Source organism: Mycobacterium alsense (assembly GCF_002086635.1).
Lineage (GTDB): Bacteria > Actinomycetota > Actinomycetes > Mycobacteriales > Mycobacteriaceae > Mycobacterium > Mycobacterium alsense.
The window spans coordinates 1-57671 of sequence record NZ_MVHD01000029.1; the positions used below are offsets into that span (position 1 = coordinate 1).

The window sequence follows — 57671 nt, forward strand, 5'->3', positions numbered from 1 at the left end:
CCACCACATCTAGACCACGGCCAACCCCGCACCAACCCCTACCACCACCCCGAACGCTTCACCACCAACCACGACGAAGACGACGAAGACGACAACGACAACGACAACGAAGACGACCCCTAGCCGGCTAGGCCGCTCAGTAACTGAGAAAGTGTTGTTCGCGCACTTGACCTTCCGTCGGGTCGTACTCCTGGAGTTTCGCGAGGAGCGACTGCGCCCGCACCGCGAGTTCTCCCAACTCGGCGGCGATTTCTGCCACCGGTCCATCCTGCGGCCGCTGACCATCCCGCGGCTGCTTTTGGTTCTCTCGGTTGGCTACCCTGACGCGTTCGCCGCCGCGACGGGGGGAGGCGGCGCTACCGACGGCGCCCCCGGCGAGACCGGCCAGCCCCATGCCGCTGAACAGATTGGCGGCACTACCGATTTCGGGGGCGGCCTCGGCGCCCATTATCGGCAGCGCGTATGCAACGGGGCGGACTTCCGGGGCGGCCGACACCCAGCCCGACGGCACCGACAACCCACCGACCGAGGCTCCCCGGCCCGTATCCGCGGCCACCAATTGCGCCGACGCGGTGGACGGCTCGCCGACGCCGCCGGCGCCGCCCGCAATCCACTGCGGCAGCATGGCGGCTCCCGGCCCGTCTCCGATGAACGGCCCCTCACCCCTGGCGAAATCGCGGTCGGCGTTGATCCGCAGGGCGCGCACCGTCGTCGTCGCCGACACCGACGACGCGGACCCGCTGAAAACGGATGCCGGGGCGGCGATCCCGGCCGCGACCGTGTCGATGCCCGCCACCGGGATCGCCAGCGCAGTCAGGGCGGTTCCCAGGCTGGACAGCGCGGACGTTCCCGGCCCGAGCAGAGCGGCGACCGTCGATGTCGTCGCGGCCGATTTTGCGATGCCTTGCAGCGCCTGCGGCAGCATCGACATGAGCTGCAGGCCGCTCGACATGATCGCCTGCGCGGCCGCCTGGCCCTCCATCCCCGCCGCGCTGGTGGTGGGTGGCGGCAAGGTGAATGGCGTCAACTTGGCCGCCGCCGCCGACGAGCCGGCGTAGCCGTACATCGCGGCGGCGTCCTGGGCCCACATCTCGGCATACTGGGCCTCGGTGGCCGCGATCGCGGGGGTGTTCTGTCCGAAAATGTTTGTCGAGACCAGCGCTACCAACAGGCTGCGGTTGGCGGCGATCACCGGTGGCGGCACCGTCATGGCAAACGCCGCCTCATAGGCCGCCGCTGCGGCGCCGGCTTGTGTGGCGGCCTGCTCAGCCTGCTCAGCGGTCGCGGTGATCCACGCCTCGTAGGGCCCGGCCGCCGCCGCCATCGCCGCCGACGCGGGCCCCAGCCACGGCCCACTGCTAAGCCCCGACACCACCGACCGGTAAGAGCCCGCCGTGGAATGCAGTTGGGCGGCGAGTCCATCCCAGGCCGCGGCGGCCGCCAGCATCGGCCCCGCGCCCGAGCCGGCATACATCCGCCCGGAGTTGATCTCCGGCGGCAACGTCACGAAATCCATTGCCACACCTCTCAACTCGCCGACAGCCGCCACAACGTTGGCCGTCTCCGTGGCCGCATACGACGTCGCACTCGCACCCAACGTGCTGACGAACGGTCATGCGCCGCCTCCGCCTGGGCGCTAATCGCCTGGCAGATCTCCGCATGCACGGCGGCAGCCGCCGTCGGGACTTCCGGCTGTGCGGTCACGAATGACATGAGATTTCCTTTCCACGGGTGAGCGATCGAAGGGAGATACCGCTACTTGCCGCAACACGCAGGGATTCGCGTGAGATAAGAGATAAGCGGTCATCGCCGATCACCTGCCTCACACCCTTAGCGCAAGCACGGGTAGAAGCCATCAGCCAGGTGCGGCGGTTACGGCGAGCTTCATCGCCTATCCGCGATGTTAACGTCGGCTCAATCGCGCACGCAACGCCCGCCGGTTCAGGCCTGCCACGACGGGCTGCTCGTCAGCACCTCGGCGCCGTCGTCGGTGATATGAACCGTGTCGCGTCGGAACACCATCCCGACGCCCTCTTGCCACACGTGGCCGGAAATCGCGAGCACCATCCCCGTCTCCAAACGTTCGTCGGCGCCCGCGAGCTCCCCTGACACGACGGGCGGGTCGAAACCCAGCCCCAGGCCGTGCGCGACGGGCATCGGCGGCAGCGGCTCGCCGGCCGCCTCGTAGGCGTCGAGGAGCCCGCGCACGGGCGCACCGGGGCGACACGCGCCAAGCAGCTTGTCGTGCAGCGCATCCGACCGGGCGTACAGCCCGCGGGCGCCCCCGCCGTCGCCGGCCACCCACGTCCGGCCCACCTCGCCGACATACCCGTCCGCCAGCGCGCCGGCGGCCAACGCGACGAGGTCGCCGGGCTCCACGGGACGGTTGACGCGCCGCCACGGGTGCTCCCGCGACGTCACCCACGCGACGTCCTGGCTGGCCGGCGTGCTCACCCCGCCGGCCGCCATGGCCTGCAGCGCGGCCCCGGCCAGCGTCCGCTCGGCCACCCCCGGCCGCAATTCGGCGACGGCGGAGGCCAACCCGCGTTCCGCGACGCGCAGCGCCGGGCCCATCGCCGCGATTTCGTCGGGCGTCTTGACGCGGCGTGCGGCGGCCATGGCGGGCTCGCCGTCGACGAGATCGGCGTTGGGGAAGGCCTCGGGCAGCAGCGCCGCGAAAGTCGGTGTGATGGCGTCGGTTCCGACCCGCCGCGCGGTCGCGGCGCCGTCGATGTTCTTCAGCACGTCGATGAGGGTCATCGGGTTCCAGGCCAACCCGTAGAGGCGATCGCGCCCGATCTCGTCCGGGACCCCCTCGTCGTCGGTGCTGTTGAGGTAGATGTCCCCGGTGTCGCGCACGACGACGCAGACCGGGCCGAAGGGCCGCGTCCCGGCGATCCAGAGTTGCGGGGCGCCGGTGACGTAACGGACGTTGGCCTGGCGCCCCAGCACCAGGATGTCGAGGTCGTGGGCGCGCATCTGCGCCAGCGCCCGTTCCCGACGCCCCGCCCGCAATCGGAGGGGGTCGGGCGCGATTTCAGTCGCCATAGGGCGCATACGGGTAGTCGGTGATCGGCACGTAGCCGTCCTCGGTGATCACCACGATCTCCTCACTGCGGTAGCCGCCGGTGCCGTCCTCCCACACGACCGGTTCGAGCACCAGCACCATCCCGGGCGGAAACACGAAGTTGTCGTCGAACTCCTCGCCGAGATCCGTTCCGATCATTGGGGCTTCGGCCGGGTAGGTGCCGATGCCGTGGCCCAGATAGAAGTGCGGCAGCCACGGCTTGCGGCCGCCGTTGGCGGCGATGGCCGCCCGCGCGAGGTCCCCGGACGTGACGCCGGCCTTGGTCACGGCGAGCACTTCGTCGAGGATGGCTCGCCACTGCCGGAATTGGTCCTGCTGCCGCCGGGACGGTTTGTCGCCGACCAGCCAGGTTCGCCCGAAGTCCGAGCAGTATCCGGCGTAGCTGATGCTGATGTCGGTCCACAGCACGTCGCCGGCGGCCAATTCGCGGGCGGTGGGCAGCAGCGGCAGCGCGAGATCGCCGTGGGTCGTCCACACGCCGGTCGCCCGCGATTGGGGCATCACCTGCCAGATGGCCTCGAGCATGTTGGTGGTGGCGCCCAGTTCGAACGCGCGCCGGACCAGCTGGGCCGACAGGTCGATCTGCCGCACCCCAGGCGCCAGCGCGGCCTGCACGTCGGCCACGGCGCGCTCGGTGATGCGGGTGGCCCGGCGCAGGCAGGAAAGCTCGTCCCGCGTCTTGACCAGCTGGGCGGCGCCGACCACGATCGCCGCGTCCGACGGCGGGCCCGACGGGAACAGCGTGTCGGCCGCCCGCCGCATCGCGCCGGTGAGCTCGTCGACGGCGACGGCCGCGCCCCGCGGGACCAGCCCGGCCAGCCTTCGGGCGAAATCCCTGACGCCCTGGTCGAATTCGAGGTAAACGGGGTCGTGCAGGTGGTCGGCGGGCACCGGGGGATCGGGTGGCTCCAGAAACGAGCCGGCGCGATGCGGCATGAACAGATGCGGGTGCGCGTCGCCGGCCAGGACGACGGCCACCGGGCGCTCCACGTGCGAGAGGCCCGCGTCCAGCAACGGCCAGCTGGCGCCGGTCGCATACCCGACGTAGCCGTTCATCAGCAGGACGAGCGCGTCGACGCCGTGCTCGGCCATCGCCGCGCGCAGCCGCGCCCCCGTCTCGGCACGCATGCGCGCAAAGTCCGGCTCGGCGGGGATGTCCACCAGCGAGCCGCGGGCCGTCAGCGAATGGGTCATCCCGGAAGACCCAGGAACTTCCTGATGTTGCCGCTGACCACGCGGACGGCGTCCTCGGGGCCCAGCGCGTCGACCACCGCGGCCAGCGACCGCTCCGAGTAGCCGAACGTGCTCTCGTTGTGCGGGTAGTCGGATGACCACATCACCTTGTCGACGCCGATCTCCCCGATCTGGTTGAGCCCCAGGCCGTCGACCATGAACGACGCGCTCATGTGGATGTCCCAGTAGTGGCGGATGTCGTGCTCGGGGTGGCGTCTGAGCATGTGCCGGTAGGAGGCCAGCACGTGCTCGGCGTCCTGCAGGGCGGGCGGGACCCAGGCGATCCCGCCCTCGAACCAGCCCACGCGCAGGCCGGGATGTCGGTCGAGGATGCCGCCGAAGACGTACTTGGAGAACATTTCCCGGAACGAGTCGATGTTGACCATCATGGCGACGGCGACGCTGTTGACCTCGCTCGGGCACTTGGGCTGGCTTTCGCCGATGTGGTGGGTGACGGGCAGCCCGGCTTCTTCGATCTCGTCCCACACGGCGCTCATCGCCGCGCCGGAGAAGTCGATGACGCGACCGTTGTCGTCGTTGCCCGGGTTCAGCGGCATCAGAAAAGTCTTGAGCCCCAGCGATTTGAGCTCCGCCAGCGTGCGCCGGGTTCCGCGCGGATCCCACCAGTTGATCAGGCCCACGCCGTAGCAGTGGCCGTTGGAGCGCTCCTGCACGGAGGCGATGTGTTCGTTGTAGATGCGCAGAATCCGTTCGCGCAGGTCCTTGTCGGGATAGTGGAACAGCGCGAGCACCGCGTTGGGGAAGACCAGCTCCTTGTCGACCCCGTCCTCGGCGAGTTCGCGGATGCGGGCGTCGACGTTGTTCGTGGCGGCGCCGGCCAGGTCGTCGTATTGCATGAGCACCGCGCTGAAATCCCCGACCACCATCGACTGTCCCGGGCGGCCCAGCAGGTAGGCGCCGTCCTCGTACCAGATGCGCGGCGCCTGGTCCTTGAGGTCGTCCGGGAACCGCTCGTAGAAGATGTCGTCGGCGACCGAGATGTGGTTGTCGGCCGAGAAGACCTCCGTGCCGGCGGGCAGGCCGGTGGCGGACCGCGCGGCGTGACCTCGGCGGTGCTTGGGCGCGCCGATCACGCCCTCGGGGTACACGGTTCGGCTTGGCGTCGTCATCGGCCCTCCGTTTCGATCACCGCCCATATCATCGCGGATACGTGACGCCGGTGAGTTGTTCGGACAGCTCCCACAGCCGCGCCATGTCGGCCTGGCTGCGCGCCAACCGCGGCATCCCGGCGAAAGTGACGCCGCCCCCGGCGGTTTCGTACAGCCCGCGGGGGCCGTAGTAGGTGCCGCCATGGGCGTCGCCCGACACCGCCGCGTACAGGGTGGGCTTTATGCCCTCGTCGGCGTCGAGCCACATGAACGGCAGCAGCCGCCAGGTCAGCCGGGTGAGCCGCGCCTGCAGCGTCGGCCGGTCGCGGCCGTAGGATGCGCCGCTGAGCAGGTTGGTCTTGCTCAGCCCGGGGTGCGCGGCGTTCGACATCAGCCCCCAGTCGCTGAGGCGGCTGCGCCGGTCCAGTTCGATCGCGAACATCAGTTGCGCCAGCTTGGCCAACCCGTAGGAGCGCATGGGTTTGTAGCCGCGCCGCGCGTTCACGCCGGCCACAGTGTCGGCATCCCCGAGATCGAGGTTGCGCTGGGTGGCGGCGATGCTGCTGACCGTTACCACGCGCGCGGACCCCGCGGCGCGCAGCAGGGGGAGCAGGTGCCCGGTCAACGCGAAGTGGCCCAGATGGTTGGTGCCGAACTGCAATTCGAAGCCGTCCCGCGTTTCCTGTCGCTGCGGCGGGGTCATGACGCCGGCGTTGTTGATCAGGATGTCGATCGGGCGGCCATCCGCGGCCAGCTCCTCACCCAGCGCCGCAACGCTTTTCAGCGACGACAGGTCCAGATGCCTGATGGCCAGCTTGGCCGACGGCGCCTCGCGGCGGATCTCGGCGATGGCGGCTTCGCCCTTGGTCCGGCAGCGAATCGCCATCACGACGTCGGCGCCCGCGGCCGCCAGCCGCTTGGCCAGGCCGAGCCCCAGGCCGCTGTTGGCCCCGGTCACGACCGCGAACCTGCCGGAAAGGTCCGGCACCTCCAGGCGCAGGTCGGGCTTCACCATGTCACGGGGAGCTCGTAGACGCCGTAGGCGAGCGTGTCGTGCTTGAACGGCAGCTCCTCGAGCGGCACCGCCAGCCGCAGCGTCGGAACGCGGCGCAGCAGGGTGGGCAAAACGATCTGTAATTCCATGCGGGCCAGCTGCTGACCGACGCATTGGTGGCGGCCGTAGCCGAACCCGACGTGCGCGCCGTCGTCACGGAGCAGGTCCAGCCGATCCGGGTCGGGGAATTGGCGCGGATCCCAGTTCGCCGGGGCGACGTCGAGGATGATGCCCTCGCCGGCGCGGATCGTCTCGCCGCCGACCTCGATGTCCTCGACCGCGATCCGCCGCTGACCGGTCTGGATGATGCTCAGATACCGCATCAGCTCCTCGACCGCGGTGGCGATCACCTTGGGATCGTCGGAGTCGCGCAGCAGCGCCCGCTGGTCGGGGTGCTCGAGCAGGGCGGCGATGCTCAGGCTGATCATGTTGGCGGTGGTCTCGTGACCGGCGATCAGCACGCCGAGCGCCAGCTGTGTGGCCTCCCGGACGCTGAGCTCCTCCGAGTTGACCCGCTCGGCGAGGTCGGACACCAAATCCTCGGAGGGGCTCACCATCTTGGCGCGGATCAGCTTGGCGATGTACTTCGCCAGCGAGGCGGCGCCCTGAGCGGTGTCCTCTTCGGTCGCGTACCGCCCCGTGCCCCGTTGCGCCTGTTCCTGGAAGAAATCCGCGTCCTCGTAGGGCACGCCCAACAGCTCGCTGATCACCAGCGAGGGGACCGGCAGCGCCACGGTGCCGACGGCGTCGCCGGGGTTGGGGCCGGCCAACAGGGCGTCGATGCGCTCGTCGGCGATCTTCTGCACCGCCGGGCGCAGCCCCTCGACACGCTTGAAGGTGAACGGTTTCGACAGCATCCGGCGGAACCGGGTGTGCTCCTCGGCGTCGGAGGTGAACACCGACCGCGGCCTGGTGTGGACCGTCGCCAGCATTCCCTCGTTCCAGTGCGGGTATCCCGGGAGCCGGTCGTCGACGCTGGTCCGCGGGTCGGTGAACAGCGCCCGGATCGCGTCATAGCCGTGGATCAACCACGGCGTGCTGCCGTCCCAGATCCGCACCCTGCTGAGCTGCCTGGATTCGTTGAGCGCCAACGCCTCCGGAGGGGGCGCGAAGGGGCAACCGGGTGCCCGCGTCATCGGGAATTCCGGCACATCGGTGGTGGTCGAGATGTCGGTCATCGTCCTCCTCGGGATGCTCAGTGTTTCTCGGGATGCTCAGTGTTTCTCGGGATGCTCAGTGTTTCTCGGGATGCTCAGTCGCCCGCCGCACCCACGTGCACCGGCGCACGCCACAGCCCGACGATGGCGTCGATCAGCCCTTCGGCGGCGACGGGCCAGCTGGAACGCGACCGCGGTCCGTGCTCGGCCAGCGCGCCCTCGTGCTCGGCGCAGGTGTGCATAAGTAGGTTGCGCACCATCACGATTCGCTCGACCCGCACCCGGTTGGGCAGGTCGGGAAGGCAGCGGTTGATGCCCTCGATCGTCTGGACCAGCTTGGGCGACGTGAGCGCGTCCTTGGTGACGACGTGGCGGTACGTGGGGTCGGCCATCGCCTGGGCGGCGAACCGCGCATACCAGCTGGGGGTGCCCAGCGCGGCCAGGTGATCGGTGAGCGGGCGCACCAGGGTGCCCACCCAGTCCCGCAGCTCGGTCGAGTCGCCGACGTCGGCGAGCATCTGCGCGCGCAGCCGCTCGATCGGCTCCCGGTGCTTGCTTTCGATCGCCCGCAGCAGGTCGGTCCTGGTGCCGAAGTGGTAGCAGGCGGCGGCGTTGTTGCCCTGCCCCGCGGCCTCGCTGATCTGCCGGTTGGACACGGCGTACATGCCGCGCTCGGCGAACAGCACCTCCGCGGCCGACAGCAGCGCCTCCCGGGTGCCCGTCGACCTCTCGGAGCGAGCCATGCGCTCGGCGGTCACCGCCCCAGTGAACACCGCGCATCGGATTAAATCAAGCCATTTATTTAGTACCCGTGGGCAGGCGGGGCTCTCGGCGCAAAACCGGTCCCGCTGTCCCCGGGCCCCGTCCCGGCGAGCGAATCGTGAAGTGGCAGAACGGGTCAGCGTTCGTGGGCGCAGGCACCGCGCCGGCGACTGGGCGCGGTTCGCAGGGTGAAATTGCCGTGATACATTTCCGGACGCCCTATCCCGGGGGTTGTGCGGAGGCTCACGATGCTCACTCGGCGATGGAACGAGTCGGACGAGGCCAAGAGCGGCTACGTCAAGGACCTGTTCTCGGCGCTGGCGCAGCGCTACAACGTGATGACCGACCTGTGGACGTTGGGGCTGCATCGCCTGTGGAAGCGGCAGGCCATGGAGTTGCTCGCGCTCCAGCCCGGCGAACGGGTGCTCGACGTCGCGACCGGTACGGGCGATTTGGCGTTCCTGGAGGAGGCCGCGGTCGGGCCGGACGGCCGGGTCGTGGGCGTCGACTCGTGCGTGCCGATGCTCGACGTCGCCCGGCAGCGGCGGCGCGGGGCCGTCGACTTCCAGGAGGGCGACGCCATGGACCTGCGGTTCCCGGATGCGTCGTTCGACGTGGTCACGATCGGCTTCGGGCTGCGCAACGTCGCCGACCGCGGCCAGGCGCTGCGCGAGTTCCACCGCGTCCTGAAACCGGGCGGCCGATTGCTGGTGCTCGACTTCAGCACGCCGACCTCGAAGACGCTGAAGGCCCTGCACGACGTGCTCTACTTCGGCGTGATGCCGAGGGTGGGCTGGGCCGTGGCCTGGCACCGCGACGCCCACCACTACACGGCCGATTCGATCCGCACCTGGCTGTCACGCGACGAGCTGAGCAAGATGATCGTCGACGCGGGCTTCGTCGACGCCCGCTACACCTCGCTGAGCACCGGGTTCGCGACGGTGCATTGCGGTTCGCGCCCAGCCGATTGACGCTCGGCCGTCAAGGCGCCGGATCACGGTGTGGCTATGGCGCTATGGCGACGCGAAAACGGTCTCGGCCAGCATGCGCCGGCACCACCCTTGGTAGGCCTGCGGGCTCCACCCGTCGCGGTGGACAACCCGCAGGTAGGTTTCGACGCTGCACAGCACCGCACAGGTCTCGACGAGTTCGTCGAACGCAACGTCGTCGCGCAGCCAGCCGCGATCGCGGAACACCTCGAGGACTCGCCGGGCCTGCGCGGTGATCCCCGCGATGAAATCGCTTTGGTACCGATCCAATTCGGGATCGAAGGCGGCGCCGCCATACAGCGCGGGTGCCAGGTGCGCCGTCCGTTCGTGCACGTCCGTCACCGCGGCGACGAGAAAGTCACGTGCCGCAACGGGGTCACCGATGGCGATCAGGTCGCGCCCGATATCCAGGTTGAGGATGTCGGCTTCGCCGCTCACGCCCAGCCCGGCGTATTCGAGGCAGGCGATCAGCAGGGCGGCCTTGGGTCCTTGCCCCTGGACGGTTTCGGCGGACACCCCGGCCGCGGCGGCGATTTTCGCAAGGGTCGTGCGCGCGTAACCGTCCGCTGCGAACAACTCCGCCGCCGCCGCCACCACGCGCGTGCGGGTCGCCTCGGCCTGCTGCCGGCGCAGCGTGGATCGATAGGGGCGTGGGTCGCTTGCTATTGACTTGGGTGCCACAGCAATGAATACTACATCATCGGCATAAAATGGGGGACGCGGGAGGCGCGCCATGTCATCCATCGTTATCGCGAGCATCCCCGCCCACGGACACATCACGCCGCTGCTCGCGGTGGCGCAGAACCTCGTCAAGCGCGGCGACGACGTGCGTTTCATCACCGGGTCGCACTTCGCGGACAAGGTCACCGCCACGGGCGCGACATTTTTGCCGCTGGTCGCCGAGGCGGACTTCGACCAAAACCTCCTCGCGACTTTTCCCGAACGCGCAAAGTTGAAGGGCGTCAAGGCGATCCGCTTCGACATCGAAAATGTCTTCGCGCGGCCCGCCAGGGCGCAGTACGAGACACTCATGGCCGCGCTTGCGGCGCAGCCCGCCGACGCCGTGCTCGCCGAACCCGTGTTCCTCGGCGCTGCATTCCTGCTCGCGCACCCACGCCCAACACGCCCCGCGGTCGTCATGTGCTCGGTGGTCCCGTTGTCCATCGATAGTCGCGACACCGCACCGTTCGGCATGGGATTTCCACCTTCCCGCGTGCTCAACCGGCAGCGCAACACCGCCCTGGCCGCACTGAACCGGCGGATATTTGGGCCCGCCTACCAACTCATTGACGAGTTGCACCGCGAGGTACACGGCACGGACATGCCGGGCACCATGCTCGACTGGGGCCGTCGCGCCGACGCGCTCGTGCAGTTCAGCGTTGCGTCGTTCGAATATCCCCGCTCCGACGCGCCCCCCAACCTGCACTTCGCCGGGCCGCTGTCGGCCACCGGCTCGCAGGCGCCGCTCCCCGAGTGGTGGGGTGACCTCGACGGAACCCGGCCCGTCGTCCACGTCACCCAGGGCACGGTCGCCAACACCGACTACGAGCAGGCGATCGCGCCGGCGCTGCGGGCGCTCAACGGCGAGGACGTGCTGGTGGTCGTCGCGACCGGCGGGCGGCCCGTGGATACGCTGCCGCCGCTGCCCCCGAACGCGCGCGCGGCGATGTTCCTGCCCTATGACGAATTGCTGCCCCGCACCGCGGTTTACGTGACGAACGGCGGTTACGGCGGCGTGCAGTACGCCTTGCGCTACGGGGTGCCCATCGTGGCCACCGGCGGCAAGGAGGACAAGCCCGAGGTCGGGGCCCGCGTCGCGTGGTCGGGCGTGGGGCGGCGCATCAGGAGTGAACGACCGACAACGCGCGCCCTGCGCCGCGACATTCTCGCCGTACTGAATCAGCCGCGCTATCGCCAGGCCAGCCGCCGGGTTGCGGCGGACATGGCGGCCGCCCCCGGTTTCGCGGGATTGGCCGACATCGTCGATCGGTTGGTCGCCGGCCCGGCGCGGGTGGCCAAGCCCTAGCCGCGAGAGTGCAACTGCCGACACGCGCTCTCGGGAAACATGTCGCCAGTTGCACTTTCGCGGGCACTCGGCGGCGACAATGAGTGCTATGACCCCGGCGACGGCAGTGTGGGATAAACGCGACGACATGATCGTGCGGGCGGACCTGCCGTACAACGCCGAGCCGCCGCCCGCGGTGCTGGCCGCCAGCGACATCACCCCGATCGATGCGTTCTATGCCCGCAATCACGGCCGGATCCCCGACACCGCGCCGCACCGGTGGCAACTGAGAGTCGACGGGCTGGTGCCACGGCCGCTCACGTTGACGTATGAGCGGTTGACCACCGAGTTCGACCACCACGACGTGGTGGCGACGCTGGCGTGCGCGGGCAATCGGCGCGCCGAGCTGCTGCGGGTGCGGCCCATACCGGGGAAGGAACCGTGGGCGCACGGGGCGATCTCGACCGCCCAGTGGCGCGGTGTCCGGCTGGCCGACGTCCTCGCGGCCGCCGGAGCGCATGACGGCGCGGATCCCGATGGGCTGCACGTCGCATTCGAAGCTACCGATGTCGCCGAAGAAGCCCGGCCGCCCCAGCCTTACGGCAGCTCGATCCCGCTGCCAAAGGCGATGTCGCCCGAAGTTCTGCTCGCATGGCGGATGAACGACGAACCCCTTCCGCGCGCCCACGGCGGTCCGGTCCGGGTGGTGGTGCCCGGATACATCGGCGCGCGCAGCGTCAAGTGGGTGACCGCGATCACGGTGCAGCCGGGCCCGTCGGAAAACTACTTCCAGTCACACGACTACCGCATCCTGCCCGCGGACGCCGATGTCGACGCGGTCGCCGCAGGTGAGGGCATCTCGCTCTCATCGCTGGCGCTCAACTGCGACATCCTCGACCCCACCGACGGCGATCGGGTGCCGCGTGGCCCGTTGACGATCCGCGGCTACGGGATCGTCGGCGACGGCCGCAGCGTCGAGCGGGTCGACCTGTCGCTCGACGACGGCCGCAGCTGGCGGCAGGCCGACCTGCACCGCGCGCCCAGCGAATGGTCGTGGCGGCCCTGGTCCCTGACCGTCGACGCGGTGCCCGGGCAGTTGCGCATCATCGCGCGCGCCTGGGACGACACCGGGGCGACCCAGCCGGAATCGGCCGCGTCCCTATGGAATCCGCGCGGATATGGAAACAACGCCTGGGCGAGGGTGGCATTGCGCGTCACATGAGGTCGGTTGGCCGGCTAGCCGCCCAGCCCCTTCTTGACCGCGTCGAGTTGCTTCTGGCCCACATCCGTCACGAAGTCCTCCGGCGGCAGCGACTCGGTCGGACCGTCGAATTCTAGCGTGACGAAGGCCCTGCCCTCGGTGAACATCAAGATCTGGACGCCCTTGGAGCCGTCCGGCGACTTTCCGGACACGGTCGTTCCGCCGGTCCCGACGTTGAACGGACGCGTGGTCGGATTTGTGACCGCGTTGCCCGGGTTGGCCTTGGCGGCGTTCAGCGCGTTCGTGGCCGCGGCGGGGTCGGCGAGGACCTGAACGGTGTCCTTGATCTGGTGGCTGTTGTCGTCGGTGCTGAACGTGATGGCGGCGCCCGGCTGCCCGTTCGGGTTGTTCGTCGGGGGGCCACCCATGAATTCAATCGGTGCGTCGATGTCCGAGGCCTTGATCAGCAGCCGGGTGTAGTCGTTCTGCTGGGCCGGTGCCGAGGAAGCCGGCGCCGTACTCGTCGCCGAGGTGGCCGATCCGGGCTTGGACGACTGTGACGTCGACGGTGACGTCGATTGTTTGCCGCCGCAACCCGCCACCGACACGGCCAGCGCCGCGGTCAGTCCAGCCGCCGCGAAACCCGTGACCACCGTCCGGGAAACCCTCATCGCATCGCGCTCCTTCCGGGCCGCCATCGGTGCGACACCGTCGACTCTTTCCGAATCGCACAGTACATGGCCTCGGGCCGGGGAAGGTCCGGTTGGGATGCTCGGCGGGTGGGGGCCTATCCCAGCTGATCGCGCAGGCAGCGCAGCGTGTTGGCCAGGATGCGAGAAACCTGCATCTGCGAAACGCCGATACGCTCGGCGATCTGGCTCTGGGTCATCGATTCGAAGAACCGCATGTGCAGCACCTGGCGTTCGCGCTGGGGGAGCGCGCTCAGCAGGACGCGCACGGCTTCGCGGTTGGTGATGTGTTCGATCCCCGGGTCGGTGTCGCCGACCGCGTCAGCCACCAGCCGGGGTTTGCCCGAACCGTCGGCGCTCATCGGTGCGTCGAGGGATTCCAGCCGGTAGGCGTCGCCGGCGACGAGGCATTCGATGATTTCCTCGCGCGGGACTTCCAGCACCTGAGCCAGTTCGCCGGCGGTGGGCGCGCGGCCCAGCTTTTGCGCCAAATCGCTTGTGGTCCGGCTGATTTGGACGTGCAGCTCGCGCAGCCGGCGCGGCACGCGCATACCCCAGCTGTAGTCGCGGAAGTAGCGCCGGACCTCACCCATCATGGTGGGAACCGCAAACCCGATGAAGCTGGGCCCCTTGTCGGGGTCGAATCGGTTGATGGCGTTCATCAGCCCGAGGCGTGCGACCTGGGTCAGGTCTTCGAGGCTTTCGCCGCGCCGGGCGAAGTGGCTGGCCACGTGGTCGGCCAGCGGCAGGCACCGGGACACGATGTCGTCGCGCTGGCGGGCGTATTCGCAAGATCCCGCCGGCATCCGGCGCAGCGCCACAAACATCTCGACGACGTCGTCGTAGGAGTCGTCCGTCTGCGCTCGTGTCGGCCGGGCGGGCCGGGGTCGGGTGGCTAAGTCGGTCATAGGCTGAATCGGATTTCCCGGTCCCGGCCCGTTCGGAGAATGTGTCTGAAAACGTCAGCGCACGAATGGATTTGCATCACTGGCCCACTTCCTGGGTCGTGTGCGACGGAGGCACCGCAGCTAGGTTGCACAGCCGCCTCCGCCGCACCGTATCCGTTGGACGTAGTCGCTAAACCAGCGCACGCAGTAGTAGGGGCGGGTGACAGGGCTTGATATCGGCTTGATACCGGCTTGATATCGGCTTGATATCGCCAGAGCCACTCCGAGCCCAGCCGTTGCGGCTGGTTGACCGCTTTGAGCTAAACGGCGACACGTCCAGAACGGACTTCATCAGTGACTATACCCGCCGTCACGAGAAACGGCGATTACTCGGCGCGGAGTAGGCCGCCATCGTGGCCGCCGATGTTCGCTGGTCGCCGGGGTTGCGACCGTCGCCGCTGGCCAGCGAGATGCCGCCCGGGGCGCGCCGGTAACCCATGGTCTTAGCGAGTTCATAAGAACGGTTCTCATTCGCCGGTCGCCTCGGTACTGTTCGGCTCATGTTGCCGACCCGACGAGACCGCGTCCTTCCGATGGCCCTCCAGAAGTCCACGCGCACAAGGCGTTCCGAATCGCGGCCCCATGTCTAACATGCCTGGCCCGATGCCTGAGCTGCTTGACGGTCGCGGCGTGGTGGTGGCGGGCGGCAGCCGCGGCATCGGGCGCGCCGTCGCCGAACTGATGTGCGACCTCGGCGCAGGGGTGGTCGTCAACGGCCGCGACGCCGACGCGGTGACCGAAACCGTCGCGGCGCTCGCGGAGACGGGCGGGCGCGCCATCCCGGTCGTCGGGGCCGCGGAAGACGAGCGCGTCGCCGGCGCTCTGGTCGACGAATGCGTGAGCGGGTTCGGCCGGTTGGACGCCGTGATCAATTGCGCCGGGGTCGCCGAACCGCCCGGCTCGTCGATCCTCGACGTCGCGCCGGAGGACTTCGACCGCCTGATCGGCGCGCACCTCGGCACCGCGTTTCACACCAGCCGCGCCGCGGCCCGCGTCATGGCCGCGCAGGGGCACGGGTCGATCGTCAACACCGGCTCGGCGGCCTTCCTCGGCGACTACGGCGGCACCGGCTACCCCGCGGGCAAGGGCGCGGTCAACGGGCTGACGATGGCCCTCGCCGCGGAGCTGAAGGCCCACGGCGTGCGGGCCAACGTGGTGTGTCCCGGCGCGCGGACCCGGCTGTGCACCGGCCCCGAGTACGAGCGGCACATCGAGGACCTGCACCGCCGCGGGTTGCTCGACGAGATGACGATGCGGGCCTCCCTGGACGTCCCCCCGGCGGCGTTCGCGGCCCCGATCTACGCCTACCTCGCCAGCGACCTGTCCCGCGAGGTGACGGGCCGAATTTTCGTCGCGGCGGGCGGATTCGTCGGCAGCTACGAGCGCCCGGAGCCGCGGGTGCTGGGCTATCGCGACCACCACGGCGCCGAACCGTGGTCGGTCGAGGACCTGCACGCGATGATCGGCGCGGCCAAAGCCATTTAACGGCCACCTGACGGCGGCGTGAACCGATCGGCGCGCGCCTACGTATCCCATGAAATGACACCGACGCGGCGCGCCGGGCGCGCTCTTCGGGTACTTGTCATCGGCGCCGGTGTGAGCGGCATATCCGTCGCGCGGGGGCTGCTGCGCGACGGCCACGACGTCACCGTCTTCGACCAGCGCAGGGATGCGAGCGCCGGCGGGGGCGCCGTGACCATCTGGTCCAACGGCGAGACCGTGCTCCGCCAGCTGGGCGTCCACATGGACGGGGCCGGGCAGCTGCTGTCCCGGGTGCGGGTCCTGACGTCGCGGGGGCACCGGCTCGCGACCCTGGACGTCGCCGCGATGGGGGACCGGCTGGGCGCGCCCGTGCGGATGGTGCCGCGCCGGGTCCTGCTGGAACGGCTGTTGGAGGGCTTCCCGGTGGACCGCATCCGGTGCGGGTCACGCGCGGTCGGTGTCGCCAGCACCCGCGCCGGCGTGGAGGTGGAATTCGAGGACGGCGGTGCGGCCGCCGGTGACGTCGTGATCGGGGCCGACGGCCTGCACTCCGTCGTGCGCGACGTCGTCGGCGCGGCGCCGGCCCAGCCGACCGGCTGGTGCAGCTGGCAGGGACTCATCACCGTCCCCGGGCTCGCCGGCGAGCGCGGGGCGATCATCGTCATCGGCGAGGGGGGAAACACCGGCGTGTGGCCGGCCGGCGGCGGCGAGGTGCAGTGGTGGTTCGACCTGCCGTGGTCCTACGACTTCGTCAGGCAGGCGCGTCCGATCGACGTCATCCGCTCCCAATTCGGCGGCTGGTCGAACGAGGTCGACCTCGTCCTGGCCAGGCTGACCGACGAAGACCTGGCGGATTCGCCGTACCCCCACTTCCGGCACCCCATCCCCGAGGTGTCGGTGCCGGGCCCGCTGACGTTGCTCGGCGACGCCGCCCACGCCATGCCGCCCACCCTGGCGCAGGGGACCAACCAGGCCCTGCTCGACACCATGGTGCTATGCCGGGCGCTGTCCGACGTGGGCCGCCGACCGCACGCCGGCGCCGGCGATTTCGCGGGGGACCTGTCACGCGAGCTGTGCGCCGCGCTGCGCTGGTACGAGAAGACCCGGCGACGCCGCGTCGGCGCCGTGTCCCGGGTCGCGTCGCTGCAAGTGGCCCACGGCGAGTCGATGCTGCGCCCCGCGGCGTTGATCTCCGACTCCCTGCACACCCGGATGCTGACCGCGTTCCTGCGGTGGACGAGCCACCGCCGGCTCTCGGCGGCGATCGATCGCGGCCTGGGGGCGGCCGTTCCCGTCCCGGCGGGCCGACGGTGACCGGCGCCGACGGCCCGGTGCGGGTGCGCGGCGAGCTCGACGCGCCCTCGCACCGGCTGTGGCTGGTCAAGTGGTGCGTGCTGGCCGTGCCGCACTATCCCATCCTGATCCTGCTGTACCTGGCGTATCCGGTGCTGACGGTCGTCGCCGGGGTCGCGATCCTGTGCACCGCGCGCTACCCGCGGCCGATCTTCGAGTTCAACGTCGGGGTGCTGCGGTGGTCGTGGCGGGTCATGAACTACCGGTTCCCGATGAACAGCACCGACCGGTACCCGCCCTTCACGCTGGCTTCGCGGCCCGATTATCCCGGCGATCTGGTGATCGACTATCCGGGCCGGCTCAGCAGGAGAGCCGTGCTGGTCAAGTGGTGGCTGCTGGGGCTCCCGCAGATCCTGCTGTGCTGGGCGATGGAACCGCTGCTGCAGGTGCTGTGCGTGATCTCGGCGCTGTGGTTGCTGTGCACCGGATCCCCCCATCGCGGCATGTTCGACCTCCTCATGGGCATCGTTCGGTGGCGCTACCGGGTGGCGGCGTATGTATCGTTGATGCGTGACGAGTATCCGCCGTACCGACTCGATCTAGGCGGCAGCTGACGCGCGCAAATCCGTTGTTCCCCTACGTATATCGGTTCGGTCAGCCCGTCTTCGACCGGCTTTTCTACAACCGGTACCGTCGAGCGGCGATCGCCGACGCGACCGGCCGGCTGCTGATGGTCGGCCTCGGGCCGGGGACCGACCTGAAGTTCCTGCCGCCCGCGGTGACCTCGGTCGCCGCCGTGGAACCGGTGCAGGCGTTCCGGCAGATGGCCGCCCGCCTCGCCGATCGGCACGGCGTCGCCGTCGACATCGTCGACGCCACGGGGGAGTCGATTCCCTTCCCGGACAACAGTTTCGATTCGGTCCACATCGGCCTGGTGTTGTGCTCGGTCGGCGATGTGGCCGCCACCCTGCGCGAGATCCGGCGTGTGCTGGTCCCGCGGGGCAGGTTGGTCGTGCTCGAGCACGTCCGCGGAACCGGCGCGACGGGCCGGCTGCAGGACCTGGTCGCCCGGCCCTGGTCGTGGCTGGCCGCCGGCTGTCACCCGAACCGCCGCACCGTCGACGCGATCGCGGCGGCCGGATTCGACACGACCGGGCTGCGCAGCGTCCGAACCCCGGTCCCGTTTCCGTGCAAACCGCACCTGCTGGGATTCGCCATCGCGATCGAGGACGCGCCGGCTTCGCGTTGAACCATCCGGCGGCCTATTTCGTGTAGCCGTACACGGGGCACGTCGTCGGTCATGACGCCGAGGCCATGGTCGTCGCGGGCCATGACGAATGGACTGTGGTGATGAATTTTTCGGTGTTGGCGCCGGAGATCAATTCGGCGCGGATGTTCGCGGGCGCGGGATCGGCCCCGATGTTGAACGCGGCCGCGGCGTGGGACGCGCTGGCCTCCGAGCTGGGGTCCGCGGCGTCGTCGTTTTCGTCGGTCACCTCGGGCCTGACGGATCAGGCCTGGCAGGGCCCGGCGTCGGCGGCGATGACCGGCGTGGCCGCCCGGTACGCGGGCTGGCTGAGCACGGCCGCGACCCAGGCGACCGGGGCGGCCGGGCAGGCCCGGGCGGCCGCCGGGGCGTTCGAGGCGGCGCGGGCGGCGACGGTCCACCCGCTGCAGGTGGCGGCCAACCGGACCGGCCTCGTGCAGTTGGTGATGTCGAACGTCTTCGGCCAGAACGCCCCCGCGATCGCGGCGGCCGAGGCCGAATACGAGCAGATGTGGGCCCAGGATGTGGCCGCAATGGTCGGCTATCACGCCGGCGCGTCCGCCGCCGCCGCGCAGCTGCCGGATTGGCAGCAGGCGGTGCACGGCCTGGCGACCCGGCTCGCCGCGGCACTGAGCCTCAGCCCGGTCACCAACCCCGTGCCCGGCGACCCGGACCTGATGAGCCAGACGAGTGGTTTCGCGGGCCTGGTGTCGAGCACGTCGCTCGCCGACCCCGACGACAACAACTTTGTCGCGACGAACCTCACGACCCCGCTGTTCTCCGCGATGGCCACCTCGGGGTTCGAACCCACGCTGGGGCTGGGGGCGCCGGGGCAGACCATCCTCACGTTCCAGAGCCCGGTGGCACCGTTCCTGAACAGCTCGATCGCGCTTCCGGTCACCGATCCGCTGGCGCCGCTGTTCACCGCGCTGCTGCCGCTGGGCTTCTGAGGCCCGCGCCGGGATTGCCACCGGGTCGTGGTCTGAGCGGGGAAACACGGCCCCACGGCAATCTCGGCGCGCGGGGGAGGCTCCTACTCGACGCTGACGGCACCGATGATGTTGAGCCGCGCGGCGCGGCGCGCCGGCGGCACCGAGCCGAGCAGGCTGATCGCCAGCGCGCCGACCGCGAAGCCCACCGCCGTCGCGCTCGGATGGAAGGCGACCCGGAAGTTCATCAGGTCCCCGCTGACCAGGCTGAACAGCCACTGGTCCGCGCTCCCGAACAGCAACCCCAGCACGCCGCCCACGATGCCGATGCCCGTCGCCTCGGCGAGCACCATCCGCAGCGTGAAACCGCGGCTGGACCCCATCGCCCGCAGCACGCCGATTTCGCGGCGCCGTTCGAGCACCGACAGCGTCAGCGTGTTGAGCAGTGCGACCGCGGCGACGAACACGACGATGATCCAGACGGCGTTGGCGATGAACATGCTCTGGTGCATCGGGGCCTGCAGGCCCGCCAGCTTGGCGCGGCCGTCGTACACGTAGTTCGGCGCCGGCACCACCCGGCGGACGTCGGCCAGCAGGCGGGCGGCGTCCGCACCCGGGGCCGCGGCGATCTCGAGCGTCGTCGCCACGTTTTGCCTGTCGAACCAGGAGCGCATCTGATCGAGGCCCAGCCCGACGGTGCCGATGACCGTCGAGAAATACGGGACCAGCGCCAGCACCGTCGCCTGCCGGGCGCCGTGCGGCGTCTGCATCCGCAGTGGCTCACCCACCCGAACGTGCAGGGCGTTGCCGAGATTCTGCGAGAGCACCACGCCCCGCCCGGCGAGCACCTCCTCGCGCACGGATGGGTCGAGCGCGCGGTACAGCGGATCGGACGTCGTCGCGGAGAAGCCGTCGAGCATGACGCGGGTGCCGCCCACCTCCGCGAACCCGGACGCGCCCTCGGTGACCCGCCGGACGCCGGGCAGCGCGGCGACCTTCGCCGAAATGCCTTGCGGCAGCGCATCGGTGGGGTAGCTGTCGGGCGGATTTGCGCTCACCCAGACGGGGACGTCGGCGACCGGGGAGAAGATGCCCGTCGCCGACCGGATCATGTCGGCGTTGGTGCCGGTGATGGTGACGGTGGTGACCACCGCGATGAACACCGTCATCACGGTGGCCCATACCCGCCGCGGCGCGCGTTCGATGGTCGCCGCCGCGAGCGCGCCGACCGAGCCGAACACGCCGGCCGTCGCGGCCGTGGCGTCGACGATGGGCACGGTGAGCGCGAAGCTGAGCGCGACCTCGGCGGAGAAGACCCCCGACATCGCGACGAACGCCCACCCGCCGTGCTGGGTGACGACGACCCCGATCGACACCGCGAAGACGGCGACGGCCGCGAGCCCGATCGCGGTTCGCAGCCAGCGCGGCACGCGGTCGGTCGCCGAAACCCCCACCGGCGCCAGCGCCTCGATCGGCACGACCTTGTACACCTGCCGCGCCGCCATCGCCGACGCGACCACGCTGGTGAGCGCGGTCACCGCGACGGCCGCCGGCACCGCGTAGCCGGGCAGCCCGTAATCGATGTGGGCCTCCAGGCCCTGGGTGACGGCGGGGGGCAACCGGCCGATCGCGCCGCGGCCCAGCAGTATTCCGGCCGCCGAGCCGATGGTCCCGCCGAAGACGCCCAGAATCGCCGCCTCCGCGAGCATGTCGCGGACGATCATGGCGCGGCGACCGCCGATCGCCCGCAGCATCGAGATGACCGGCCGGCGTTGGGTGATCGCCATGGTCATCGTGGTGTAGATCAAGAACGCGCCGACCATCAGCGCGACCATGGCACCCATCAGGGCCATGTAGTTCATCAGCCTGACGCCGTCGCCGGCGCGGCTGGCCCGCATGCCGGGTTCGGCGACGATCGCCCGGCCGCCCACCGCGGCGGTGACCGCCGCGCGGACCCGGGCGGGGTCGGCGCCGGGCTCCGTGGTGATCAGGATCGAGTCGAGCCGGCCCTGGCGCCCGATGATGTTCTGCGCCAAGGCAAGTGGGGCGAGGACGTAGTGCCCGCCGTTGAGGGCGGCGGCCTGCTCGCCCGCGAGCACCTCGCCGACGGTCACCGAACCCGAACCCAGCTGGAACGTCGCGCCTTTGGGGCGGCCGACGCCCGGGCCGACGCGGACCGCGTTCGGCGGCGCGGGCGGGGCGGCCCCGGGTGGGGCGTCGTGCAGGGCGTCCCTGAGGGCGCCGCCCAGCGCGGCGAGGCGCTCGTCGGCGCCGAACAACAGGACTCGACCCGGCGGGCCGTCGGCGACGAGAGACGCGGTGGCCGCCGTCGTCCGGATCATCGGCACCGCGGCGGCAACCCCGCGCACCGCCGCGACGTCGGCGGCCACCGTGTCGGAAAATCCCGCGTCGGTGATGCCCGACACCTCCAGGGAGGCGATGCCCGCGACCCCGTCGGCGAGCCGGTTGACCGATCCGGTGATCGACCCGAAGATGCCGAACACCGCGACCAGATACATTGCCGAGACCGCCATTACGGCGATCGAGGCGACCGTGCGGCGGCGGTGCACGGCGAGTTCGCGGAGGCTGAACAGGCGCAGCCGGCCCGCCGCGGCGCCGACGCGCGTCCTCACACCAGGACCCCGCGGTCGGAGCTGACCCGGCCGTCCTGCAGCGTGATCACTCGATCGGTCGCGTCGGCGGCGTCCGGGTTGTGGGTCACCATCACCACGAGCCGGCCGCGGCCGGGCTCGTGCGCCACCTCGGCGAGCAGCGCCAAAATCGATGCGCCCGTGGCCGAATCGAGGTTCCCGGTCGGCTCGTCGGCGAGGATCAGTGGCGGGTCCATCATCAGCGCGCGTGCCACGGCGACCCGCTGCATCTGGCCGCCGGACAGCTCCGCGGGCCGGTGCTCGGCGCGGTGGGAAAGCCCGACCCGGTCGAGCAGCCGCATCGCCTCGGGTTTGGCCCTGCCCAGGCGGACGCCGGCGAGCAGCTTGGGCACCGCGACGTTCTCCCACGCCGACAACGCCGGCAACAGATTGAAGAATTGAAAGACGAAGCCCACGCGCCGGTGGCGAAACCGCGACTGCTGCTCGTCGGACAGGCGGCCGATCTCCTCGCCGTCGAATTCGATCGAGCCGGAATCGGGGGAGTCCAGTGCGCCCAACAAATGCAGCAGGGTGCTTTTTCCCGCCCCCGACGGGCCGACGACGGACAGGAACTGCCCGCCGTCGAGGCTCAGGCTGACCCGGTCGAGTGCCCGCACGGTTTGACCGCCGACGCGGTATTCGCGCACCACATCGCGCAGCTCGATGGTCAGCAGCCGGTGCCTGGGAGTGCTGCAGGTGTCGACCCGTCTGGACATGATCCTCCCGCGCGGCTGGTACGTGGGATAACGAGACCGCGGCGCGATCGGTTCACCGTGGCGGCGCTGCGGACGGTGCCCGCCGGCCACGAACCGGCCACGAACCGGCCACGAACCGGCCACGAACCGGCGAAAAAATTGACGCAAACGACTTTTCCCGACCCTGGTATTCGCCCATTCACTGTGCCTAGACTTTGTGGGGTTAGGGCGGGGATTTACTAGTGACTAGTCGAGCGGGCGGCTATGGAACGACGGCTATGGAACGACTAAGCGGACTTGACGCATTCTTTCTCTATTTGGAGACGCCGACGCAACCGCTGAATGTGTGTTGCATTTTGGAGCTGGACACCTCGACCATGCCGGGCGGCTACACGTATGGCCGCTTCCGCGCCGCGGTGGCCAAGCGTGTCGCCGCGATGCCGGAATTCCGGATGAAGCTCGCCGACACGCAGCTGAACCTGGATCACCCGGTGTGGGTGGACGACGAGGACTTCAAGTTGCGGCGCCACCTGCACCGCGTCGCGGTGCCGGCGCCGGGAGGGCGCCGCGAGCTGGCCGACATCTGCGGCCACATCGCGGGGCTGCCGCTGGACCGCGATCACCCGCTGTGGGAGATGTGGGTCATCGAGGGCGTCGCCCGGGCCGGCGCGGTCGCAGTGCTGCTCAAGGTCCATCACGCCTTGGTCGACGGCGTCGCCGGCGCGAATCTGCTGGCCCAGCTGTGCAGCCTGGAGGCCGATGCGCCATCACCGCAGCCGGTTCGCGGCGCGGGTCGCGCCAATCCGCTGCAGATCGCCGTGAGCGGGCTGATGGGCTTCGCATTGCGACCGTTGCGGCTCGCCACCGTGGTGCCGGCGACAATGCTGACGTTGGCGCAAACGGCGCTGCGGGCGCGCGACGGCCGCGCCATGGCCGCGCCGTTCTCGGCGGCGCCGACCCCGTTCAACGGCGCCGTCAGCCGCCGCCGCAACATCGCCTACACCCAACTGGATCTGCGCGACGTCAAGAGGGTCAAGGACCGGTTCGGGGTGACGGTCAACGACGTGGTGGTGGCGGTCTGCGCGGGCGTGCTGCGCCGGTTCCTCAGCGAGCGGGGCGAGCTGCCCGAGCAACCGCTGGTGGCCACCGTGCCGGTGTCGGTGCGCGACAAGACGGACCGCCCCGGCCGCAACCAGACCACGTGGATGTTCTGCCGGGTGCAGACCCAGATCAGCGATCCGGCCGAGCGCATCCGCTGCATCGCCGCGGGAAACACCGCCGCGAAAGAGCACACCGCGGCCATGCCCACCCTGCTGCACGACTGGACGCAGTTCGGCGGGCCGACGGTGTTCGGCGCGGCGATGCGCATCCTGCCCCGCATCCCGATCTCGCACAGCCCCGCGTTCAACCTGATCCTGTCGAACGTTCCCGGCCCGCAGGCGCAGTTGTACTTCCTGGGCTGCCGGGTGGACACCATGTATCCCCTGGGCCCGATCATCGGCAGCGCCGGGCTGAACATCACCGTGATGTCGCTCAACGGGGCGCTCGGCGTCGGCATCATCGCCTGCCCCGACCTGCTGCCCGAGCTGTGGGGCATCGCCGACGCGTTCCCCGAGGCGCTCAAGGAGCTCCTGGAATGCCCCGTCGACGAGCGCGTCAACGATCCTGCCGACGGCCTCAATCCATAACGGCGACGATCCGGCCGATCACCTCGCCGCTCTCGAGGCGTTCGATCGCGGCCGGTATGTCCTCGAAAGTCGTTGTGCTCGTGAGGATCGACAGCGCGCCGCTGGCGATCAGGTCGATCACGGCCAGGAAATCGACGGGGCGCCCGCCGCGGGCACCGCGCAGCGTGACGGCTTTGAGCACCAGCTCGGCGGTGGAGATCGTGGCCTCGTCGCGGCCGAGGCCGACCTGGATGACGCGCCCGCCGGAACGCACGGCGCCGATCGCCCGCGCGGTGGTGGTTCCGAACCCCGCGAAATCCACGATCATGTCGGGGTCGAACGCCGCGAGATCGCCCGCGTCGGCGACGGTTTCGAGCACGCCGCCCCGCTTGGCCAGGCCCCAGGTCTCCCGCTTCGGATCGGCGGCGTACACCTGCGCCCCCGCGAGGACCGCGATCCGCGCGCCGGTGAGTCCCAGGCCGCCGAGACCCACGACGCCGACGCGCTCGCCCGCGCGCAGCTTGCCCGCGCCCATCACCGCGCCGTAGGCGGTCTGGCCCGCGTCGGTGGCGGTGGCGGCCTGCACGAAGTCCACCGCGTCCGGCAGCTTCATCAGGCCGGCGGCGTCACCGACGAACTTGTCGGCGAAGCCGCCGTCGATCGACCAGCCCGGCGTCTGCCGGCCGCCGAAGGCCGCGACCCGGTCGCCAACCCGCAGGTCGACCACGCCGGGGCCGACTTCGGCCACGACACCGGCGAGTTCGTGGCCGAGCACGAGCGGCAGCCGGGCCAGCATCGGCGTCAGCGTCCCGTCGAGGAAGCCGACATCGCTGTGGCAGATCCCCGCGGCGCGCACGTCGACGACGGCCTGCCCGGCGCCGGGGCGCGGGTCCTCGCGCTCGATGCGGCGCAGGGGCTCGTTGGCGGCGGTGAGCAGCCACGCCTTCACGGTGCGCCTTTTCCCCTGCGCACCGCCCGCAGCACGCCGCGAACCGTGTACGCGGCGGTCACCACCGACAGCAGGATCAGCAGGATGAACATCGGCAGCCAGTTGCTGCGGCTGTGGTTGACGTCCCACCAGATCACCGTGAACAGCAGCACACACAGCAACAGCACCGCGTCGCGCCAGTTTCCCTGATACGACTGCGCGGCCCTGCGCAGCGCGCGGCTCCTGTCGAAGGAGTCGACCAGGTCGTCGATGCGGGCGTCGATGGTGCGTTGCAGCTCGGCGCGCCGCTGGGTGGCTTCCGGCGGCAACCGGTCCAGAAGCTCCATGTCCTGTTTGATCGCCGCCCGGTAGTCCGGGGCCTTGAATTGCCCGGCCGCGACGGCCAGCAGCGCTCCACCGAACACGGGCGCGCTGTTCAGCGCGATCTGTCCCAGACCGACCACATCCGCTCCTTTGGTGTCGTGAGTTTGGTGTCGCGAGTTTTGGTGTCGCGAGTTTTGGTGTCGCGAGTTGCCCTGGCCCGCAGGGTGTTACGTATCAGGGCGCCGTCATGACGCTTTGGACGGGCGGCGGCGCGCCCGGGCGGGCTCGGCGCCCCGAAGCGTGTCCATCGTGCGCACCAGCTCCGGATAGGCGATGGCCGGGCCGATCCAGCGGGTGAGATAGCGTCGAAGATCGGCTCCGGTGCGGGGCGGGCGGCCCGGATCGGCGAGGAAGGAGTGCAGCAACCTGAGGGTGAATTCGTTCAGTTCGTGCAGGCCGGCCTCGTCGAAACCGTAACGCTCCCAGTCGATGTCGAAGCGGTGCAGCATCGAGCGCCCGAACGCCAGCGCGGTGTCCGAAACGATCGAGACGGCCTGCCCGCCGCGATGGCGCCGGTTCAACACGAATTCGACCTGGTTGTCGGAGGCCAACTGTTCGATGGCGTAGGCCATTCCCTCGGTCACGGCCACGACCGGGTCGGTGACGTCTTCGAGGTGGGTCGCCAGACGTTCGAGAAAGCCGTCCGCCGAACGCATCGCGCTGGCCACCAGCAGCGCCTGGGTGCCGGGGAAGTAGCGGTAGACGGTCTGGCGCGTCACCCCGACGGCGCGCGCCACGTCGGCGATCCGCATCGCCGGGCCGCGTTCGTCGATGATCCTGTCGGCGGCGTCCAGGATGCGCTCGATCGCCTCCTCGTCGGAGGCGGGTGTGTTTCCTGCCCAACCGTGGCTGCGCACAGCTCGGATCATAACGGTTGTCGGCGCGCCGGACGCACGGATGACGCATCGGACCGCAATCCGGTTGGGGCGCAGGACGTTAGGTGACCGATGCGCCCAGGATGAGCTTGACGGCCTCGTCGAGCTGTCCGGCGATCTCCTGGTAGCTGACGAACCGGGCGGTCATCAGCGCACCGGCGAACGTCATCTGCAGGGCGGACTTCACCGGGCGCGGCCACCCGGGCCCCAGCGCGACCCCGATGCGTCGGGACACCTCGTCGCCGATCTGCCCCCGCAGGGGCGTGACCGCCGGATCGTCGGCCATCAGCGCGGTGCCGCAGGCGGCGGCCAGCTCGGGCTCGTCGGCGACCACCAGGGCCATGTCGCGCAGCGTCGCGCTGACGCGGGACGCGGTCGCGTCGGTGCCGTCGGTGCCGTCGGCGCCGCCTCCGTGCACCGGCAGGTCGCGCAGCACGCGCAGGTAGACCGCGGCCACCAGCGCGCTCTTCGACGGAAAGTAGGTGTACGCGCTGGCCGGCGACACCCCCGCGCGGGTCGCCACCGCGCGCATCGTCAGGTTCGCGTACGACGACGCGCGCAGTTCCTCCAGCGCGGCGTCGAGGACTTTGCGGATCGTCTGCGCCGGGCGGCGGTCGGAGCGGCGGGCCGGGCCGGCGCCGTTGTCGGGCACCGGCTCAGTGTAGAAACGGATCGAGTGGCCGAGCGGAGGTGGCGCCTGTGGCGGAGGAGGACCGGCGCCGCTGGGACGAGCGGCATGCCACGCGGGCGCCGGCGGGGGCGGTGGAGGCCTTCCTGGCGCGCCACGCGTCGGTGTTTCCGCCGGCGGGCCTCGCGCTCGATCTGGCCTGCGGGCAGGGGCTGGGCGCGGTGTGGCTGGCCCGCCGCGGCTTGGACGTGTCGGGGTATGACGTGTCCGCGGTGGCCATCGGCCGGGCCCGCGAGTCGGCCCGCCTCGCGGGCGTCGGCGAGCGCTGCCGCTTCGAGGTCTTCGATCTCGACGACGGCCTGCCCCCCGGGCCGCCCGCCGACGTCATCCTCTGCCACATGTTTCGGGACCCGCGCCTCGACCGCGCGATCGTGGAACGCCTGGCGCCGGGCGGGCTGCTGGCGATCGCGGCGCTCAGCGAGGTCGGGGCCGCGCCGGGACCGTTCCGCGCGGCGCCCGGCGAACTGCGCACCGCGTTCGCCGAACTCGAACGGGTCGCCGACGGGGAGGGCGACGGGCAGGCGTGGTTGCTGGCGCGGCGCTGACGGTCGCCTCGCGGCCGACCGTTCGCGATCGAGCCTGCGCTCGTCGCGGGCTCGAAACCCCGGTAGTGTCCCCGAGCATGGAGCGCCGCGTGCTCGAAGCGATCATCTATGAACGCGAACCGCCGATTGCGCGGATCATCCTGAACCGGGTCGACAAGGCCAACACCAAGGACGCCGTGTTGGTCACCGAGGTCGACGACTGCCTGCACGAGGCCGACCGCGACAAGGAGATCAAGGTCGTCATCCTCAAGGCGAACGGCAAGGGCTTCTGCGGCGGGCACGTGGCCCGCTGGGCCCCGGAGGAAAACCCCTACCCGGACTTCGGCAACACCTTCGAGGAGCTGTACAAGGGCACCGCCGACCTCTTCCTGTGGCCGACGCTGTACCTGTGGGAGTTCCCCAAGCCGACCATCTCGCAGATCCACGGCTACTGCATGGGCGGGGGGATTTACCTGGGCCTGCTCACCGATTTCTGCGTCGCCTCCGAGGACGCGTATTTCCAGATGCCGCTGGCCCAAAGCCTCGGCGAGCCCGGCGGGCACACCATGATCGAGCCGTGGCTGCTGATGAACTGGCACCGCACCATGGACTGGCTGCTGCTGGCGCCGACGCTGTCCGCGCAGCAGGCGCTCGACTGGGGCCTGCTCAACAGGGTGGTGCCGCGCGAAGACCTGGAAAGCACCGTCGAGGAGATGGCGCGCAAGATCGCCCAGATCCCGCTGACCACGCTGATGGCGGTGAAGAACAACGTCAAGCGGGCCTGGGAGCTGATGGGGATGCGCGTCCACCTTCAGGTCAGCCACATCCTGACCAACATGGTTGGCGCCGCCTCCGACGTTCAGGCGCGGCGGGCGGAGCTCATAGAATCGGGAATGAAGCCACGCGATTTCGTCGGCCGCGACGAGACCTCGTAGCGCGCCTCCCGCGCTCGCTGTTACCTGCCGGCGGCGTGCCGGGCCGCGACGTAACCGAACACCATCGAATTGGCGATGCTCGCGCCCGCACCCGGATACGTGCGGCCCATCACCGTCGCGGTGGTGTTGCCGGTGGCGTACAGGCCCTCGATCACCAGGTCCTGTTCGTCGAGGACCTGGGCGTGTTCGTTGGTGAGGACCCCGCCGCACGTGCCGACGTCGGCCGGGAAGACCCGCGTCGCGTAGTACGGTGCGCGGCCGAGCGGGCCGACGGCGGCGTTCGGGCGATGGCCGGGGTCGCCGAGGCAGTCGTTGTAGGCCGACTGGCCGCGCCCGTAGTCGGGGTCGAGGCCCTTGACCGCGAACCGGTTGAACCGTGCGATGGTGTTCGCGAGTTCGTCGGCGGGAACGTCGATCTCGCGCGCGAGGTCGGGGATGCTGTCGCCGTGCTTGACGGCGCCGCCCTCGACGAGCTGGCGCGGCAGGCGCCGCTTGAACGGGTTGGTGCCGGCCACGTAGCGGCGCACGTACCCGTCGTCGAAGACCATCCAGCACGGCACCGCCTTGTTGGCGTACATCGCCTTGCCGACTTCGACGTAGGAGTTGGACTCGTTGCAGAACCGCCGCCCCGTCGAGTCGACGTAGATGGCGCCGGGGCGCTGGCGCCCGGAACCAAGCGAGGCGGCCGCGGCGCCGCCGTTGGCGATGAAAACGGAAGGCAGCCACCAGGCCTCGTCCAGCAGGTCGGTCTTGGCGCCCAGGCGCATGGCGGCCTGCAGCGCCTCGCCGGTGTCTCCGGCGTTGGCGATCGACCACTGGCCCTCGTTGGGCTGGTCGCCGCTGTAGCGGCGGCGCATCTCCCTGTTGTGGCTGAATCCGCCCGCCGCCAGCAGGACTCCCTTGCGGGCCGCCACGTTCAGCGACGCGCCGCCGCGGGTAACGCGGGCGCCGACGACGCGGCCGTCCTCGACGACGAGGTCGTCCAGCGCCGCGCCCGTCCACAGCGGCGGCTGCCCGTCGCTCAGGTCGATGAGCGCCTTGAGCAGCTGGCCGATGAGCGAGGAGCCGTTGGTGAGGATCTGGCGGCGACGGGCCCGCGCGGCGGCGGTGCGCAGGAACACCTTGGTGGCGACCGCGAACGCGCGCGGGGAACGGTTGTAGTACTGCACCGAACGCAGTTCGTTGGTCAGCATCACATACCCGTAGTTGCGGGCCAACGGCGGCTGCACCTTGTCGCTCCAGTCACCCAGCTGCGCGGCGTCGAAGGGGACACCCTCGATCGCGCGGCCGGATTCGTTGCCGCCCTTGTGGTTCGGGTAGTAGTCGCTCCACCCGTCGCAACGGACCAGCCGCACGCCCTTGCGGATCAGGAAGTTGATCATCGCGTAGCCCGCGGTGAGGAACGCCTCGCGGCGCGCGGGCGAGGACGCCGCGCCGATGTCGCCGACCACGTCGGCCAGGTAAGCCAGCCCGTCCTCGTGCGAGTCGGCGACGCCCTCGGCGCGCATCAGGGGGTTGTTGGGCAGCCAGACGATGCCGCCCGAAAGCCCCGTCGACCCACCGACCAGCGCCTGCTTCTCGAGGATCAGCGGCTCCAGCCCGCAATCGAGCGCGGCCAGCCCGGCCACCATGCCGCCGCCGCCGCTGCCCGCGACGAGCAGGTCCACGGAGCGGTCCCACCGCGTGGTCATGGCGCCCCCAGCCCCAGGTCGACGATGGGCACGTCGATGGTGGTATTGGTCTTCTGGATCGCGGGCACCAGCGCCTCGTACGGCAGGCCGGCGAGGAAGCCGTCGACGACGCGTTCGAAGTTGGAGATCAGGCCCTCGATCCGGCTGGACAGTCGCATGTACTCAAATCCCTTGGAGTGCAATCCCCTTTGCTGTCTGGGCAGATTGGAGAAGTCCTGCGCGGGAATCGGGGGCCAGCGCGGGTCGTCGGGCGCCATCGGCTCGGGTGGCGTGGGTCTGCCGGTGACCTGGTCGGGCGGGATGCGGGTGAGCGACCAGATCTCGAACAGCGTCTCCTCCGGGGCGAGCGGGCGGATCCGGTAGGAGGAGGCGCTGCTGTATTGCGGCAGCAGAAAGTAGTGCGGGAAGCAGAAATTGATCGCGTCGACGATGCCGCGGCGGTCCAGCTCGTTGAGGTCGGGCATGTCGCAGCCCCGGGCCCGGTGCCAGCTGACGATGGCGTCGTTGAGGGCGGTGCGCCAGGTGGCCGTCGCCGCGGCCGGGTCGGCCGGCAACTCCATGGTCTGCAGGCCCTCGGCGATGCGGACGTCGTTCTCGTGGATCATGCCCCCCATGCCCTCGCCGAGCGTGCGCATGAAGTAGAGGTTGGTCTGGGCCAGGCCAGGCCGGCGTGTCGTCTCGGGCTGCGAGGACGGCAGCAGCTGCGGGTGGGTCTGCGGGACGTGGTAGCCCTCCATGAACGCCGCGGTCGCCAGCCGCCAGTTCACCGGAAGCCGGCACGCCTGCCACCATTCGACCCGCAGCGACTCCACCTTCCAGGCGTCGTAGATCGACGCGAACGGCTCGAAGCAGTCCCGCAGCGGCGGGGCGTCGTCGTCGAGGTTGATCCACGCGCAGCCGCCCCACAGCTCGCACCGGACGGAAACGAGGCGGAGGTCGTCCGGGTCCAGGTTGTGGTCGTCGAACTCCTCGGGGCGCAGCACGAACGTGTTGCGGCCGTCGATGCCCCAGCACCAGCCGTGGAACGGGCACACGAAGGTGCGCCGGGATCCGTTACCCTCCACCAGCTTTACGCCGCGGTGGCGGCAGGCGTTGTGGTAGGCGCGCACGGTTTCGGCGTCCACCCGGACGACGATGACCGATTCGTCGAGGATCTCGTACTCGACGTAGTCGCCGGGCTTGGGGATCTCCTCGAGCCGGCACGCCATCTGCCACACGCGCGGCCAGAGCCGCTCCTTCTCCAGCGCGAAGAACTCGGCGTCGTAGTAGCGCTGCTTGGGAATGCGGTCGGCGGTCTGCACCGCCCACGGTACGTTCATACCCATCCTCGTTCAGACGATCCGTGACGTGCGTCCCTGCCAGTAACGCTCGCGGATGCGGCGCTTGTAAAGCTTCCCGTTCGGGTCGCGGGGCAGCTCGGGGTCGAAATCGACTGTGCGCGGGCACTTGTAGCCGGCCAGGTGAGCCCGGCAGTACGCGATGAGCTCGGCCTCCAGCTCGGGCCCGGGCGCCACGCCGTCGACCGGTTGCACGACGGCCTTGACTTCCTCGCCGAACTCCTCGTCGGGCACGCCGAACACCGCGGCGTCGACCAGCTTGGGGTGCATCACCAGCAGGTTCTCGGCCTCCTGGGGGTAGATGTTCACCCCGCCGGAGACGATCATGAACGTCGAGCGGTCGGTCAGGTACAGGTACCCGTCGGCGTCGACGTAGCCCATGTCGCCCAGGGAGCGCCAGCCGCGGTCGTTGTAGACCGACGCGGTCTTGACCGGGTCCTTGAAGTATTCGAATTCGGGTCCGCCCTCGAAGTAGAGCTCGCCGGACTGCCCGACCGGAAGCTCGCGCCCGTCCTCGCCGAGAACGTGGACCGGGGACATGGGTATGCCCACCGAACCGGGATGGGCCAACCACTCCTCGGGGCCGATCGTGGTGCCCGCGAACCCCTCTGTCCCGCCGTAGTATTCGTAAATGATCGGCCCGAACCAGTCCATCATCCGGTGCTTGACGTCGACCGGGCAGGGGGCCGCGGCGTGCATGACGCACCGCAGGCTCGACACGTCGTAGCGGCGCCGGACGGCCTCGGGCAACTTGAGCATCCGCACGAACATGGTCGGCACGAACTGGGCGTGGGTGACCCGGTGGGCCTCGATGAGGCGCAGCACCGCCTCGGCGTCGAACTTGCGCATCAGGATCGACGCGGCGCCAACGCGGTTGACCCCCATGGTGTAGTTCACGCCGGCCGCGTGATACAGCGGTGCGGGGGACAGGTACACGCTCGACGGGGTCATACCGTACTTGTGGATCAGCGCCATCTCGAGGACCGCCTGGGCCCAGGAGCCGTTGTCGGTGGGCAGCGGCCGGCGCACCGCCTTGGGCCGCCCGGTGGTGCCCGACGAGTACAGCATCTCGCTGCCGTCGGACTCCGGAAAGTCCCAGCCGGCGGTGGCCAGCGCGTCGCGATAGGAATCCCAGCCGGGCAGCGACCCGCCGACGCACACCAGGACGTCCAGCCGGGGGTTGGACTCGCGGAGTTTGCCCGCCAGCTCGGCGAACTCGAAGTCGACGAACAGGGCCCGCGCCTCACAATCCTCCACGATGTACGCGACCTCGTCGACCGTGAGGTGGGTGTTGACCGGCGTGTAGTACAGTCCCGAAAGCTGGCATCCCCAGGTGATTTCGAGGAATTCCGGCCGGTTGCCGACCAGCAGCGCCACCGCGTCGCCGCGCCGGAGGCCCGCCGCGTGCAGCAGCGCGGCGACGCGCCGGCTCCTGCCGTGCAACTCGGCGAAGGAGACGGGGTCGCCGTCCGCGACGACGAGGGCCGGCGAATCCGCGGCCCCGCTCGCGTGGTCGGCGATGTTCACCCGTAAGTCCCCGGAAGGCTCACGCCGTTGTGCCGCCGTCGGTCTGGGCGGCCGCGGCCGCCTGGCGCCGCGCCTGCTCGGACGGCAGCACCTTGTCCTTGAACACGGTCTGGATCAGCTGCTGCACGTCCTTGCTGATCGAGGCGAGCGCGACCAGGTCGTTGGAGCTCTGCCAGTGCACGCGCATCCCCATCAGTTCCCACGCGCGTTTGAGGTTGGCCTTGGTGGCCAGCAGCGTCGTCAGCGGCGCCTGGGCGATGTGGCGGGCGATCGCCTCGACGCGGGCGTCCAGTTGGTCGCGGGGGACCACCTCGTTGACCAGGCCGACCTCCAGCGCCCGCTGCGCGTCGATGACCTCGGCCAGGTACAGGTAGTAGGCCGCGCGCCGCCAGTTCATGAAGATCCATGGCTCGATGGAGCATTCGCCGGAGGGCATGCCGAAGCCCTGCAAGGGCGGGTACGAGAAGTAGGCGTCCTCGGCGGCGATGACGATGTCGGTGGTCAGGCCGTAGTGGGTGCCCCCGCCGACGCAGTACCCGTGCACCTGCGCGATGGTCGGCTTGGAGAACTCCCACAGGTTCAGGGTCGGCTTGACGAACAGGTCGGTCTGCGGTTTCCACGGCGTGCCCATGACCTTCGCCCCCTCGACGAACGACGGGTAGTCGACGGCGTTGTTGCCGATCGCGTGCCCCGAGCAGAAGCCCTTGCCGTTGGCCTTGAGGACCAGCACCTTGATGTCGTAGTCGCGGTCGGCGTCGAGCAGCGCGGCGTCGACTTCCTCGGCCAGCTTCTGGTCCTGGGCGTTGGCCTTCTCGGGCCAGTTCAGCGTGACCCGGGCGATCGGGCCCTCCTTTTCGTAGATGATTCTTTCGCGGGTCTCGTTGAGGTCCATGCGCGTTGCCTTTCCGGTTTATGAAGTGATGACGCCGATTTCGGCGCCGATGTCGTAGGTGGTCCCCACCCGTCCCGTCCATTGCACGATGCCCGACGCCCCGGCCTCGATCTCCTGTTCCGCCTTCTCGGTGGCGATCACGTAGATCGGCGTGCCTTCCTCGACGCGTTCGCCGGCGTCGACGAGAAGGCCGGTGAGTTCGGCTTCCGAGACGGCCACCGACACCCGCGGAATGCGGATCACGAAGTCAGCCACGCACTTTGGCCCTTCGTGTCGACAGGGTGCGTTGCGCGGCGGCGACGATGCGCTCCGGTGACGGGTAGACCTGCGCCTCGAGCGCCGCGGCGGCCGGGTTCGGGACGAACCGGGCGCCCACCCGCTCGACCGGCGCGGACACCTCGCCGAACAATTCGGCCTGCAGGATCGCGGCGATCTCGGCCCCCGGGCCGGCGAACTGCACCGCGTCGTGCACGACCACGGCTCTGGTGGTGCGCCGGACGGATTCGAGGATCGTCTCGACGTCGAGCGGCACCAGGGTGCGCAGGTCGACGACCTCGGCGCTGACGCCGTCGGTGGCCAGCGTGTCCGCGGCCGCCAGCGCGTCGTGCACGCTGCGGCCGTAGCCGATCACCGTGACGTCGGTGCCGGCCCGCTTGATGTCGGCCTGGCCCAACGGAATCGAGAATCCGGGTTCGACGGGCACCGGCCCCTTCCTGCCCTGCAGCCGGATCGTCTCGACGAACAGGCAGGGATCGGGGTCGAAGATTGCCGCCGTCAGCAGGCCTTTGCCGTCGCGCGGGGTGGACGGCACGATGACCTTCATCCCGGGGATGTGCATGAACCAGGCTTCCAGGCTCTGGGAGTGCGTGGCGCCGGTGGCCAGGCCGGCGTAGACCTGGGTGCGGACGGTGATCGGCGCCGTCGTTCGCCCCGCGGTCATGAACCGCAGCTTGGCGGCGTTGTTGATCATCTGGTCGGCGGCGATGCCGATGAAGTCCATGATCATGATCTCGGCGACGGGCAGCATCCCGTCGATCGCCGCGCCGATCGCGGCGCCGACGATCGCGGCCTCGGAGATGGGCGTGTCCAGGACCCGGTCGTGGCCGTACTTCGTCGACAGCCCCGCGGTCGGCCCGGACGCGCCGGGATCGGCGATGTCCTCGCCCAGCAGGAAGACTCGCTCGTCGGCCTGCAGCGCCTGGTCGAGCGCGAGGTTCAGCGCCTCGCGCATCGTCATCTCTTGCTCGTCCATCAGTCCATGAGTCCTCAGACCGGGAATCCGATCGGTGTTGCGTACACGTCGGTTTCGAGCTCCTCGATCGACGCGGGCGCGGCCGCCATCACCGCGCTCAGCGCCGACTCCACGGTAGCCACCGCGTCCTCGTCGATGCGGTCGAGCTCGTCCGCGCCGCAGATTCCCGCTTCGGCGAGGTGGGCGCGGAATCGGGGCACCGGGTCGGCCGCCATCGCGGCGGCCAGCTGTTCCTTGGGGATGTAGGGCATCCGGTCACCGAAGTAGTGGCCGCGGAAGCGGAAGGTGACGCACTCGATGAAGGTGGGGCCGCCACCGCCGCGGGCCTTCTCCAGCGCCTCCTCGAGCGCGGATTCGACTGCCAGCGGGTCGTTTCCGTCGACGCGGACGCCCGGCATGCCGTAACCGGCGGCCCGCTCGACCACGTGTGCGAGCTTCATCGTGTCCGCGGTCGGCGTCATCTCGGCGAAGAGATTGTTCTGGCAGACGAACACCAGCGGCAGGTCCCACAGCGCGGCCATGTTGGCCGCCTCGTGAAAGGAGCCGGTGTTGGTGGCACCGTCGCCGAAGCTGACCACCGTAACGCGGTCGAGCCCTTTGCGTTTGGCGGCCAGCGCCAACCCGACCGCCACCGGCGGCCCGGCGCCGACGATCCCGGTGGAGAGCATCACGCCCTTATCCGGGTTGGCGATGTGCATGGTGCCGCCCTTTCCCCGGCTCGCGCCGACGCTGCGCCCCATCATCTCGCCGTAGATCTCCTCGAGCGGGACGCCCTTGCCGATCAGGTCGTGCAGGCCGCGGTAGGTCGTCACCAGCTGGTCGTCGGGGCGCAGCGCCACCCCCATCGCGGCGGCGATGGCCTCCTGGCCGCGCGACGGCCAGTACACGCACATGAACTCCCCGGTGCCGATGCCCTTCGACAGCCGGTCGTCGGCGCTCTTCATCAGGACCATCAGTTCGTAGAGTCGGCGCTCGCTCATTACGATCCCCCGGTTATCTTGTGGCCCAGGCCCATTCGCGGCTCCGGAAGCCGGGGCATCAGGCGCCCGACCACGGCTTGACCTTGAGGAAGCCGCCCCCGTCCACGCGCAGCTGCTGGCCGGTGATGTAGCGGGCCGCGTCGGAGGCGAGGAACAGCACGGCCTCGCTGATGTCCTCGGGCTCGACGTAAGGGATGGGCATCGCCTGCACCACCGGGAAGACGGGTTCGGCGTCCTCGCGGGCCGGATCCTTCAGGTCGGGCCGGAACGCGCGGTACATCGGCGCGCTGTGCAGCATGTCGGTGTTGACATTGGTGGGATGCACCGCGTTCATGCGGATGGAGAACTTGGCCAGCGCCAGCGCGAAGTCGTTGACGTAATGCGCGGCAGCGAGTTTCGCGAACGCGTACCCGGCGCCGCCGGGTCCACCATCGATGCCGGTGGTGTTCAGAGACGACATGAACGCGGCGTTCGACCCGATCACGATGATCGACGCCCCCGCGCGCAGGTGCTTGAGGCTCGTGTGGACCAGGTTGAGCACCCCGACCAGGTCGACGTCGACGGCGTCGGCGAAGGCCTGGGGCGGGAGGCCGGCGGTGAGCGGGCAGATGCCGGCGTTGGCGACGACGACGTCGAGGTGGCCGAACTCGGCGACGCCCCGATCGATGGCGGCGGCCAGGGCGACCCGGTCGCGGACGTCGGCGATCGCGGTGTAGGCGCGCCGGCCCTCCTTCTCGACCAGGCGCGCGGTCTCGTCGAGGTCCTCGGGCCGGGCGAGCGGGTACTCATTGGTCTCGATGTCGGCGCACACGTCCACCGCGATGATGTCGGCGCCCTCGGCGGCGAGCAGCCGCGCGTGCGAACGCCCCTGCCCGCGGGCGGCCCCGCTGATCACCGCCACCTTGCCCGTCACCCTGCCCATCGCGCGCCCTTCGCGCCGGTGCCTATCGGAACGACTCGCATTGGGGGCCAAGGCCATTCGCTCCCGACGCGCGCAGAGCGCATCGACTGCACCGGGATCTTGATCGGGATCGGACCAAGGGTCGGCTCCATCGCATGGCTTTCAATGCCACTTAGAGTAGCTAGAATATCTAAAATAGCAAGAAATGGTGCGCGCCCGAGGGGGTTCCTTTGACCGGTGTTCTGGCTGGGGTCCGGGTGGTGGAGTTGGCGTCGTGGACCTACGTGCCGTCGGCCGGGGCCGCGCTGTCCGACTGGGGCGCCGACGTGATCAAGGTGGAGGGCGTGGCCGCGGGGGATCCCGGGCGCGCGCTGGTGGTCGGCGGCTTCACCCGCGAGGCGGCCCGCCCGGACGCCGACTTCATCCTCGAGTTGGGCAACCGCGGCAAGCGCAGCATCGCCATCGACATCAAATCCGGGGCGGGCCGCGCGTTGTTCGGCCGGTTGTTGGCCAGTGCCGATGTGTTCCTGACCAATTGGCTGCCCGGGGCGCTCGAGCGGGCCCGGCTCACGGTCGACGACATCCGCGGGTTCAACCCGAAGATCATCATCGCGCGGGGGACCGGGCTGGGGGTCCGCGGCCCGGACCGCGATCGCGGCGGCTTCGACGCCGCCACGTACCTGGCGCGCGGCGGGGTCGCATACACGCTCACCCCGTTCGGCACCGACACCCCGGCCGTCCAGGGCCCGGCGTTCGGTGACCTGCAGGGCGGGGCGACGCTGGCCGGCGGCGTCTGCGCCGCGCTGTTTTACCGCGAGCGGACCGGCGAGCCGACGATCGTGGACTCCTCCCTGCTGGCGCAGGCGATGTGGTCGATCGCGCCATCGATCTCGGCGGCCGATTTCTTCGACATCGACGGCATCCCGGGGGCACCGCCGGGGCTGGCGATCAACCCCCTGGTGAATCGATACAAGACCAAGGACGGCAGGTGGATTCAGCTGGTCTTCCTGCAGCCCGACAAGTACTGGGCCGGCTTCTGCGAGCGCATGGGCCTGCCGGAGCTGGCCACCGACGAGCGATTCGTGCCGTCGGCCAACCTGATCGCCAACGCGGCCGCGGCGACCGAGATGGTGGCGAACGCCTTTGCCCGCCATGACCTTGCGCACTGGCGGCGGGTCCTCGCGGACGAGCCCGGCGTGTGGGGCGCCCTCGCGACACCGCGGGAGACCCTCAACGACCCGCAGGTCGAACCCAACGGGTACGTGGTGACCAACGTCGACGATCACGGGGAGAAATACCGGATCGTCGCCGCCCCGGTCCAGTTCGACGAGACCCCGCCCGCGCCCGCGCGCGCCCCCGAACACGGGCAGCATACCGAGGAGATCCTGCTCGAGCTCGGCGTCGACTGGGACGAGATCGCCACCGCGAAGGACGCCAGGGCGATCCTCTGAACCGCCCGGACCGCCGGCGCACAGGAGTAGAACGGCCTTATGGATATCGCAATTTCGAAGTCGCTGCAGACCTCTTTCGAGGACGCGGTCGCGCGGACCCGCGAGGCACTCGCCGCGCAGGGCTTCGGCGTGCTCACCGAGATCGACATGAAGGCCACGCTGAAGGCCAAGCTCGGCCACGACATGGAGGACTACGTGATCCTCGGCGCCTGCAACCCGCCCCTGGCGCAGCGCGCCGTGGAGGCCAACCGCCAGATCGGGCTGCTGCTGCCGTGCAACGTCGTGGTCCGCGCCGACCCCGACCGCGAGGGCACCACGCTCGTGGAGGCGATGCACCCGGGCGTTTTGGTCGAGGTCACCGGCGAGCCGTTGCTGCGCCCGGTCGCCGAGGAGGTCACCGACCGGCTGCAGGCGGCCCTCGACGCGCTCTGACGCGGGTCGCCCGCCGAAACGGTCCCGAAACGGTCACAAGCCCATACCGATGCGGGCCGCGGTCTGGCACACCGCGTTCGGCCCGCAAATCATTGCACAGGGGCGCCTTCTTCGAGAGTTGCGGGCGCAACGATGCGCACCGCGCGGATTCTCTTCCGCTCGCACGTGGCGGATTTCGTTCGGGCGTAACAGGAGGGATCGACAGCATGACTTCGTACGGCCCGAACTCGGGTCGAATTCTCGACACGGCTCGGGGCATTCTCATCGGCCTTCGCCGTTGCCCGTCGCATGTAGCGTTCGACGAATTGCACAGTGCCGCAGTGCGTCACAAGGTGCCGGTGTTCGCCATGGCCTGGGCGCTCGTCCACCTGGCGGGCGAGGGAGAGAAGACGCCGAGCTTCGTCGACGCGCAGTCCGCGGCGCGCCGCGAGTGGGGTTCGCTGTTTGGCAGGTCGCCCGCGGCCACCTGTTGATGCGGGTTAGGAGGCGTGGCGCGGCCGGGGTCCTGGGGGGTACCGCGGCCGCCGCCATTCCGCGCCACCATCCGCCGATCATCGCGACCTCAGCGCCTCCAGGCCGGTGAGTCGGCCGCCGCGCGCAACGCCGCGAGGATGCGCCGCTCCTTCTCGCGGAAGCGCTCGGTGGGGATCGGCACCGAGATCGCGACCACGGCGTCGCCCGCGGTGCGCCGCGCGATGGCGGCCGCGGAGATCCCCGGGGTGTGCTCGTCGCGGTCGAAGGCGATACCGGTGCGCCTGATCTCGGCGATCTCGCCGCGCAGCGCCGCGGCGACCCGGGGCCCGAGCCGGGACAGGGCGGCCTCCGCCTCGTCCCCGTCGAGGGCGGCGAGGGCGGCCTTCCCGTTGGCGGTCGACTCCAGCGGGAAGCGAACGCCGACGGCCGAGACCGCCCGCAGGCGGTGCGCGGATTCGATTTGGTCGACGAACCACATCTTGTGCCCCCGCAACACCGACAGGTCGACCGTCTCGCCGTCGGTGGCGCGCGCCACCTTCTCGATCGTCGGGCGGAAGGCCGCCGCGATCTGCGCCCCGTCGGCCCTCCCGAAGCCGAGCAATCGCTCGCCGAGCGAATACCGGCCCCGCGCATCGACATTGACCAGGCCGACCTCGACCAGGCCGACCAGCAGGCGCCGGGCGGTCGACTTGGCCAGCCCGAGCCGCTCGCCCAGGTCCACCAGGCGGAGCCGTCCCGGCTCCGCGGCGATCTCGTCGAGCGCGGCGGCGGCCCGGCGCAGGACCTGGATGCCCTCGTCGCGATTGGGCGGAAAATTTTCTCCCGCTTCCGGCACAATGCCACTATAGTGTTCCGCATTACGGATCACAAAGATCCGAAGTGCGGATCAAAGGGGATTCCATGGGCGCGCTACCGGCCGGGCGGCATTTTTTCCGCGACGACGACGGGTACGAGGCCGCCCGGCGCCGCACGGTGTGGCACCAACGGGTGCCCGAGCGCTATCCCGAGGTGATCGTGCAGGCCGCCGGCGCCGACGACATCGTCGCCGGCCTCCGCTACGCCAGGACCCACGGGCACAAGGTCAACCTCGTGTCGGGCGGGCACAGCTTCGCGGCCAGCCACCTGCGCGACGGCTCCGTTTTGCTGGACCTCAGCCGCCTCGACCACGCCGACATCGACGCCGAGAGGGGCCTGGCCGTCGCCGGTCCCGGCAAGGGCGGCAGCCTGCTCATGGCCGACCTGGAGGCGCAGGGCCTGTTCTTTCCCGGTGGCCACTGCAAGGGCGTATGCCTGGGCGGCTACCTGTTGCAGGGCGGGTACGGCTGGAACAGCCGCATCTACGGCCCGGCGTGCGAGAGCGTCATCGGCCTGGACGTGATCACCGCCGACGGCGAGCAGGTCCACTGCGACGCCGACAACCACCCCGACCTCTACTGGGCCGCCCGCGGCGCCGGGCCGGGCTTCTTCGGGGTCGTCACGTCGTTTCACCTGAAGCTGTACCCGCGGCCGGCCACCTGCGCCACCAGCGTGTACGCCTATCCGTTCGAGCTGGCCGACGAGGTCTTCACCTGGGCCCGCGAGGTCGGCGCCGAGGTCGACCCCCGGGTCGAGCTGCAGGCCGTCGCCTCGCGCGGCGAGCCCAACATGGGCATCGACGTTCCAGTCATCACGTTCGCGTCGCCCGCGTTCGCCGACTCCGACGCCGAGGCCGAACGGGCGCTGGCCCTGTTCGGCACCTGCCCGGTCGCCGACAAGGCGCTCGTCAAGGTCCCCTATATGCCAACCGATCTGCCCACCTGGTACGAGGTGGCGATGAGCCACTACCTGTCCGACCATCACTACGCGGTGGACAACATGTGGACCTCGGCGCCGGCCGAAGAGCTGCTGCCGGGCATCCGGGCGATCCTGGAAACGCTGCCGCCGCACCCGGCGCACTTCCTCTGGCTGAACTGGGGCCCGGTGCCCCCGCGCCAAGACATGGCGTACAGCGTCGAGGCCGACATCTACCTGGCGCTCTACGGCTCCTGGAAGGACCCGAACGACGAGGCGAAGTATGCCGACTGGGCGCGGTCGCACATGTCGGCCATGTCCGGGCTGGCGGTCGGCATCCAGCTCGCCGACGAGAACCTCGGCCAGCGTCCGGCCCGGTTCGCCAGCGACGAGGCCATGGCCAAGCTGGACCGGGTGCGCGCCGAGTACGACCCCGATGGCCTCTTCAACAGCTGGATGGGACGAATCTGATGGCCGGCGAGAAGTATCTCGGTTACCGCGGCGACGACGCGAACACGCCGTGGGGCAAGTTCTTCAAACCCGAAATGGCGCCGCTGCCAACGCATGTCGTCGAGGCGCTGCAGCACGGTCCGCAGGGCGAGATGGCGCTGTTGGCGTTCGACGACGCCGCGAGCGTGGCCGACGAGGGGTACCAGCAGACCGAGAACGGGTACGGGGTGCTCGCCGACGGCGGCTACCACGTATCGGTGCGCACCGACATGCCCGGGGTCACCCCGGCCATGTGGTCGTGGTGGTTCGGCTGGCACGGCAGCGACAGCCGCCGCTACAAGCTGTGGCACCCGCGGGCGCATTTGTCCGCCGCCTGGAAGGACGGCAAGGACGACCTCGGCTATCTCGGCCGCTGGTCGATGATCAGCGAGTACATCGGCTCGTCGCTGCTCAACGGGGCCATCCAGTTCGTCGCACCGCAGGAGCTGGGCTGTCCCCCCGACGCCGACGGCGCGGTGGCCATCTGCGCCCGGCTCGGCTCGGGCGACGCCCCGGTCGACGTCGGGTGGTTCATCCACCACGTCCGCTCGACGCCGGGCGGCGCCGAGATGCGGTCCCGGTTCTGGATGGGCGGCGCCCACGTCGCGGTGCGCAAGGCCCCCGGCATCGCGTCGAGGGCGGTGCGCCCGATTGCGGCTCGGATACTGGGCGCACCGGAGTCCACGGCGCGCAACCTGCTGGTGCACTGCGCCCAGGAGATGAACCACCTGGCGAGCTTTTTGCCCGAACTCTACGCCGCCTTCGGCGACGGCTAGGTCACGAAAAGGCAACGGGCGACGCACTTTTGACCGAGCGCACCCGGCGCGAGGTCAGGCCGGGTGCGGCGCGCCGAGGACGACGAACGCCTCCACCGCGGTGGCCTGCTCGAAACCCTCGACCTCCACGCGCCACTCGTACATCCCCGGCTCCAAAGGGATTCCGGCCGGGATGTTGAGGGTGAGCGGCATGCGGACCGCGGTGCCGTGGATGGCCCCCGGCGGCCGTCCCGCCTCGGCCGACGCCTCGAACGAGATCTTCTGGGCGCCCTGTGCGCCCATCACCACCACCGGGTCACCGTCGGTGGTGAGCAGCTGGCAGGTCAGCTTGTGCGGTTTGTTGGTCTCGTCCCAGTCGATGTCCAGGAACAGCACCAAAGCGAAAGGGGGCGTGGGTGTTTGGCACTGCCGCCACCCCAGACCGAGGGCATGCACCTTGCCGGATTGGGAGTCGGCCTGCGCCGCGTCCGCCAGAAACAGGCTGATCTTCATGCGCCCGCCGGCACCACGGTGGCCACCAAGGTGCTCACCGCGAGAACCTGCCCTGCCATTGCCGCCGCCTCACGACCTCCACCGGATCCTTCCCCGACTCCCGGAGGATCATACCTTCGCGTGAATCGCGACCGCGGCCGCGCACCCCTGCGCCCGGATGCTCGGCCTCAGTCCGCGTTTCACGCGCCGCGATCAATCGCCCGGAGGTAGCTGCCGCGGGCCCTCGCTCGCGCGCAGTTCGCCGGCCTCGTCCCGCCGTGGCAACTCGGGCCCACGGTCGCAACCCGCCACCGCGCGCGCCGACGGGCGGTGGCGGTGGCCCCCGACCGGGCGGGGGGTCTCGCGCCGACGCTCGTCGCGCCGGGACTCCGTCGGTTCGGCACCGGGGCCGGCGGTCCCGGTGGTTTCCGAGTTGACGGTCAGCCTTCGGGTGCGCTTGAGGGAAAACCTGATCACGTGGTCCTCTTCGAAGACCTCCTCGATGACCCCCTCGAAGGCCTGGCGCGCGGTCCGCAGCGGGTGGGTCGTGTTGTCGACCACCCGCGCGACCAGGGGCGGCACCAGCGGGCGGATCCAGCGCGCCGCGGCCTTGGTGGCGTGCGGTATCGACGGGATCGCCGGGATCGGCGGCGTCGCGCGCTCCTCGTGCGGTTCGACCGCGGCGGGCTGCTCGACCGGCGCGGGCAGGTTCACCGGGGGCTCCGGTGGAGGCGCCGCGGCGATCGCGCGGCTGGCGGCCTCGGCCTCCGCGGCGATCGGTAGGTAGATGTCGTCGTCGGTGGAAGGGGCGGCCGGTCCCTGCCCCATCGCCCGGGAAGGGGGCACCGGCGCCTCGAGCGCCTCGGCCACCCGCCGCCGTTGCCGCTCGCGGTCGATCTCGGTCTGTGCCTCGATGGCCAGCCTGGCCTGGGTGAGTTGGTGCTCGGCCCACAGGATTTCCGCCTCGCGGCGGACCTGCGCACGCTTGATCGCGATCGCGGTGTCGGCCTCGAGGTCGGCGCGTTCGCGGTCGGCGAGTGCCGCCTGTCGGCGGTCGCGGCTGGTCTCGGCGCGCCACCGCCGCAGGATCAGGGGCAGCAGGTACAGCAGCGCGCAGAACGCGATCGTCACCAGCCGCAGCGCCATCGCCGCGGCGCTGGCGAGGGTGAGGCCGTTCATCGCGACCCAGCGCGCGCCGAGGCCCCGGTCGGCGTCGGCGACAGCGGCGTCGCGCGCCTGGGTCAAAGCGTGCTCCTCGCGCGCGACGGCGGCGTCCAGCTCGGGTGCCCGACCGTCCCGCGCCGCGAGCGCGTCATCCAGCTCGCGCTGCGCGTCGGCGAGAAGCTCGTTGGCCGTTCGCGTTTCGGGCCCGGCGCCGGGGACACCGGTGATCCGGGTCTGCGGGCACGGCGGGGTGGGGGGGTACTCACAGCGCGCGACGACCAAGGCCCGGTCCTGATGCTCGCGGGCCCGCTCCACCGCGCGGTCGAGCCCGGCGCGCGCATCCCGGGCCTGCTGCAGGGACGCCGACGCCCGCCCCACCGCCGGCGCCGAGTCGGCGCTGCGCAGTGCCCGCTCGTCGAGGCGGTGGTCGATCGAGCGGGCGAAGATGACCAGCGCGGCGAGCTCGCCGACGGCGACGCCCAGCGCCACCGCGACGGCCGCGCGGCCGGCGGTACCGGGCCGGCCCCGGTCGGGCGTGGCGGCGGCGCGCGTCACCGCGCCCACCAGCAGCCCGAAGACGAGGGTCGGCGGCGCGACGGCGAGCAACGACCAGCGTTCGCCCTCGCTCACCGCCACCGCGGCGACGAGCCAGGCCAGCAGCGCGCCGATCATCACGACCGCATCCGCCCCGGTTTGGGCGGGTGAGCGGGTCTCAGCGATTCGTCGGGCACACATCAGCTCCAAACACCTCCCAATCGGTCAAGCCTCCCAGGCCGCGGGCCGACACACCGAATCGAAGCGCCCCGCGTGTGGCGCGGTTCACAGCGCAACGCGGCGTGAGGGGGCGCGAGGGGATGGATGCGGGGCCGCGTCCGGCGCGAAAATGCTGCGACGCGAGCGGATCAGCGGTCGTTCCGGCGGGGAACGTGAGACGGTATAAGCCTATGCAAAACCTGAGTTATGTCACCTACGAAGAGTTCGGCCGCCGGTTCTTCGAGGTCGCGGTCACGCCCGAGCGCGTCGCCGCCGCGTTCGCCGACATCGCGGGCAACGAGTTCGCCATGGAGCCGATCGCGCAGGGCCCCGGCGGGATCGCCAAGGTCAGCGCCAACGTCAAGATCCACGACCCGAAGGTGACCCGGCGGCTGGGCGACGAGATCACGTTCGTCGTCCACATTCCGCTGTCGATCGACCTGCTGTTGGACCTCAGGCTGGACAAGCAGCGGTTCGTGGTCTCCGGCGACATCGCGTTGCGCGCCACCGCCCGCGCCGCCGAGCCCCTCCTGTTGATCGTCGATGTCGCGAAACCGCGGCCGTCGGACATCACCGTGAACGTCTCGTCGAAGTCCTTCCGCGGCGAGGTGCTGCGCATCCTGGCCGGCGTCGACGGCGAGATCCGCCGCTTCATCGCCGCCTACGTCGCCGACGAGATCGACTCGCCGCAGTCGCAGGCGGCCCAGGTCATCGACGTCGCCCACCACCTCAAAGAGGCCTGGCCCTAATGGGAACCGACCGGCGCGCCGGTGCGGGGTTTACCGGTTCGGCGCGGCCGGGTAAGCGGTGAGGCGTGGCACGAGTAGATGTTTCGATGTCGTCGGACGTGGACCCGGACACCGCGTGGAAGCTGGCGTCCGACCTGCGCCGTTTTGACGAGTGGATGACGATCTTCGGCGGCTGGCGCGGACCGGTCCCGTCGACGATCGAGAAGGGCACTCGGGTCTCGTCGTGCGTCAAGGTCAAGGGGTTCCGCAACATCATCCACTGGGAAGTCACCCGCTACGACGCGCCGAAATCGATTGAGCTGCAAGGCCGCGGCCGCGGCGGGATCCGCATCGCGGTCACGATGACCGTCACCGGCACCGATTCGGGGTCGGATTTCCACCTGACCGCCGACCTGAAGGGCGGCCTGCTCGGCGGGCCGGTCGGGCGCCTGGTCGCGCGGGTCCTGCGATCGGACGTGCGCAAGTCGGTGAACAACCTGGCCGCCCTGGGATAGCCGTCACCGTAGCCGTCACCGGCCGATGTTCCGTGCGCGCTCGGCGTCGCGGACTCGCCTGCGGTCCATGGCAAGCCACGCCAGGCCGCCGCCGAACGCCAGCAGTCCGACGATCGCGGCGGCGACGCCGGGGCCGGCCGCCCCGAGCGCAAAATTGGCCACGCAAACCACGAAGGCCACCACCGCGGCCGCGACGACGACGAGGCCAGGCGACCACACCGAATCCCGTCGATCCACCACGCGGCCGTGCGCGATCTGCCTCATAAAGGTCTCCCGAAGGTCTCGGATTCGTTCTCGCCACTTCCTGGCGGCTACCCGAAACACCCTTGGCGGAAACGACTTCGGCGCGGCGGTGAACCGGTGTGCGCTACAGCGTCTGGTGTCGACCGAAGTATTTGTGGTCCTCGCTGTAGCCGCCGTAACCGCTGCCGATGTCGCGGTAGTCGGCGACGAACTCGATCCCCTTGATCCACTTCACCAGCTTGAAGCCGTGCTGCAACTCGTTGCGCAGCCGCAGCGGCTTGCCGTGCATGTAGGGCAGCGGGTGGTCGTTCATGTTGAACGCCAGCATCGTCATGTGGTGGTCCATCTGGCCGATGTGGTGGGCGTTGTAGTAGATGCCGCCGGTGGCGCCCAGGCCCATCGAGTAGAACACCGCCCACTTCGCCTCGGGCAGCGGCTTGACGATGTCCATGATCGTCTTCATCTGCACGCCACCCCATTTGGCGACGCCGGACCACGCCTGGATGCAGAAGTGCTGGCTGATCTGCTCGTGATAGGGCAGCGCCTTGAGGTCCTCGAGCGAGAACTCCATCGGGTTCTCGACGAGGCCGTAGACCTTCAGCCGCCAGTCCTTGAAGTCGTCCTTCTCCAGTTCCTTGTACTCGACGGTCTCGGGCAGGCGGCCGTTGCGCCAGTGGTGGGGCGAGATGTCCTTTTCGGTGAAGGCGCCCGGCTTGGGGTCCAACTGCTCGAGCAGGCGCTGGAACGGGCCCACGAGGGCGTACCCGACCCGCTGAACCACCCGCGGGTGCTTGATGGTGAAGGGCGTGGCCCAGACCCACGCGATCGCCGTCACCACCATCGCGAGGGAGAACATGCCGAAGCCGATCCAGCTGTTGTCGTCGCGGGAGGCGAACATGTGGTTGAGATTCCGCAGCGCCTCGGTCGTCAGGACCATCGTCACGTGCACCACGATGAAGAACAGGAAGTACACCAGGACCACGAAGTGCAGCGACCGCGCGTGCTGGATGCTGAGCCGCTTGCTCAGCCAGTGGACGCGCTGCGACAGCGCAGGCGACATCCCCAGCCCGGTGATCAGCGCGGCCGGGGCGGCGATGAAGACGGTGGTGAAGTACGCCAGCAGCTGCAGGCCGTTGTAGGCGACCCAGCCGTTGTCGGTCGGCCAGTCCAGCGACATGTACTGGATCGCCACGGACAGGGCGTTGGGGAACACGTCCCAGTTGGTCGGCACGATGTGGCGCCACTGCCCGGTGGCGAACAGCAGCACGTAGAAGACGGCCCCGTTGACGAGCCACAGGACGTCGACGCCCAGGTGCCACCACCGGGCCAGCCCGATGGAGTGCCGGAAGCCGGGCAGTCCGAGTTGCGGCGGCAGCGCGACGGTGTCGGCGTTGGCGGTCCACAGTTCGTCGTCGGGCACCGGCGGACCCACCCGCAGCCACTCGTCCTTGCCGGGAGTGGCGTTGCGGCTGAAGTAAAGCCGGGGATGGTCGCAGAGGATCTGGATCCCGGTCCTGATGATGAACATCATCATGAACAGGTTGAAGAAGTGGGTCCAACCGATCCACGCCGGAAGCCCGGCCGGCCCGGCGCTGGCGACGTCGCTGCCGGGGTGGCGCGCGATGAACTCCTGCACCGCGGGCACGTTGTGCAGCCCCTTGCCGATCGCGACCGACGCGATCAGGAGCGCAAACCCGATCGGGATCAGCCACAGCAGGTTGAACCACCTGTCGCGGCCGACCCGCAGCTTGGGGGCCGTGGCGCGTCTGGTGAGGTCGAAACCGCCGCCGTAGGCCTCCACGTCGATGGTGTCCTCGGCGGTGTGTATTTCGCTGCGGTAGTCCGGATCGGATGTCAGCGGCGTGCCCACCGCCAACGTCGAAATCGAGCTGTTTTCCACCGGGTCAACGTGCTTGCTTTCGGCATGCGTCACGGCCTCGAAAATACACGAAAACACCCGAATAAATCCAAGTTTTATTTGGAAAAAGGGGCGGGCGCGCGCCGCACGTGACCGTGTGGTCGCCGGAAATAGTTGCCCGCGGGCAGAATCCGCAGGTGCGCGGGAATCCAGTTCCGTAACTGCGACAAAAACGCGACGTTCGAGCCGCAAAATCGGATCTGTGCGGGTCACTGTGAGTTTGCTGACAACTTCAGGCCGTGGCGGCTACCCCGACCCGCGCGGCCGCAGCCGTCGCGCCGGCCGGGTCTCAATGGCGTTGATGGTCAGGGCCCGGCGGCTGATCCGCCAGCCCTCCGGGGTCGACCGGTAGTCGTCGTCGTAGCGCAGGTGCCAGACCACGTCGATCAGGTCCTCGAGGTTGTCGCCGCGGTGGCTCCAGTGGTGGGCGATGCACGCGACACGGCCGCGCGCGGTGCCGGCGCGCACCCCTTCGGCGTAGACCTCGCCCACGATGGCGTGCTCCGTGCGGGTCACCGCGGCGACGGCGGCGACCGCGGCGGCGATCGCCTCGGTGCCGCGGTGGCAGGTGACGGGCTCCAGCACGCCCGGCGGCTCGGGCACTTTCAGCTCGGCCGCCGCCGTGAAAAGCATTGCGACGGAGTCGAACTGGCGGTCGTCGACGCCGGCGGCATACCGGTGCACCAGGTCGTGCAGCGCCATGCGATCGTCGGCTGTGAGCGTCATCGCGGGGCTTACGCGCTCAGGGCCAGCCGTTGCGCACACGCCGACAGGATGTCCTTGGCCTCCTCGATGTCGGCGGTCGGCGGCGGCGACAGCACGATCCGGTCGACGCCCTGGTCGGCGAGCGCGCCCGCACGCTCCGCGTCGATCTTGGCGACGGTGTGCCCCAACGACACCTCGAGGGCCGCGGGGTCGCGGCCCGCGGCGGCCGCCTCGTCGCGCATCAGCGCGATCAGCGACGCGAGTTCCGGGCCGGCCACACCCAGCGGCTGCAGGCCGTCGCCGAGGCGCCCTGCCCGGCGCGCCGCCGCCCGGCTGTGCCCGCCGATGTGAATCGGAAGTCGTTGCCCGGCAACCGGTTTGGGGTAGCACGTGACGTCGTCGAAGTCGAAGAACTCGCCGTGGTGCGACACCCCCTGCGGCCGGTCGGCCCACAGCGCCCGCAGCACGGCCAGCTGTTCGTCGGCCCGACGGCCCCGCGTCTCGAAATCCACGCCGCAGGCCTCCAGTTCCTCCCGCAACCAGCCCACGCCCACGCACAGCCGCAGCCGCCCGCCCGAGAGTGCGTCGACCGTGGCCGCGCGTTTGGCGAGCACCACCGGATGGTGGTTGGGCAGCACCAGCACCCCGGTGGCCAGGCCCAGGCGGCCGGTGTGGCCGGCCAGGAAGGCCAGCAGGTCCAGCGGGTCGGGGATGGGGCAGTCGGCGGCCAGGCCGACGCGCCCGGAGCTGGCGTAGGGATAGACGCTGTCGTAGCGGGTGGCCAGGACCGTGTGCTCGACCGCCACGATCGACTCGAAGCCGCACCGTTCCAGGTGGCGCGCGAAGGCCGCCATCCATTCGGGGTCGGCCGTGACACCGGTGGCGACCGGGGCCAGCACCCCCACCTTCAGAGCAGCCTTCATGGCTCTCGAAGCTACAGGTGCGCCTCACCCCGGCGCGATTGCCGCGCGGACGGCCTCGGCCAGGGTGGCCGCCCGGCGGTCGGCGAAGACGTCCTCCAGCAACACCGGCCGGCCGTCGGGGCCGGTCAGCGGGACCCGCCAGTTGGGATATTCGTCGGTGGTGCCCGGCTGGTTCTGGGTCCGGCGGTCACCGACCGCATCGGTCAGCGCCACCCCCAGCAGCCGCGACGGCGTGCGGCCCAGGTAGCGGTACAGCGCGAGGACCACGTGTTCCGGGTCGCCGTCCCAGGCGTCTTCCCCGTCGGCCAGCAGGCCCACCCGGCGCAGCTCGGCCATCCAGGCCGCCAGCTCGGCCCGGTCGGATTCCAGCTCCTCGGACGCCGGCCGGGTCAGCAGCCCGAGGGACTCCCGCAGGCGCACGTGCTCGCCGGCCAGGTAACCGGCCGTCGGCGGCAGGTCGTGGGTGGTCACCGACGACAGGCAGTACTCCCGCCAGCGCTCGGCGGGCAGGGGGCCGCCGTTCCCGTCGCGGTCGGTCTCGAACCACAGGATTGACGTGCCGAGCACGCCGCGCAGTAAGAGGTAGTCGCGCACCCACGGCTCGACGGTGCCGAGGTCTTCGCCGACCACCAGCGCCCCGGCCCGGTGCGCCTCCAGCGCGACGATGCCGATCATCGCCTCGTGGTCGTAGCGCACGTAGGTGCCCTCGGTGGGCGGGACACCCCGCGGGATCCACCACAGCCGGAACAACCCGATGATGTGGTCGATGCGCACGCCCCCGGCCTGGCGCAGCACGGCCCGGATCAGCGCGCGAAAGGGCCGGTACTCCTCCTCTTCCAGCCGGTCCGGACGCCACGGCGGCTGCGACCAGTCCTGGCCGAGCTGGTTGAACTCGTCCGGCGGCGCGCCCGCGGTCACGCCCAGCGCCAGCACGTCCTGCAGCGCCCAGGCGTCGGCCCCGTCGGGATGCACGCCGACGGCCAGGTCGTGCATGATGCCCAGCCCCATCCCGGCCCGGACCGCCTGCGACTGGGCCGCGGCGAGCTGTTCGTCGAGCTGCCACTGCAGCCAGCGGTGGAAATCGACCGCGTCCGGGTTTCGCGCGACGAAATCTGCGACGGCGGCGCTTTCGGGGCGACGCAGCGACTCGGGCCAGCGATGCCAGTCACCGCCGTACTCCTCGGCCAGCGCGCACCAGGTGGCGAAGTCGTCGAGCGGGGTGCCCTCGCGGTCGCGGAACGCGGCGTAGGCCAGCTCGCGGCCCGCCGAGCGCGGCACCCGGTGCAGCAGCTCTAGCGCCGCCCGCTTGGCGGCCCACGCGCCGTCGCGGTCGATCGCGTCGAGCCGGCCGGCCCGCCGCTGGACCTCCGAACGCAGCCGCCGCACCCGGCCGCGCTTGGCCAGATCGGCGTACTCCGGGACCGCCTCCACGCGAAGGTAGAGCGGGTTGACGAAGCGGCGCGAGGTCGGCAGGTAGGGCGACGGCTCCATCCGGCCGGTCGGCCCGGCAAACCCGGCCGCGTGCAGGGGGTTGACCAGCAGGTAGTCGGCGCCGTGGCGCGAGGCCGACCACACCGCGAGGTCGGCCAGGTCGGTGAGGTCGCCGACGCCCCACGACTGGCGGGACCGCACGCTGTAGAGCTGCGCGGCCAGGCCCCACACGCGGCGCGCGCCGAGCCGCTCGGGCAAACCGAGCCAGTCCGGGGTGACGATCAGCGCCGTGCTGGTCGTGGTGGCACCGGAGCGCAGGTGCACGCGGTGGTAGCCCAGCGGGAGGCCGGTGGGCAGGACGAAGCTGGCCTCGCCGATCAGGCGGCCGTCCAGATCGAAGGGCGGCGTGAAGTTGTCCACCTGCCGAACGTCGCCGCGCGCCGTACCGTCCTCCAGCTCCACCCACACCTCGGCGGGGTCGCCGTGGGTCACATGCACCCAGAACCGGATCTGCTCGCCGGCGCGCCCGACGATGGTCGGCGGCATCAGGCGCTCCCAGTGCGAACGCCGCTTGGCGGCCAACGCGTCGTTGCGGTCGCGCTCGGTGCCCGCGGCGACTCCGAACGCGGCGAGCACGGCCACCAACGTGTCCTGCCCGACGAGCACGCGCCGGCCCGTCCAGTCCTCATACTCGGTCGCGATGTGAAACCGGCGGGCGAGTTCGACCAGTGAGGGCGCGAGCTCAGTCATGCCGCCCATCTTGCTGGAGAGCGGGCCGCCGCGTCCCGCGCGGGCGAAGGTGGCCGTTCAACAGGACTACTCGGCCATCCGCGGCTAACATGCCCAGTGAAGACGTGAAGAATCCAGCCGGGCGGGGTCAGTGGGGCAGAGGCAGCGGGGCCGAAGTCAGTGGGGCCGAAGTCAGTGGGGCCGAAGTCAGTGGGGCCGAAGTCAGTGGGGCTAGGTGGGAACTAGCAACGGTGCGGCGCCCGCGCGGTTGCCGCGGGTCGCCGCGGTTGTAGACGTAATTCGCGAGACGGACAGTATCCAGGCGTTCTAGCAGACCGGATGGTGAACTAAGTGGCGGAAGAGAGTCGCGGGCAGCGAGGGTCGGGGTACGGCCTCGGGCTGTCGACCCGGACCCAGGTGACCGGCTACCAATTCCTGGCGCGCCGAACCGCGATGGCGCTGACCCGCTGGCGGGTCCGCATGGAGATCGAGCCGGGCCGGCGTCAAACCCTGGCCGTGGTGGCCTCGGTCTCCGCGGCGCTGGTGATCTGCCTGGGGGCGCTGCTCTGGTCGTTCCTGAGCCCGTCGGGTCAGATCAACGAGTCCCCGATCATCGCCGACCGCGACTCCGGCGCCCTCTACGTCCGGGTGGGGGACAAGCTGTACCCGGCGCTGAACCTGGCCTCGGCCCGGCTGATCACCGGGCGCCCGGACAACCCGCACCTGGTCCGGTCGAGCCAGATCGCGAACCTGCCGCGCGGGCCGCTGGTCGGCATCCCCGGCGCCCCCTCGAACTTCGCCCCGAAGACGCCCACCGCGTCATCCTGGCTGGTGTGCGACACGGTGGGCTCGACGGGGGTCGGCGCGCCGTCCGGGGTCACGGTGACGGTGATCGACGGCACCCCCGACCTCAGCGGCCACCGACAGGTGCTCAACGGCTCGGACGCCGTGGTGCTGCGCTACGGCGACGACGCGTGGGTGGTCCGGCAGGGGCGCCGGTCGAAGATCGACGCCATGAACCGCTCGGTGCTGTTGCCGCTGGGTTTGACCCCCGAGCAGGTCAGCATGGCAAAGCCGATGAGCCGCGCCCTGTACGACGCGCTGCCGGTGGGCCCGGAACTCGTGGTGCCGGAGATCCCGAACGCCGGTTCCCCGGCGGCGTTCCCGGGGGCGCCCGGCCCGGTGGGGACGGTGATCGTCACCCCGCAAATCAGTGGCCCCCAACAGTATTCGCTGGTGCTGACCGACGGCGTGCAGACGCTGCCGCCGCTGGTGGCGCAGATCCTGCAGAACGCCGGCGGCCCCGGCTCCAGCACCAAACCGGTGACCGTGGAGCCGTCGGCGCTGGCGAAGATGCCGGTGGTCAACAAGCTGGACCTGTCGTCGTATCCCGACAACCCGCTGAACGTGATGGACATCCGCGAGAACCCCGCGACCTGCTGGTGGTGGCAGAAGACGTCCGGCGAGAACCGGGCGCGCATCCAGGTCGTGTCCGGATCCACCCTTCCCATCGCGGCCAAGGACCTGAGCAAGGTCGTGTCCCTGGTGAAGGCCGACACGACGGGCCGCGAGGCCGACCAGGTGTACTTCGCCCCCGACCACGCCAATTTCGTGGCCGTCACGGGCAACGACGCGGGCGCCAAGACGACGGAGTCGCTATGGTGGCTGACCGATGCGGGCGCCCGGTTCGGGGTGGACGACACCCGTGAGGCCCGCGAGGCCCTCGGCCTGAAGACCACGCCAAGCCTGGCGCCGTGGGTGGCGCTGCGACTGCTGCCGCAAGGCCCGACACTGTCGCGTGCCGACGCCCTGGTGCAGCACGACACCTTGCCGATGGACATGTCCCCTGCAGAGTTGGTGGTACCCCGATGAAACGTGGATTCGCCCGGCCCACACCGGAAAAGCCACCGGTTATCAAGCCGGAGAACATCGTCCTGCCGACCCCGCTGAGCATCCCGCCACCGGAGGGCAAGCCGTGGTGGATTGTGGTGGTCGGCGTTTTGGTCATCGGTCTGCTGGGCGGCATGGTCGCAATGACGTTCGCCAGCGGCTCGCACGTGTTCGGCGGCGTCGGCTCCATTTTCCCGATCTTCATGGTCGGCGGAATGATGATGATGATGTTCGGCGGCCGGTTCGGCGGCCAGCAGCAGATGAGCCGGCCGAAGCTGGACGCGATGCGCGCCCAGTTCATGCTGATGCTCGACATGCTGCGCGAGACGGCCCACGAGTCGGCCGACAGCATGGACGCCAACTACCGCTGGTTCCACCCGGAACCCACCACGCTGGCCGCGGCCGTCGGGTCGTCGCGGATGTGGGAGCGCCAGCCCGACGGCAAGGACCTCAACTTCGGGATCGTGCGCGTCGGCGTGGGCATGACGCGCCCCGAGGTGACCTGGGGTGAGCCCCAGAACATGCCCACCGACATCGAGCTCGAGCCGGTGACGGGCAAGGCGCTTCAGGAGTTCGGGCGCTACCAGAGCGTCGTCTACAACCTGCCCAAGATGATCTCGCTGCTGGTCGAGCCGTGGTACTCGCTGATCGGGGACCGCGAGCAGGTGCTGGGGCTGATGCGGGCGATCATCTGCCAGCTGGCGTTCTCCCACGGGCCCGACCACGTGCAGATGATCCTGGTCAGTTCCGACCTGGACGAATGGGATTGGGTCAAGTGGGTGCCGCACTTCGGCGACCCGCGCCGCCAGGACGCGGCGGGCAACGCGCGGATGGTCTACAGCTCGGTGCGTGAGTTCGCCGCCGAGCAAGCCGAATTGTTCGCCGGCCGTGGGTCTTTCACGCCGCGGCATGCCAGTTCGTCGGCGCAGACCCCGACGCCGCACACGGTGATCATCGCCGACATCAGCGATCAGCAGTGGGAGTTCGTGATCAGCGCCGAGGGCATCGACGGCGTGACGTTCTTCGACCTGACCGGCTCGTCGATGTGGTCGGCCGTTCCGGAGCGGACGCTGCGGTTCGACGACCTCGGCGTCATCGAGGCGCTGCCGCGCGACCGCGACACCTGGATGGTGATCGACGAGAAGCCGTGGTTCTTCGCCCTCACCGACCACCTCAGCGTCGCGGAGGCCGAGGAGTTCGCGCAGAAGCTGGCGCGCTGGCGGCTGGCCGAGGCGTACGAGGAGATCGGCCAGCGAGTGGCCCACATCGGCGCCCGGGACATCATGGCGTACTACGGGATCGACGACCCGGCCAACATCGACTTCGACTCGCTGTGGGGCAGCCGCACCGACGCGATGGGCCGCTCGCGGCTGCGGGCGCCGTTCGGGAACCGCTCCGACAACGGCGAGCTGCTGTTCTTGGACATGAAGTCGCTGGACGAGGGCGGCGACGGCCCGCACGGGGTCATGTCGGGCACCACCGGCTCGGGTAAGTCGACGCTGGTGCGCACCGTGATCGAATCGCTGATGCTCGGCCACCCGCCGGAGGAGCTGCAGTTCGTCCTGGCCGACCTCAAGGGTGGCTCGGCGGTCAAGCCGTTCGCCGGGGTGCCGCACGTGTCGCGCATCATCACCGACCTGGAAGAGGACCAGGCGCTGATGGAGCGCTTTCTGGACGCGCTGTGGGGCGAGATCGCCCGCCGCAAGGCGATCTGCGACAACGCCGGGGTCGACGACGCCAAGGAATACAACAGCGTGCGCTCCCGGATGCGGGCCCGCGGCCAGGACCTGCCGCCGCTGCCGATGCTCGTGGTCGTCATCGACGAGTTCTACGAGTGGTTCCGCATCATGCCGACCGCCGTCGACGTGCTCGACTCGATCGGGCGCCAGGGCCGCGCGTACTGGATCCACCTGATGATGGCGTCGCAGACGATCGAGAGCCGCGCCGAAAAGCTCATGGAGAACATGGGTTATCGCTTGGTGCTCAAGGCGCGCACCGCCGGGGCCGCGCAGGCCGCGGGCGTGCCGAACGCGGTGAACCTGCCCGCCCAGGCCGGCCTGGGCTACTTCCGTCGCAGCCTCGAGGACATCGTCCGGTTCCAGGCCGAGTTCCTGTGGCGCGACTACATCTCCCGGGGATCCTCCATCGACGGCGAGGAAGCGCCCGCGCTGGTGCACAGCATCGATTACGTTCGCCCGCAACTGTTTACCAACTCGTTCACCCCGCTCGAGGTCAGCGTCGGCGGCCCGCAGCTGGAGTCGGCGCGCACCAACGGCTCCAACGGCGAGGTGCTCGAGGTGATCGAGGCCGAAGAGGACGACGAAGGGGTACGGACACCCAAGGTCGGCACGGTGATCATCGATCAGCTGCGCAGGATCGATTTCGAGCCGTACCGGTTGTGGCAGCCGCCGCTGAACGAACCCGTCGCCGTCGACGAGCTCGTCAACCGGTTCCTCGGCCACTCCTGGCAGCAGGACTACGGCAGCGCGCAGAACCTGATCTTCCCGATCGGGATCATCGACCGCCCGTTCAAGCACGACCAGCCGCCGTGGACGGTCGACACGTCGGGCCCCGGCGCCAACGTCCTGATCCTCGGGGCCGGCGGATCGGGCAAGACCACGGCCCTGCAGACGCTGATCTGCTCGGCCGCGCTGACCCACACGCCGGAGCAGGTGCAGTTCTACTGCCTGGCCTACAGCGGCACCGCCCTGACCACCGTCGCCCGGCTGCCCCATGTGGGCGAGGTGGCCGGTCCGACCGACCCCTACGGCGTGCGCCGCACCGTGGCCGAACTGCTGGCGCTGGTGCGCGAGCGCAAGCGCAGCTTCCTCGAATACGGCATCGCCTCGATGGAGGTGTTCCGGCGCCGCAAGTTCGCCGGCGAGGCCGGTCCGGTGCCCAACGACGGATTCGGCGACGTCTACCTGGTGATCGACAACTACCGGGCGCTGGCCGAGGAGAACGAGGTCCTGATCGAGCAGGTGAACCTGATCATCAACCAGGGCCCCTCGTTCGGCGTGCACGTGATCGTTTCCGCCGACCGCGAATCGGAGCTGCGGCCGCCGGTGCGCAGCGGCTTCGGTTGCCGCGTCGAGCTGCGCCTGGCCGCGGTGGAAGACGCCAAGCTGGTGCGCTCCCGGTTCGCCAAGGAAGTCCCGGTCAAGCCGGGGCGTGGCATGGTCGCGGTCAACTACGTCCGCCTGGATGCCGACCCGCAGGCCGGCCTGCACACGCTGGTGGCCCGTCCCGCGCTGGGCAGCACACCCGGCAACGTGTTCGCCTCGGACAGCATCGTGGAGGCGGTCAGCCGGCTCGCGAGCGGCCAGGCACCGCCGATCCGCCGGCTGCCCGCGCGGTTCGGCGTGGAGCAGGTGCGCGAGCTGGCCGCGCGCGACACCCGCCAGGGCGTCGGTGCCGGCGGAATCGCCTGGGCCATATCGGAATTGGACCTGGCACCGGTCTACCTGAATTTCGCCGAGAACGCGCACCTGATGGTGACGGGCCGCCGCGAGTGCGGGCGGACCACCACGCTGGCGACCATCATGTCCGAGATCGGCCGCCTCTACGCGCCCGGTGCCAGCGTCGCGCCGCCCCCGCCGGCCGGGCGCCCGTCGGCCCAGGTGTGGCTGGTCGACCCCCGCCGTCAGCTGCTGACCGTGCTGGGCCCGGAGTACGTC

General features: G+C 70.1%; 51 protein-coding genes, 1 pseudogene and 1 riboswitch (1 of these 53 running past the window's edge). Of the genes and pseudogenes, 20 read left to right on the plus strand and 32 right to left on the minus strand.

Annotated elements, in window-relative coordinates; all coding sequences use genetic code 11:
- Positions 1-136 precede the first annotated feature (136 nt).
- The 7 genes from BST11_RS16305 to BST11_RS16335 all read right to left on the minus strand — a co-directional run bounded on the left by BST11_RS16305 (position 137) and on the right by BST11_RS16335 (position 8414).
- Entirely contained in the window at positions 137-1516 is a 1380-nt protein-coding gene (locus BST11_RS16305) for a PPE family protein (RefSeq protein ID WP_083138972.1), read from the minus strand.
- Between the two features lie 323 nt (positions 1517-1839).
- Positions 1840-1901: riboswitch (Fluoride riboswitch) on the minus strand.
- 40 nt (positions 1902-1941) lie between these two features.
- Complete coding sequence (locus tag BST11_RS16310) at positions 1942-3048, minus strand: M24 family metallopeptidase (protein WP_083138973.1); 1107 nt, start codon at positions 3046-3048, stop codon at positions 1942-1944.
- Positions 3038-4282, minus strand: a complete 1245-nt coding sequence (locus BST11_RS16315; RefSeq protein ID WP_083138974.1) for a M24 family metallopeptidase — start codon at positions 4280-4282, stop codon at positions 3038-3040. Before BST11_RS16315 ends, BST11_RS16310 begins: the two co-directional genes overlap by 11 nt.
- Positions 4279-5451 carry an amidohydrolase family protein gene (locus BST11_RS16320; RefSeq protein ID WP_083138975.1) on the minus strand — a complete coding sequence of 391 codons (1173 nt, stop codon included), beginning with the start codon at positions 5449-5451 and terminating at the stop codon, positions 4279-4281. The genes BST11_RS16315 and BST11_RS16320 overlap by 4 nt, the downstream gene beginning before the upstream one ends.
- Positions 5452-5479: 28 nt before the next feature.
- Positions 5480-6445 (minus strand): SDR family oxidoreductase, encoded by a 966-nt coding sequence (locus BST11_RS16325; protein WP_083138976.1) that lies wholly within the window; start codon positions 6443-6445, stop codon positions 5480-5482.
- The gene (locus BST11_RS16330) at positions 6439-7662 is read right to left on the minus strand and encodes a cytochrome P450 (protein ID WP_083138977.1); all 1224 of its coding nucleotides are present in this window, start codon (positions 7660-7662) and stop codon (positions 6439-6441) included. The genes BST11_RS16325 and BST11_RS16330 overlap by 7 nt, the downstream gene beginning before the upstream one ends.
- 74 nt (positions 7663-7736) lie before the next feature.
- Entirely contained in the window at positions 7737-8414 is a 678-nt protein-coding gene (locus BST11_RS16335; RefSeq protein ID WP_083138978.1) for a TetR/AcrR family transcriptional regulator, read from the minus strand.
- A gap of 237 nt (positions 8415-8651) precedes the next feature.
- On the opposite strand from BST11_RS16335, the gene BST11_RS16340 reads away from it, so the two are divergent.
- Entirely contained in the window at positions 8652-9374 is a 723-nt protein-coding gene (locus BST11_RS16340) for a class I SAM-dependent methyltransferase (protein ID WP_142276390.1), read from the plus strand.
- A 42-nt stretch (positions 9375-9416) separates the two neighbouring features.
- On the opposite strand, the gene BST11_RS28585 is transcribed toward BST11_RS16340, so the two are convergent.
- The gene (locus BST11_RS28585) at positions 9417-10073 is read right to left on the minus strand and encodes a TetR/AcrR family transcriptional regulator (RefSeq protein ID WP_158086797.1); all 657 of its coding nucleotides are present in this window, start codon (positions 10071-10073) and stop codon (positions 9417-9419) included.
- Between the two features lie 52 nt (positions 10074-10125).
- Between BST11_RS28585 and BST11_RS16350 the strand changes: the two genes are divergently transcribed.
- Positions 10126-11418 carry a glycosyltransferase gene (locus BST11_RS16350; RefSeq protein ID WP_083138980.1) on the plus strand — a complete coding sequence of 431 codons (1293 nt, stop codon included), beginning with the start codon at positions 10126-10128 and terminating at the stop codon, positions 11416-11418.
- Between the two features lie 88 nt (positions 11419-11506).
- Positions 11507-12619, plus strand: a complete 1113-nt coding sequence (locus BST11_RS16355) for a sulfite oxidase (RefSeq protein ID WP_083138981.1) — start codon at positions 11507-11509, stop codon at positions 12617-12619.
- Between the two features lie 14 nt (positions 12620-12633).
- On the opposite strand, the gene BST11_RS16360 is transcribed toward BST11_RS16355, so the two are convergent.
- Entirely contained in the window at positions 12634-13269 is a 636-nt protein-coding gene (locus BST11_RS16360; protein WP_083139017.1) for a hypothetical protein, read from the minus strand.
- A 116-nt stretch (positions 13270-13385) separates the two neighbouring features.
- Positions 13386-14195 carry a SigB/SigF/SigG family RNA polymerase sigma factor gene (locus tag BST11_RS16365; RefSeq protein ID WP_083138982.1) on the minus strand — a complete coding sequence of 270 codons (810 nt, stop codon included), beginning with the start codon at positions 14193-14195 and terminating at the stop codon, positions 13386-13388.
- A 642-nt stretch (positions 14196-14837) separates the two neighbouring features.
- On the opposite strand from BST11_RS16365, the gene BST11_RS16370 reads away from it, so the two are divergent.
- The 5 genes and pseudogenes from BST11_RS16370 to BST11_RS28590 all read left to right on the plus strand — a co-directional run.
- Positions 14838-15719: an SDR family NAD(P)-dependent oxidoreductase gene (locus BST11_RS16370; protein WP_142276392.1), complete on the plus strand. Its 882-nt coding sequence runs from the start codon at positions 14838-14840 to the stop codon at positions 15717-15719.
- A gap of 54 nt (positions 15720-15773) precedes the next feature.
- Complete coding sequence (locus tag BST11_RS16375) at positions 15774-17030, plus strand: FAD-dependent oxidoreductase (protein ID WP_083138984.1); 1257 nt, start codon at positions 15774-15776, stop codon at positions 17028-17030.
- Between the two features lie 23 nt (positions 17031-17053).
- The gene (locus BST11_RS16380) at positions 17054-17623 is read left to right on the plus strand and encodes a DUF4389 domain-containing protein (protein WP_083139018.1); all 570 of its coding nucleotides are present in this window, start codon (positions 17054-17056) and stop codon (positions 17621-17623) included.
- Positions 17620-18258 carry a class I SAM-dependent methyltransferase gene (locus BST11_RS16385; protein ID WP_083138985.1) on the plus strand — a complete coding sequence of 213 codons (639 nt, stop codon included), beginning with the start codon at positions 17620-17622 and terminating at the stop codon, positions 18256-18258. Before BST11_RS16380 ends, BST11_RS16385 begins: the two co-directional genes overlap by 4 nt.
- Positions 18259-18359: 101 nt before the next feature.
- Positions 18360-18911 (plus strand): annotated as a pseudogene (locus tag BST11_RS28590) (PPE family protein); the annotation flags it as partial.
- Between the two features lie 398 nt (positions 18912-19309).
- Here BST11_RS28590 and BST11_RS16395 read toward each other — a convergent pair.
- A complete protein-coding gene (locus BST11_RS16395; protein WP_142276396.1) occupies positions 19310-21739 on the minus strand; it encodes an ABC transporter permease in 2430 nt (809 codons plus the stop codon).
- Between the two features lie 95 nt (positions 21740-21834).
- Entirely contained in the window at positions 21835-22527 is a 693-nt protein-coding gene (locus tag BST11_RS16400; protein WP_083139020.1) for an ABC transporter ATP-binding protein, read from the minus strand.
- A 302-nt stretch (positions 22528-22829) separates the two neighbouring features.
- Between BST11_RS16400 and BST11_RS16405 the strand changes: the two genes are divergently transcribed.
- Positions 22830-24239 carry a WS/DGAT/MGAT family O-acyltransferase gene (locus tag BST11_RS16405; protein WP_083138987.1) on the plus strand — a complete coding sequence of 470 codons (1410 nt, stop codon included), beginning with the start codon at positions 22830-22832 and terminating at the stop codon, positions 24237-24239.
- Here the strand turns inward: BST11_RS16405 and BST11_RS16410 are convergent.
- From BST11_RS16410 to BST11_RS16425, 4 genes are all read right to left on the minus strand, one after another.
- Positions 24229-25167 carry an alcohol dehydrogenase catalytic domain-containing protein gene (locus tag BST11_RS16410; protein ID WP_083138988.1) on the minus strand — a complete coding sequence of 313 codons (939 nt, stop codon included), beginning with the start codon at positions 25165-25167 and terminating at the stop codon, positions 24229-24231. The genes BST11_RS16405 and BST11_RS16410 overlap by 11 nt on opposite strands.
- On the minus strand, positions 25164-25610 hold the full coding sequence (locus BST11_RS16415) for a hypothetical protein (protein WP_083138989.1): 447 nt from the start codon (positions 25608-25610) through the stop codon (positions 25164-25166). The genes BST11_RS16410 and BST11_RS16415 overlap by 4 nt, the downstream gene beginning before the upstream one ends.
- 105 nt (positions 25611-25715) lie before the next feature.
- Positions 25716-26387, minus strand: a complete 672-nt coding sequence (locus tag BST11_RS16420) for a TetR/AcrR family transcriptional regulator (protein ID WP_083138990.1) — start codon at positions 26385-26387, stop codon at positions 25716-25718.
- Between the two features lie 79 nt (positions 26388-26466).
- Complete coding sequence (locus tag BST11_RS16425) at positions 26467-27057, minus strand: TetR/AcrR family transcriptional regulator (protein WP_244897681.1); 591 nt, start codon at positions 27055-27057, stop codon at positions 26467-26469.
- 47 nt (positions 27058-27104) lie between these two features.
- Here BST11_RS16425 and BST11_RS16430 point away from each other — a divergent pair, with 47 nt between their 5' ends.
- Complete coding sequence (locus BST11_RS16430; protein WP_083138992.1) at positions 27105-27638, plus strand: class I SAM-dependent methyltransferase; 534 nt, start codon at positions 27105-27107, stop codon at positions 27636-27638.
- Positions 27639-27715: 77 nt separating this feature from the next.
- Positions 27716-28552 (plus strand): enoyl-CoA hydratase-related protein, encoded by an 837-nt coding sequence (locus tag BST11_RS16435; protein ID WP_083138993.1) that lies wholly within the window; start codon positions 27716-27718, stop codon positions 28550-28552.
- A 20-nt stretch (positions 28553-28572) separates the two neighbouring features.
- On the opposite strand, the gene BST11_RS16440 is transcribed toward BST11_RS16435, so the two are convergent.
- From BST11_RS16440 to BST11_RS16475, 8 genes are read right to left on the minus strand one after another with little or no spacing between them, the layout of a single operon-like run.
- On the minus strand, positions 28573-30243 hold the full coding sequence (locus tag BST11_RS16440) for an FAD-binding protein (protein ID WP_083138994.1): 1671 nt from the start codon (positions 30241-30243) through the stop codon (positions 28573-28575).
- Positions 30240-31562, minus strand: coding sequence for an aromatic ring-hydroxylating oxygenase subunit alpha (locus BST11_RS16445; RefSeq protein WP_083138995.1), 1323 nt, complete (start codon positions 31560-31562; stop codon positions 30240-30242). Before BST11_RS16445 ends, BST11_RS16440 begins: the two co-directional genes overlap by 4 nt.
- Positions 31563-31574: 12 nt before the next feature.
- Positions 31575-33107, minus strand: coding sequence for an acyl-CoA synthetase (locus tag BST11_RS16450; protein ID WP_083138996.1), 1533 nt, complete (start codon positions 33105-33107; stop codon positions 31575-31577).
- A gap of 19 nt (positions 33108-33126) precedes the next feature.
- Positions 33127-33999, minus strand: coding sequence for an enoyl-CoA hydratase-related protein (locus BST11_RS16455; protein ID WP_083138997.1), 873 nt, complete (start codon positions 33997-33999; stop codon positions 33127-33129).
- Between the two features lie 18 nt (positions 34000-34017).
- Positions 34018-34254, minus strand: coding sequence for a lipoyl domain-containing protein (locus BST11_RS16460; RefSeq protein ID WP_083138998.1), 237 nt, complete (start codon positions 34252-34254; stop codon positions 34018-34020).
- Positions 34247-35251, minus strand: coding sequence for an alpha-ketoacid dehydrogenase subunit beta (locus BST11_RS16465; RefSeq protein ID WP_083138999.1), 1005 nt, complete (start codon positions 35249-35251; stop codon positions 34247-34249). Before BST11_RS16465 ends, BST11_RS16460 begins: the two co-directional genes overlap by 8 nt.
- Positions 35252-35265: 14 nt before the next feature.
- Entirely contained in the window at positions 35266-36231 is a 966-nt protein-coding gene (locus BST11_RS16470; protein WP_083139000.1) for a thiamine pyrophosphate-dependent dehydrogenase E1 component subunit alpha, read from the minus strand.
- Between the two features lie 58 nt (positions 36232-36289).
- Positions 36290-37153: a mycofactocin-coupled SDR family oxidoreductase gene (locus BST11_RS16475; protein WP_083139001.1), complete on the minus strand. Its 864-nt coding sequence runs from the start codon at positions 37151-37153 to the stop codon at positions 36290-36292.
- 209 nt (positions 37154-37362) lie between these two features.
- On the opposite strand from BST11_RS16475, the gene BST11_RS16480 reads away from it, so the two are divergent.
- The 3 genes from BST11_RS16480 (at position 37363) to BST11_RS16490 (ending at position 39488) form a co-directional block, all read left to right on the plus strand.
- Positions 37363-38583: a CaiB/BaiF CoA transferase family protein gene (locus tag BST11_RS16480; protein WP_083139002.1), complete on the plus strand. Its 1221-nt coding sequence runs from the start codon at positions 37363-37365 to the stop codon at positions 38581-38583.
- A 39-nt stretch (positions 38584-38622) separates the two neighbouring features.
- Complete coding sequence (locus BST11_RS16485; RefSeq protein WP_083139003.1) at positions 38623-39015, plus strand: DUF302 domain-containing protein; 393 nt, start codon at positions 38623-38625, stop codon at positions 39013-39015.
- 206 nt (positions 39016-39221) lie between these two features.
- Positions 39222-39488 (plus strand): ANTAR domain-containing protein, encoded by a 267-nt coding sequence (locus tag BST11_RS16490; protein ID WP_067319744.1) that lies wholly within the window; start codon positions 39222-39224, stop codon positions 39486-39488.
- Between the two features lie 89 nt (positions 39489-39577).
- Here BST11_RS16490 and BST11_RS16495 read toward each other — a convergent pair whose 3' ends face one another.
- Positions 39578-40324, minus strand: a complete 747-nt coding sequence (locus tag BST11_RS16495) for an IclR family transcriptional regulator (protein ID WP_142276394.1) — start codon at positions 40322-40324, stop codon at positions 39578-39580.
- Positions 40325-40389: 65 nt separating this feature from the next.
- Between BST11_RS16495 and BST11_RS16500 the strand changes: the two genes are divergently transcribed.
- Together BST11_RS16500 and BST11_RS16505 are read left to right on the plus strand one after the other, a co-directional pair.
- A complete protein-coding gene (locus BST11_RS16500; RefSeq protein ID WP_083139005.1) occupies positions 40390-41730 on the plus strand; it encodes an FAD-binding oxidoreductase in 1341 nt (446 codons plus the stop codon).
- On the plus strand, positions 41730-42524 hold the full coding sequence (locus tag BST11_RS16505) for a DAPG hydrolase family protein (RefSeq protein WP_083139006.1): 795 nt from the start codon (positions 41730-41732) through the stop codon (positions 42522-42524). The genes BST11_RS16500 and BST11_RS16505 overlap by 1 nt, the downstream gene beginning before the upstream one ends.
- A 54-nt stretch (positions 42525-42578) precedes the next feature.
- On the opposite strand, the gene BST11_RS16510 is transcribed toward BST11_RS16505, so the two are convergent.
- Together BST11_RS16510 and BST11_RS16515 are read right to left on the minus strand one after the other, a co-directional pair.
- A complete protein-coding gene (locus tag BST11_RS16510) occupies positions 42579-43016 on the minus strand; it encodes a DUF6941 family protein (RefSeq protein WP_067319737.1) in 438 nt (145 codons plus the stop codon).
- A 192-nt stretch (positions 43017-43208) separates the two neighbouring features.
- Positions 43209-44894 (minus strand): DUF4407 domain-containing protein, encoded by a 1686-nt coding sequence (locus BST11_RS16515; RefSeq protein ID WP_083139021.1) that lies wholly within the window; start codon positions 44892-44894, stop codon positions 43209-43211.
- Between the two features lie 209 nt (positions 44895-45103).
- Between BST11_RS16515 and BST11_RS16520 the strand changes: the two genes are divergently transcribed.
- Positions 45104-45661 (plus strand): hypothetical protein, encoded by a 558-nt coding sequence (locus tag BST11_RS16520; RefSeq protein ID WP_083139007.1) that lies wholly within the window; start codon positions 45104-45106, stop codon positions 45659-45661.
- A gap of 65 nt (positions 45662-45726) precedes the next feature.
- Positions 45727-46155 (plus strand): type II toxin-antitoxin system Rv0910 family toxin, encoded by a 429-nt coding sequence (locus tag BST11_RS16525; RefSeq protein ID WP_083139008.1) that lies wholly within the window; start codon positions 45727-45729, stop codon positions 46153-46155.
- A 15-nt stretch (positions 46156-46170) separates the two neighbouring features.
- On the opposite strand, the gene BST11_RS16530 is transcribed toward BST11_RS16525, so the two are convergent.
- The 5 genes from BST11_RS16530 to malQ form a co-directional block, all read right to left on the minus strand.
- The gene (locus BST11_RS16530) at positions 46171-46419 is read right to left on the minus strand and encodes a hypothetical protein (protein WP_083139009.1); all 249 of its coding nucleotides are present in this window, start codon (positions 46417-46419) and stop codon (positions 46171-46173) included.
- A 103-nt stretch (positions 46420-46522) separates the two neighbouring features.
- Positions 46523-48268 (minus strand): molybdopterin-dependent oxidoreductase, encoded by a 1746-nt coding sequence (locus tag BST11_RS16535; protein WP_083139022.1) that lies wholly within the window; start codon positions 48266-48268, stop codon positions 46523-46525.
- A gap of 294 nt (positions 48269-48562) precedes the next feature.
- A complete protein-coding gene (locus BST11_RS16540) occupies positions 48563-49042 on the minus strand; it encodes a nuclear transport factor 2 family protein (protein WP_083139010.1) in 480 nt (159 codons plus the stop codon).
- 8 nt (positions 49043-49050) lie between these two features.
- Positions 49051-49932, minus strand: a complete 882-nt coding sequence (locus BST11_RS16545; RefSeq protein WP_083139024.1) for an LLM class F420-dependent oxidoreductase — start codon at positions 49930-49932, stop codon at positions 49051-49053.
- 36 nt (positions 49933-49968) lie between these two features.
- Complete coding sequence (malQ, locus tag BST11_RS16550; protein ID WP_083139023.1) at positions 49969-52125, minus strand: 4-alpha-glucanotransferase; 2157 nt, start codon at positions 52123-52125, stop codon at positions 49969-49971.
- 330 nt (positions 52126-52455) lie between these two features.
- Between malQ and eccB the strand changes: the two genes are divergently transcribed.
- Together eccB and eccCa are read left to right on the plus strand one after the other, a co-directional pair.
- Positions 52456-53976, plus strand: coding sequence for a type VII secretion protein EccB (gene eccB / locus BST11_RS16555; protein ID WP_083139011.1), 1521 nt, complete (start codon positions 52456-52458; stop codon positions 53974-53976).
- Positions 53973-57671 carry the 5' portion of a type VII secretion protein EccCa gene (gene eccCa / locus BST11_RS16560; RefSeq protein WP_083139012.1) on the plus strand. The gene runs 468 nt beyond the window's last position, so the window shows 3699 of its 4167 coding nt (coding positions 1-3699); its start codon is at positions 53973-53975; the stop codon falls past the right edge of the window. The genes eccB and eccCa overlap by 4 nt, the downstream gene beginning before the upstream one ends.

What these genes read in the sequence shown, in the direction of transcription:
- BST11_RS16305 (WP_083138972.1), bottom strand. Translation starts at nt 1,516, where the DNA reads ATGGATTTCGTGACGTTGCCGCCGGAGATCAACTCCGGGCGGATGTAT.
- BST11_RS16310 (WP_083138973.1), bottom strand. Translation starts at nt 3,048, where the DNA reads ATGGCGACTGAAATCGCGCCCGACCCCCTCCGATTGCGGGCGGGGCGT.
- BST11_RS16315 (WP_083138974.1), bottom strand. Translation starts at nt 4,282, where the DNA reads ATGACCCATTCGCTGACGGCCCGCGGCTCGCTGGTGGACATCCCCGCC.
- BST11_RS16320 (WP_083138975.1), bottom strand. Translation starts at nt 5,451, where the DNA reads ATGACGACGCCAAGCCGAACCGTGTACCCCGAGGGCGTGATCGGCGCG.
- BST11_RS16325 (WP_083138976.1), bottom strand. Translation starts at nt 6,445, where the DNA reads ATGGTGAAGCCCGACCTGCGCCTGGAGGTGCCGGACCTTTCCGGCAGG.
- BST11_RS16330 (WP_083138977.1), bottom strand. Translation starts at nt 7,662, where the DNA reads ATGACCGACATCTCGACCACCACCGATGTGCCGGAATTCCCGATGACG.
- BST11_RS16340 (WP_142276390.1), top strand. Translation starts at nt 8,652, where the DNA reads ATGCTCACTCGGCGATGGAACGAGTCGGACGAGGCCAAGAGCGGCTAC.
- BST11_RS16350 (WP_083138980.1), top strand. Translation starts at nt 10,126, where the DNA reads ATGTCATCCATCGTTATCGCGAGCATCCCCGCCCACGGACACATCACG.
- BST11_RS16355 (WP_083138981.1), top strand. Translation starts at nt 11,507, where the DNA reads ATGACCCCGGCGACGGCAGTGTGGGATAAACGCGACGACATGATCGTG.
- BST11_RS16360 (WP_083139017.1), bottom strand. Translation starts at nt 13,269, where the DNA reads ATGAGGGTTTCCCGGACGGTGGTCACGGGTTTCGCGGCGGCTGGACTG.
- BST11_RS16365 (WP_083138982.1), bottom strand. Translation starts at nt 14,195, where the DNA reads ATGACCGACTTAGCCACCCGACCCCGGCCCGCCCGGCCGACACGAGCG.
- BST11_RS16370 (WP_142276392.1), top strand. Translation starts at nt 14,838, where the DNA reads ATGCCTGAGCTGCTTGACGGTCGCGGCGTGGTGGTGGCGGGCGGCAGC.
- BST11_RS16375 (WP_083138984.1), top strand. Translation starts at nt 15,774, where the DNA reads ATGACACCGACGCGGCGCGCCGGGCGCGCTCTTCGGGTACTTGTCATC.
- BST11_RS16395 (WP_142276396.1), bottom strand. Translation starts at nt 21,739, where the DNA reads ATGGCGGTCTCGGCAATGTATCTGGTCGCGGTGTTCGGCATCTTCGGG.
- BST11_RS16405 (WP_083138987.1), top strand. Translation starts at nt 22,830, where the DNA reads ATGGAACGACTAAGCGGACTTGACGCATTCTTTCTCTATTTGGAGACG.
- BST11_RS16435 (WP_083138993.1), top strand. Translation starts at nt 27,716, where the DNA reads ATGGAGCGCCGCGTGCTCGAAGCGATCATCTATGAACGCGAACCGCCG.
- BST11_RS16440 (WP_083138994.1), bottom strand. Translation starts at nt 30,243, where the DNA reads ATGACCACGCGGTGGGACCGCTCCGTGGACCTGCTCGTCGCGGGCAGC.
- BST11_RS16445 (WP_083138995.1), bottom strand. Translation starts at nt 31,562, where the DNA reads ATGAACGTACCGTGGGCGGTGCAGACCGCCGACCGCATTCCCAAGCAG.
- BST11_RS16455 (WP_083138997.1), bottom strand. Translation starts at nt 33,999, where the DNA reads ATGGACCTCAACGAGACCCGCGAAAGAATCATCTACGAAAAGGAGGGC.
- BST11_RS16465 (WP_083138999.1), bottom strand. Translation starts at nt 35,251, where the DNA reads ATGGACGAGCAAGAGATGACGATGCGCGAGGCGCTGAACCTCGCGCTC.
- BST11_RS16470 (WP_083139000.1), bottom strand. Translation starts at nt 36,231, where the DNA reads ATGAGCGAGCGCCGACTCTACGAACTGATGGTCCTGATGAAGAGCGCC.
- BST11_RS16475 (WP_083139001.1), bottom strand. Translation starts at nt 37,153, where the DNA reads ATGGGCAGGGTGACGGGCAAGGTGGCGGTGATCAGCGGGGCCGCCCGC.
- BST11_RS16485 (WP_083139003.1), top strand. Translation starts at nt 38,623, where the DNA reads ATGGATATCGCAATTTCGAAGTCGCTGCAGACCTCTTTCGAGGACGCG.
- BST11_RS16490 (WP_067319744.1), top strand. Translation starts at nt 39,222, where the DNA reads ATGACTTCGTACGGCCCGAACTCGGGTCGAATTCTCGACACGGCTCGG.
- BST11_RS16500 (WP_083139005.1), top strand. Translation starts at nt 40,390, where the DNA reads ATGGGCGCGCTACCGGCCGGGCGGCATTTTTTCCGCGACGACGACGGG.
- BST11_RS16505 (WP_083139006.1), top strand. Translation starts at nt 41,730, where the DNA reads ATGGCCGGCGAGAAGTATCTCGGTTACCGCGGCGACGACGCGAACACG.
- BST11_RS16510 (WP_067319737.1), bottom strand. Translation starts at nt 43,016, where the DNA reads ATGAAGATCAGCCTGTTTCTGGCGGACGCGGCGCAGGCCGACTCCCAA.
- BST11_RS16515 (WP_083139021.1), bottom strand. Translation starts at nt 44,894, where the DNA reads ATGTGTGCCCGACGAATCGCTGAGACCCGCTCACCCGCCCAAACCGGG.
- BST11_RS16520 (WP_083139007.1), top strand. Translation starts at nt 45,104, where the DNA reads ATGCAAAACCTGAGTTATGTCACCTACGAAGAGTTCGGCCGCCGGTTC.
- BST11_RS16530 (WP_083139009.1), bottom strand. Translation starts at nt 46,419, where the DNA reads ATGAGGCAGATCGCGCACGGCCGCGTGGTGGATCGACGGGATTCGGTG.
- BST11_RS16540 (WP_083139010.1), bottom strand. Translation starts at nt 49,042, where the DNA reads ATGACGCTCACAGCCGACGATCGCATGGCGCTGCACGACCTGGTGCAC.
- malQ (WP_083139023.1), bottom strand. Translation starts at nt 52,125, where the DNA reads ATGACTGAGCTCGCGCCCTCACTGGTCGAACTCGCCCGCCGGTTTCAC.